Below are 55,705 nucleotides of genomic sequence, written 5' to 3' on the forward strand. Positions count from 1 at the left end.
TGGTAGTAATCCGTACTGAACATATTATACATTATTTTCAGTATAGTTGAGCTTATTATTGACTAGAGTCATGCTCCCACAACAGGCGCAGCCGCTTTGCCGTCTGTAGTGTCCAGTGGGGCAACCCCAATGACTCGGCCATTTGAACCAGATGGGTGGGCCGCAGGTAGGCACCGTCGTTGCGGCAACTGCCCCGGTAAAGGAGGCAAGCGCTGCCCTCGGGGGTCAGGCCCTGAAACTCTAGGTAGTAAAGCAGGGCGCGGGCATTGAAGGGAGAGGACTTGCCAGACTTGGAGGTTTTTTCAATCCAGATTTCCTGCGCATCCAGAATCTGGGTAACCCAGGCAGGCCAAGAGGACTCCATCCCGCTGACGCAAATGGCTTTGGGCAACTCGCAGCTCACCGTAAGCTGATATTCGGCGGCGTAAACGGCTGCGGTGGCAGAGGGATCCCGAAGGCTAATTTCTTGGACGGCTTGGATGGGGATCTCCGGGGGCAGCTGTTCGCTCAGAAGGGCGCGCAGTTTCTCAGGCGTCAGAGGACCTTCAGGCCGATCCAGCAGCTCCAGATCCAGGATTTCGCCATAGCCTTCCTGGCCAATGGGCAGAGCGTTGGCGTTGGCCAGGCGGGGCATGGGGTGGTAGCCGCCGCTGAAGGCCAGAGGTAACCCCGCTCGCCGACAGGCCCGTTCCCACAGGCGCATGAGATCCAGGTGGCCCAGCCAGCGCAGATCCCCGGTTTTGCCGTAGGTGATGCGGAAACGCTGGGCAGGTGGCTCCGGCTCCAGGGGATCCGGGGTGGGGGTGGGTTTGCTCTGCAGGGGTGGGACGGGCGGAGGGGGGATGACGATGTTGTGGCCGAAGCCGGGGCCGCAGATGCCGCAGGCGGAGCAGCCCTCGAAGGAGCAGTCTTCCACGGTGAGGGCTTCCAGGGCGCGGCGGTAGTCTTTCTGCAGCCATTTTTTGTCGATGCCGGTATCGATGTGATCCCAGGGCAAGGGATCCTCCAGGCCCAGTTCGCGGATGGGGAGACGGGCGCAGAGGGCGACCGGATCGGCGGCAGGATCCACCTCTTCGCCGCAGTAGGCCCTCACCCAGGCAGCGTAGGCGGCGTCGATGTTTTCCCACCAGGCGTCCATGCCGGCCCCAGCCCGCCAGGCCCGCTCGATCATCTGTCCCAGGGAGCGATCCCCTTTGCCAATAAAGTCTTCCAGGATGCTGAAGCGGATATCGGTGAAGTGGGCCTTGACTCCCCGCAGCCGGCGCAGCTCTTTCTGCAGCAGGGTTTGCTTGCGCTGCACGTCGGCGTAGTCCACCCGGTGCCACTGGAAGGGGGTGTGGGGCTTGGGGGTGAAGTTGGAGAGGGTGAGGGTAAACTCCACCCGCTTGCGACCCAGGGCTGCACATTCTCGCTGCAGCATCTCGACGGTGCGGGCGATCCCCAGGACATCAGCGTCGGTCTCGCCGGGCAGGCCAATCATGAAATAGAGCTTGATTTTGTCCCAGCCCTCTTGAACGGCGGTGCGAATGCCGCGAATCAAGTCGGCATCGGTGAGGCCCTTGTTGATGATGTCCCGCAGCCTTTGGGTGCCAGCTTCGGGGGCAAAGGTGAGGCCGGAGCGGCGGGATCCCTTCATGATGGCGGCAATTTGCTCATCAAAGCGATCCACCCGCTGGCTGGGCAGGGAGAGGGCGACGTGCTCCCCGAGCAGACGGTTGTGCAGCTCCGCTCCCACCGCCGGCAGGGAAAGGTAGTCGGAGCAACTGAGAGAAGAGAGGGAAAATTCGCTGTAGCCGGTCTTGCGCAAGCCCTGCACCACAGCCTCCACCACTGCTTCCGGATCCACATCCCGCGCTGGTCGGGTGAGCATGCCCGGCTGGCAAAATCGGCAGCCCCGTGTGCAGCCCCGCCGCACTTCCATCACCAGGCGGTCGTGGACGGTTTCCACCAAAGGCACCAGGCCGACGGAGTATTGGGGTTGAGGCAGGGCCACCCGACGGCGGATGCGCTCCGGCACCCCAGGCACGATGGGCCGCGGTGGGATCCCTTCGTAAAACTGGGGCACGTACACCCCCGGCACCTGGGCCAGCTCCAGCAAGACCTCTCGGCGGGGCTTGGACAGGGATCCGGCCAGCACTTGGCCAATTTCCGGCAGCACCTCTTCCCCATCTCCGAAGACGAAGAAATCGAAAAAGTCGGCAAAAGGCTCTGGGTTGGAGGTGGCGGTTGGCCCGCCGGCAAAGATCAGAGGGCACTCTTCCGGGGTGAAGGGTTGCCGTTCCGACCACCTGAGCGGGATCCCGGCTAGGTCCAGCATCTCCAGGATGTTGGTGCCCCCCAGCTCGTAAGCCAGGCTGAAGCCGATGATGTGAAAGGCGCGCAGAGGGCGGCGGGACTCCACGGCAAACAGCGGGATCCCCAACTGCCGCAGGCGGGCCGCCAGATCCGGGCCTGGCAAGTAGGTGCGGTCACACAGTTGATCCGGCTGAGCGTTGAGGATGTTGTAGAGGATGAGGTGGCCTAGGTTGGAAGCTCCCACCTCGTACAGCTCTGGATAGCTCAGCACCCAACGCACCCGCGCCGAATCCCAAGGGCGGTGGACGGCACCGAACTCTTTGCCCAAGTAGCGGGCCGGCCGCTGAATCTCAGGGGTAAGCAGGCGATCCAGATCGATGGGACTCAGATGCGGTTCAGTTGCAGCCAGAGAGAGCATGGGGATCCGCCGAGACGTTAATACAGCCACTGATCTGACTCTAGCCGAACTCTTCGAGCAGACCCAACCCAAGGGAAAGCGCTTTGCCTCTCTAAGTTTGCAGGTTACCGGTAGGCGAAACAACCATACTTGCAATGTCGTGAAGTCTGTTCAACCGGGAAAACTCTGCGGCGGACGCTGCAAGGCCAGCGCCAACTGTTCGTACTCTGCCAAATGGTTGTAGACCTGGGCCGAGATGCGTACCCAAAGCTGCCCGGCGAAGGGGATGATCGGAACCTCAATGCGGTACATGTGCCACAGGTAATCATGCAGGCGACGGGCGCGCTCCCCAAGAGGCAGCTCAGGGATCCACTGCTGCCAAAATGGCGGCAAGGGTAGGGTGGCCATAAAGCCCAACATCTTTTCGGGGGCGGGCGGGATCCCCTCAAGAGCCTCCAAGAGCAACTGCCGCGCCTGCAGCAGCAGAGTGTGGTTGTGCTGACGGATGTTGTCCAGTCCCACCCCTTGGATAAACGCCAGGGCTGCTGAAATGGCCAACCAAGCGCTGGGATCCCGTGTGCCCACCCAGTCGAACTCCGCTGTGAACCCTTGCCCATAGCCGTGGGAGATCACCGTAGGATGAGTTTGGGCCTGTCGATAGGGGGCCACCCACAAAAAGGCACAGCCTTTCGGGGCAAACAGCCACTTGTGGGCATTGCCGGTGTACCAATCGGCCCCCAGCCTTTCCAACTCCAAGGGGAGAACCCCAGGGGCATGGGCGCCATCCACCAAAACTGGGATCCCGCGCTCCCGACAGAGGCCGATCAGCTCAGGCAGGGGGTAGATCAGAGCCGTAGGCGAGGTGAGGTGATCCAACACCGCCAGGCGAGTTTGGGGAGTGAGGATGGCCTCGAAGGCCGCGATAACCTGCTCTGGCCCCGCAATGGGGAAAGGGATCTGCGCCTCAACTGGGATGGCTCCCCACTGGGCACAGATGTACTGCAATGCCTGACGAACGGCCCCGTAACCGTGATTGGTGCAGGCGATCTGATCCTCTGGCCGGAACCGCAGCGAGCGCAAAACGGCATTGACCCCGCTGGTGGCATTTTCCACAAACACCAAATTTTCGGGTTCGGCCCCGACGAAATGGGCCAGTTCTGCTGCCGCCGCCCGCAAGGCTCGAGGAAGTTCCTCTCCCATAAACTGCACCGGCTGAGCCTCAAGGCGTTCCCGCCATACACTCTGGGCCTGCAACACCTTTTTCGGGGTCGCGCCGTAGGAGCCGTGATTCAAAAAAACGGCTTGCGGATCCAGTCCCCACAAGGAGCGTTCGCAAAGCGGTGCATCGGCGCTGAGGGCAGAGCTAAAGCGAGGAGAAGTGGATCCCATATTGGGGAAAGAAGGCATGGTTCACTCACTCAAGCCCTAGAAGATACACGAAAAAGATGTGAGAATTCCTGCGATCTGCATGAAGGGTTTGCTCAGAAATCCAAGAATGTCAACACAGCTACTGTGGAGACCGATGGCATCTCAGTTGAATATCGAAACCTGAGGCCCCCCGGAGAAAGATTCTCTTGGGTTGATCTATTGGCCGTTACCGGATTCCGGGCTGAGACCCGAGAGAGGGGCAATTTTGCTGAGCTTGATTTTGGGGTTGCTGGCAGCAAATTGCTGTAAAGTCCACTCGTTCTTAAACAGAAGAACGGGCCTGTCTTGAATGTCTTTAACAACTAGGGTGTTAAACAAGCTGGGAATATTCTCCAGCGCCTTCCAGCCATTCTCGACCCAGCGAGCCAGTGTGTAGGGCAACATCTCCAGTCGGGTTTCGACGTTGTATTCACTTTCAAGGCGATACTGCAAAACCTCAAACTGCAACTGGCCCACCGCTGCCACAATCGGATCCCGTTTGGAATCGTCGATAGAGTACATGATTTGTACAGCCCCTTCTTCCCGCAGTTCCGCTACCCCTTTCTGGAACTGCTTAAACTTGGAAGGATTGGGATTCTTCAAGTAGGCAAACAGCTCAGGAGAAAAGCTAGGGATCCCGGCGTAGCGCAGCTTCGGGCCGGTGTAGATGGTATCCCCAATGGTGAAGATGCCGGGATTATTCAGGCCGATCACATCCCCAGGGTAAGCTTCATCGATGGAGATGCGCTCTTGAGCAAACAACTTCTGGGGATAAGATAGGCGAATGGGACGATTGAGGCGGGCATGGTTGACCACCATATCCTTCTCAAACTTGCCGGAACAGATGCGCACAAAAGCAACGCGATCCCGATGGCGGGGATCCATGTTGGCCTGCAGTTTAAAGACGAAGCCCGTAAACTCAGGATGTTCGGGCGGGATTAGCCCAGCAGTGCTCTCGTGAGGCATTGGCGGTAAGGAATACTCCAAAAATGCATTGAGGAAAAGCTCCACCCCAAAATTGGTCATGGCACTGCCGAAAAAGACCGGGGTTTGTTTGCCAGAATGCACCTGTTTTAGATCCAAGGTGGGCATGAGACCATCCAGCAGTTCCAGCTCTTCCTTGAATTGGTAATACAAGTCCTTGTCGATCAACTCCTCAATTTGCGGATCCCCAAGTTTAATGACGGTATCTTGAACTCTTAGCCGCCCCCCAGATACCCGCTCAAAGAAATGAAACTCCTGAGTTCGGCGGTCAAATAGGGCAGTAAACCGCTCGCCTGAGCCAATTGGCCAGTTGACAGGATAGGGCTTGAGGCCCAGTTCTGTCTCAATTTCATCCATCAGCTCCAAGGGATCCCGACTTGGGCGATCCATCTTGTTGATAAAGGTAAAAATCGGCAGCCCCCGCATCTGACACACTTCAAACAGCTTGCGGGTCTGGGTTTCCAACCCTTTGCCGGCATCTTCCAGCATCACGGCATTGTCAGCCGCTGCCAGGGTGCGATAGGTGTCTTCGCTGAAGTCCTGGTGGCCGGGAGTATCCAGCAGATTGAGACGAATGTTGCGGTAATCAAATTGCAGGACGGTAGAGGTGATGGAAATACCCCGCTGCTTTTCCAGTTCCATCCAGTCGGAAGTGGCCCGCTTTTGCGCCCGACGGGCCTTCACAGCTCCCGCTTCTTGAATGGCCCCCCCGTACAACAGCAGCTTTTCGGTGAGGGTGGTCTTCCCCGCATCGGGATGGGAAATAATGGCAAAGGTGCGCCGTTGCTCTACAGCTTTGGCCAAATCAAGTTCTTTCATCAACTGTTGTCGCTCCACTACAACCTGGTCGCCTTAAAGAAGATTCCGCCGCGATGTTGTCCCCTAAAGGATGGGAGAAATACGGAGAAGGAAAAAATAGAAAATCAGTGGGAAATACGCTTGAGAATAATGAGGTTGGGTTGCCGCCAGGTAGCGAGGGGGAGAGAGCACAGGCCGAAAAGCGCGAAAAGCCAACAGAACCATTTTGACCCTAGCACAGGAACAGGGATCCCTGTTGTCTGGCATACTGGCGGAGATCTTGAGGGGGAATTTCCCAGGCCAACCGGCCAGAACTCAAAGCAGATGCTGCTCGTTGTTGTTGCGCAAAGCTGACGTGAAGAGCAGTTGCTCAATCGTGGCAATGGTGAAGTTTTGGCTGATCACCAGCCGCTCGACGCGAATGCGGTGGGCTTGCAGGAGGCAATCTTGCTGCAAGGGCTTGGGCAATTGTTCCCAATGATCCAGCAGGACTTCCAGCAAAATCTCGCCCGGTAGCCCGGTGGCGCTTTCCAGGGATCCCAGCTTTTCTACCCTCTCGGCAGACCATTTGAGGGTAAGCTTTTGCAGGCCCAGTTGTGCATCCAGAGCCTCGCGGGGATCCGACTGGGCACCCTGCCCATTGGGGGTGCCATTGCGGCGAACCCCATTGTCGGTGCAAGCAGTAGCAGGGGGCAAAAGCTCGGCTGGCTTTTCAGTTGGCAGCGAAGTATTGGCCCATTTGGCCAGACTGACCTGGGGTGGGGAGACAACCCTTTCCACCTCGACCGGAGCGGGCGACAAGTTGGACAAGGGATCCGCATCCCGAGAAGGAGCTTCAGGTGTGGAGAGCACACTGGCCAGGAGAGGCATCCGTCCTGCCTCTGGTGGGGTTGTGGCAACCTGGCACAGAGGGGACGAGGCGGCGGCAGATGGATCGGGCTCAACATCTAATGCCGCAGGGTGAGGCAGATCCAGGGAATCCGTCCCCCTGTTGTCCTCTGGACGGTGCGGAGCCTCAACGCCATCGGCAGCCGTAGGTGCAGGTTCCATCGGCTCTGGCTGCTTATTCACCCCCATGCGCGAGAGCAAATCTGCCTTGGTGGGGCCGGTGGGCAATTTTTTTTTGGGAGGCTTCTTGGCGGTAGCCATGTTAGCGGGCCTCCAACACAGCCTTGAGGACCTCACGATAAGGTTGGGCCAGGAGATCTTCCCCCGCCTCCGCCAAGGACCAGCCCATGCTGTTGGTTTGCTGCACCACTGTACTTTGCCGCACCGGCGTGAAAATGGGGATCCCTTGCATCATTTCCGCCAAGGCTTCCACTGCGGCCCGCGACATTTTGGTGCGGTTGTTGCCCACCCACTGTTCCCGTGTGGGGAGCACCCCCAAAAACTTGGGCACATGAAAATCCAGCTCTTCCAATTCTTTCAACAGCACCAGGGTACTTAGGGCCCCCATCACCCCCTTTTGGGTACACTCCGTCGGCACCACCAGCAGATCGGCGCTGAGAATGCTGTTGTAGGTGAGCAACCCTTTCGAGGGGGGGCTGTCGATGACCAAAAAGTCATACTCCGGCAAAATCGGTCGCAAAGCCCGCTTCAAAAACAGCTCCCGCCCCGGCTCCATCACGATCGCATCCATAGCCCGCGAGAGGCTGTAATCGCTGGGGGCCAACCACAGCCGCTCCTGGCGATCCTCATTCAACGGCGGACGGATAATCTCCCGAATGTGAACCCGATCCGCCCCCGGCAGAATCGTCTCGGCAATGGTGGCCGACTCGGACAGATCCGTCCAGCCCATCCACTGGCTTAAGTTGCCCTGCGGATCAAAGTCAACGGCCAGCGTCTTGCCATGCTCGGCCAACATGATGGCCAGGTTGAGGGCGGCTGTGGTCTTTCCGGATCCCCCACTCAAACAGGCAACGGTGATGACAAGCGCCGTTCTGCCAGACATGAGTTATCCCCTCGTAGCCCATCCCCTAACACTATAGCTAGGGTTAAGCAATAGTGTTCACACTTCAGATAGGGATCCCGCCGCTGGGAATGGCCTACAGGGATCCAGCCGCTGGGAGCTGAGCTTCCTCAGTTCTTTTCGATCCTCGGATTGAATTCTCAGAGGGAAGACACAAACCGGTGCAGCCGCTGCAGCCCTTTTTCGAGGGTGGTGCGGTCGGCAGCGTAGGAAAGGCGGATGTAGGAATCTGCTCCAAAGGCCACTCCCGGCACGGCAGCGACATGGTGTTCCCTGAGTAGCCGCTGGCAAAACTCCACCGAACTTAACCCGGTTTGGCCGATGTTGACAAACACATAAAATGCGCCCTCCGGCTCTGGGCAAGTCACCCCCGGCAAGGTGCGGATCTCGTCCAGCATCAGATCCCGCCGCTGCCAGAATTCTTGGCGCATTTTTTCCACAGCCGCTGCCGATAGGGGGCTGGTCAGGGCTTCCAGAGCGCCGTACTGGGCGAAGGTACACACATTGGAGGTGCTGTGGCTTTGCAGGTTGATGGCTGCCTCGATGATGGGCTTGGGCCCGGCCAAGTAGCCCACCCGCCAGCCGGTCATGGCGTAAGCTTTGGCGAAGCCACTGCTGAGAATCAGGCGCGGCATCAAGTCAGGGCAAAGGGATCCCAGGCTGATGTGGCGGGCCTGTCCGTAGACCAGCTTTTCGTAGATCTCGTCGCAGATCACGTACAGATGGGGGGCCGAGAGGATCACCTCTGCCAGAGCTGCCAGCTCGTGCCGGTGGTAAACGGCTCCGGTAGGGTTGGCCGGTGAGTTGAGAATCAGCAGCTTGCTGCGGGGGGTGAGGGCCTGGCGCAATTGCTCGGCGGTGAGCTTGAACCCCTGGGCCTCTTCCGTCTGCACCCGCACAACCTTTGCCCCTGCCAAAGCCGCAATTTCGGGGTAGCTGACCCAGTAGGGAACAGGCAGGATCACTTCATCGCCGGGATCCAGCAGCACCATGGCCAGGTTAAACAGGGTTTGCTTGCCGCCGTTGCTGATCAGGATCTGGTCACGGCTGAACTGCAGGCTGTTTTCTTGCCGCAGCTTGTCGGCCACTGCTTGGCGAAGAGCGGGGATCCCGGCGGTGGGGCCGTAACGGGTTTTGCCCTCTTCCAGAGCACGGATGGCCGCGGCCCGAATGTGGTCAGGCGTATCGAAATCCGGCTCGCCCGCGCTCAAGCTACACACATCCAGCCCCTCTGCCTGCATGGCTTTAGCCAGAGCCGAAATGGACAACGTGGGGGAAGGGGATAGATGGGCGACCCGTTGGGACAAGCCAGCAGACACCATCGGTCAGGGAGCTCTTTGGTTTATTTTAAAGTTCTGAAGCGGGGCCAATCTAGACAGCTAGGCTACTGCGGTCAACAGGCGGGTACCATCCACCAGCAACAGCTCGTTGCCCTCTCGCTCTGCCAACAGATCCCAAAACTCGCCCGCCACAGCTCCCGGCAAGAATCCTTCCAAACGCAATTGCAGCGGGGGAAATTGCTTGGTTCCCTGGGGCTTGCGCCGCACGGTCACCTCAACAAAGCCATCGTGGGGCTGGACGATGCCGCGGATGTTAAAGCCTTCCTCTACATCTTCAGGGGCAGGCAAAAACGGCTCTTCTTCCCACTCTGGGTCTTGCTCCTCTTCCGGTAGGGCCAAGATGCGAATGACGCTCAAGCCCAAAGCCCCCCCTGAACGCGGCTGCGGCTGCACATAGTACCAGTAGGTGTGGCCACTCTCGATGCAGTGGTTGAAGGGGCGAAGAAGCTCGGCGCGTCCGGGAGTAGCCGGATATTCTGCCCCGTCAGAAGCAACCAAAATTGCCTGTGCATAAGCCTTGGGGATCGATCTCAGGGATCCCTTAACTAGGCCCAAAGCGCGGAATTGGTAAGGGTGGGCGGGAGGAGGCAATGGGTTCATGGCGGCCAGATCTTGGAAAGCCAGGGAAGTAGAGTCCATCATCTTATCCTATGGCGATCCTCAGATTGGAATATCCAGGGCTTTCCTCAGCATCGCCTCCAGCTCATCGCCCTGCCGACTTGCGCACCGCGATCAAGCTGCTGGTGGTGCCCAGAAAAACCCCCATCCCCAACAACATCGACGGCAAGAGCCAAAACTCCAGTTGGCTGCGATCTGCCTGCATCACCTTGAGGAAGGGCAAGGCAATCAACTGCTCCAGCAGCTCCTGCAGCAACTGCTGGGATCCCAAGATCAATCCCCAAGCTCCCACTGCGCTGATCACCCCAAACAGGCACCCTTGCAAAATAAAGGGCAAGTAAATCCAGGCTGCTGTCGCCCCCACCAATTGCATCACCTCGATCTCCCGCCGCCGCGCCATGACGATGAGGCGAATGGTGGTGGTGATGACCGCCACCGCTGTCAGGGCCAACACGCCGGTAATGGTCAGGGATCCCAGCCGTAGCATGTCCTGGAGCTGGGCCAGTTGCTCCACAATGCGGTCGCCGTAGTAGACCTCATCCACCCCTTCCAGTTGGCGAATCTGCTCCGCCACTTCCCCCAAGGCTTCGGTGGAATCCGCCTTAACCCGCAGAGCATCCACCAAGGGGTTCTCCCCCAACTGGGTTTCCATGGCCGCCTCGTCTTGGATCCCCATTTCCAGCAAAAGGTTGCGCCAAGCCTGGTCTTTGGTGATGACCTTCACCTCGGCCACATGAGGCAGTTGGGCGACCTGAGGTTGCAGCTCCACCCCCTGCCGTTCCGGCTCCAGGTAGACGGAGATCTCCAGTTGTCCTCCCAGCGACTGCACCGTGGCATCCACGCCCCAGGACAGCTCAACGCCGATCCCCACCAAGAACAGCAACACCAGCAGGGTGCTCACAGCGGCCCAGTTCAGCCAGCCCCCCCGCCGCAACCCCAAAAAAGTCTCCTGTAGGAGATAGCGGATTTTATTGAGAAATCGGGAGAGAGATTGCATGCTGTTCTCCATCCAACAATCAATGGGCTCAGACCCTTGCCCCCTGGAGCTCAACAGAGCCTGTGAAGAGCAAAATAGGGATCCCGGTAGCCCCTCAGCGCAGATCATACAGGCGCCCTCCCTCCATGCGCACCACCCGGTGGCCGGCCCGCTCCACCAGATAGGGGTCATGGCTGGTCATGATGACGGTCACCCCAAAGGAATTGAGCCGCTCCAAAATCTGGAGAACCAAGAGGGAGTTTTCCGGATCTAGGTTTCCTGTTGGCTCGTCCGCCAGCAGCAACACCGGCATGTTGACAATGGCCCGGGCCAGGCTGAGGCGCTGCTGTTCTCCCCCCGAAAGCTCATGGGGAAAGTGATCTCGCTTTTCGGTCAGCCCCACCATCTTCAAGGTCGGCCCGATGCGACGGCGGATTTCTGCGGGGGATAGCCCTTGGGCGCGCAGCACAAAGGCCACATTTTCCGCCAGGGTGCGGTTGGCCAGAAGGCGATAATCTTGGAAAACCACCCCCAAGCGCCGCCGCAACATGGCCAGCGGACGCGGTGGGATGCGGTAGGGTCGCCGCCGCCCTTCAGAAGAAAATAGACAGACTTGATCGACGATGACCGTGCCCTCGGTGGCCTGTTCCGCCCCGTAGAGCAGTCGCAAAAGAGTGGACTTGCCTGCTCCGGAGACCCCCGTTACGAACACGAACTCGCCGCGGCGCACCTCCAAGTTCACATCCTGAAAAATCAAGTTGCCGTTGGGAAAGACTTTGCTCACGCCCCGCAAGGACACCATGCTGGCCGGGGTTTCCAGGGATCCGGATTGAGTGCTGCCGTAAAAGCCCAGGGTGGCCTCTGGATGGGCTGGGGCAGGGGGATGAGGGGTCGGAGCCGTACCGGCCCAACGGTACAAGCGAGGAGGATAGCCGATGTGCTGACCGATCACCATAGTAAGCGCCTAGACAGAGGAGGGAGAGAGCGCCGGCAGACTAGGGGCGCAAACGAGAAGAGGGATCCCACAGCACCCGCCAGACAAACTTGGGCAAAGCCAACATGCGTCGCCAGCGCCAGGGTTCCTGATAGAGACGATACAACCATTCCAGGTGATGGTCACGCCACCAACGGGGCGCTCGCCGTTTTTGGCCGGCCCAAATGTCCAAGCTGCCCCCCACCCCCATCCAGATGGCTTGGGGCAAAAAGGGACGCCACTTTTGGATCCACAGCTCCTGCCGCGGGGATCCCAGCCCCACCCACACCAGTTGCGGTCGAAATTCCTGGAGAGCTTGCAGAAGCTCTTTTTCTTCCTCGCTAGAGAAGTAGCCGTGGTAGCCCCAGAGGGCCAAAGCAGGACACTGGGCTTGCCAATATCGAATTGCTGCCCGGTTGACTTCCGGCCTTCCCCCCACCAGGGCCAAGCGCCACCCCCGTTCTGCCGCCAACGGGATCAGGGTTTCTGCCAGCTCGATCCCCGGCACCCGCTGGACGCGGATCCCTTGCCGTCGCAAAGCCCACACCACCCCGATGCCATCGGGGATCACCAGCTCCGCCGCTTGCAGCACCTGGGCAAAGGCCAGATCCCGCTGCGCCTGCATGATCATTTCCGGGTTGCAGGTAACCACCTGAGCGCCCTGACCCTCCCGAATACGCGCCTCAATCCACGTGGTGTAGCTCTGTAGGCTGGCCTCCGGCAGAGCAAGGTGCAGGTTCACGCCCAGAATCGAATGGATGGCTAACGACACTACCGACCGAACGCTTGTCCCCAGTGAAACCCAACTTTCAAAATAGCCCAGCCCAAAAGCTGAGCACACAATCCAAATCTTTTCCCCCAGGCATCCGCCGTGGCATCAGCGGCGTATTCCCATCAGACCAGGCCGAGAGGGAATTGCCCGACCAAGAGCAAGTCCCTGAAGGTTGGTTGCCATCTTTCGAGACAGGAGACTTGAGATGAAAACTTCGAAGACTCCCTTCGCTCTGCCTCACTTGGCTGCCGAATGGGATCCCAGCCCTGCAACTTCCCGCCGCAGCTTGTTGTTGGCTGGTTTGCTGGCGGGCGTAGGTGGAGCAATTGGGTTGCGCAGCCTGCCCGGTGCCGCTCAGTCCAACACTGCTGATATTGCCATTCTCAATGCCGCCATCGACTTGGAACAGCAGGCGATCTGGGCCTACAAAACCGCTGCCGGCAAGTTGAGCAACACCGAGGTGGGCAAGATCGTGTTGGAAGTGGCCACCAAGAACCTGAAGGATCACGAGCAGCATCGGGATCTGCTGGCGGGTGCCGTGCGGCAACTGGGAGGGATCCCCTCTCGGGCGCGGGATAGCTACGACCTTTCCACCTACATCGACAACAAAGAAGGCAATCTCGATTCCGATGCCAACATCGCCAAGCTGGCCCTGGCTCTGGAGTTCGATGCGGCCCTAGCCTACAACGATGCCTTTGTCCAGCTTTCCAACAAAGACCTGGTGGCTGCTGCCAGCACCATTGGCCCCAACGAAGTTGCCCATGCCACCGCAATCCGGGCCGTGTTCCACAGCCTTGACCCCAGCATTCTGGTGGTGCCTGCCCCCTTTGTCAGCGCCGAGACTCGGGAGCGCTGGATCCTGAAGGTGTAGAGCTGTTGGTAACCCCTGCCGGCGATGAGGCGATGATCTGCAAAGCCTTCCAACGTCCTCTGTAGGACTTGGGGCTTGGAGATCCAAGTGCTCTGCACTGCTGTCGCAATCGCCTTCTTCTGAGCGCCTCAGCCTTTGTTCTCTTCCTAAACCTGTGTGGAGAAAGTCCTATGCCGATGACGCGGCGGCTGCTGTTGCTGAGTGGACTGGGATCCCTGCTCAATGTGGGGGCTATCTTGGCTGTGGATCGGTGGCGACAAGCCAGCTCTGTTGCGGGGCGAGATCCTGTCGAGGCAACGGCGGAAGCAGAGGTGATCATTCGCGGGTTTCAATACCTGCCCTCGGAGGTTACCCTCAAGCGGGGGGGCAAGGTGACCTTCACCAACCTGGATTCCACCCCCCACACGGCTACTCCCATAGAGGGAGCGCAATTCCAAGGAACGGGACGGCTGAGGCGCAACGAGAGCAAAGCAGTGGCTTTCGAAGTGGCCGGCATCCAGGACTATTTCTGCGAGATCCACCCCAGCATGGTGGGCCGTATTGTCGTCGTCGATTAGGTGAAGGCCATGCAAATGGAACCCCTGGGATCCCCTCTTCCCTTCTGGAACATTTGTCGGCGGGTGTACCTGGTTTGGGCCATTCTTCTGGGGATGGGGTTCGCCGCCACCCAGTTTCACCAAGAGGCCAACATCAACTGGCTGTGGTTGGTGATTTCCCTGGTTGGCTTGGGCTACATGGTGCGGCAGACTAGCTTGCCGGAGTTTCGAACAGCCGGACTGGCCCACCTCTACTTTGTGGGTTTGGTGTGGACGTTGGTGATCGCCCAGGGCATGATCCTCTCGGTGCTGCCCTTTGTCGGGCGTACCCCTTTGGCAGCTTTGAGCCCATACCTGGGGGTGTTTTGGCTGTGGCAAATGGGGCTGGGCCACTGGCTCAACGGCCTGGTGGATCCGCCGCGTCTCCCCTACTGGATCACCGGTGGGATCCAGATCCTGGCCGGAGTTGCCTGCCTGCTGTGGGGGCTGGAGTGGCAGTTTGCGGTGGCAGGGGGAATCGGGGCTTTGGCCATGCTTTTCTTGATCCCATTGCATTGATTTCACTTCGGGGCCTCACCCAGGTGCACCCGCCAAACTCCACCTCCCACGGCCACCTCATCTCCTGAGCGCAGCTTGCGTCCCCGCCGGGTTTCCACCTCGCCATTCACCCGCACTTGCCCCGCTTGGATGAGCTGCTTGGCCTGCCCACCGGTGGGAGCAACCCCCGCCAGCTTGAGGAACTGATCCAGCTTGATCACGGGATCCGCCGCCGGCTGGGGATCCCTTTGAGCAGTCTCCGCCATCACTTCACCCAAATGGTTTTGACATTCACAAATTCCAGGATCCCTTCCCGGCTCAGTTCCCGTCCATACCCTGAGCGTTTGATGCCGCCGAAGGGAAGGCGCGGGTCGGACTTGACCATGCCATTGATGAACACGGATCCCGCCTCCAGCTCCTCCAGCAGGCGCTCTTGTTCCTCTGGATCGGTTGTCCAGGCGCTGGCGCCCAGGCCAAAGGGCGTGCCGTTGGCCAGCTCGATGGCTGCCGACACATCCGGGACGGTGAACAGCAGCGCCACCGGCCCGAACACCTCCTGGTGGGCCACCGGATGATCGGGGGGGATGTCGCTCAGGATCGTGGGCGGGTAAAAATTCCCTCCCCAGGGGGAGCCACCGATGTGAACTTTGGCCCCCGCCTGCACCAAAGCCTGCACCTGTCCGTCCACCTCTTGCAGGATGCTGGGGGTAGCCAGAGGCCCCACGTCCGTTTGCGGATCCAAGGGATCCCCTACCTTGAGCCGGCGAAATCGCTCCGTCATGGCAGCCGTGAAAGGTTCAGCGATAGCCCTGTGCAAGATAAATCGTTTGGCGGCAATGCAGGACTGGCCGTTGTTGATCAGACGGGCCGTGACCGCTGTGGCAACTGCTGCCTCCAGATCGGCGCTGGGCAGCACGATGAAGGGATCGCTCCCTCCCAGTTCCAACACCGTTTTTTTCAGATATTGACCGGCCAAACGGGCCAGGCTGGAGCCGGCGGCTTCGCTCCCGGTGAGGGCGGCCCCCCGCACCCGTTCATCCGCCACCACCTCTGCCACCTGGGCTGCTGTGATCAGCAGGGTTTGAAAGACCCCTGGCGGAAATCCCGCCTCCTGAAAGATCCGCTCCAGGGTCAAAGCCGATTGGGGCACGTTGGAAGCATGTTTGAGCAGAAGGGTATTGCCCGCCATCAGGGCCGGGGCTGCACAGCGAAACACCTGCCAAAAGGGAAAGTTCCAGGGCATCACTGCCAAAATCACCCCCAGCGGCTGGTAGCGGATCCCGCTGCGGCTGGCAAAGTGCTCCGCACCGGTGGCATTCGCGTAAGCGTTGCGTAGCAATATGGAGCGCTCGGCCAAGAACCCTTCTGCCTCCTCGGCATAGTAGCGACAAACCCAAGCGGATTTTTCCACTTCCGCAACGGCAGAGGCCAAGGTTTTGCCCATCTCCAGGCTGATTAGGCGGCCAAACTCCGCTTTGCGCTCCTCCAGGATCCCTGCCACCCGCTTCAGCCAGGCGGATCGCTGAGCAAACGGGATCCGACGATAGCTCTGAAACCGCTCGTGGGCTTGGGCGATACAGCTTTGGATCTGCCCAGCGTCGAAAACGGGGTAGCGAGCCAATTCCTCTCCGGTGGCGGGGTTGATGCTGACCAGGTGCCCCATCTTTTTCCCTCAACGCCTGTTTCTCCACTCTGGCATTTGCGCTCTGCCTGGAATAGTGCTCCGCACTGCTACTGCGTTCGCGTAAGCGTTGCGTAGCAATATGGAAAGATTTGCGGAGTGGGGGACTCAGGGTTGCGGGCTGCCGGTGGTGTCTGTTCGGGATGGCGGGGCGGATCCAGGAGCAGACCAGAACTCGTAGGCTGCTTGCGACAGGCTGGCGATCAGCTCTTCAGCTCTGGGGTCGTTGGGGGTTTCTCGCTTCACCCACACCGCCGCCACATAGCGCCGCCCGTTGGGCAAATCCAGGATCCCGGCATCTCCCACCACGGAGCCCAGGGTTCCCGTTTTGTGGGCAATGCGCACCTCTTGGCCCAGATTGGGCCGGAAGTAGGAGAGCCGTTGGGTGCGCCAGAGAATGTCCAGAAAACGGTCGCGGCTGCGGCGGCTGAGCATGCGCCCCTGTTCCACCTGGCTGAGCAGCCAAACCATGTCGCGCGGGCTGCTGGTGTTGGTGCCTTCCAGATCCGGTAGCCACCATGAAATTTGCGTGTGTTGTAGCCCCCACTGCCGAAATTTTTGGTTGAGAGCCTCCTGCCCACCCAGGCGATCGATGATCAGATTGGTGGCGAAGTTGTCGCTGAGGGTGCTCATCAGGGTGGCCGCTTCCAAAGCAGAAACCTGGGATCCGAGGGGTCGGGTTTGCAACACACCAGCTCCCCCTCCCTTGAGATCTTCCCGCAGAGTGAGCTGTTCATCCAGCCGCACCTGTCCGGTTTCCACAGCCTGGAAAAAAGCCAAGAGAATGGGGATCTTGATCACGCTGGCGGCAGGAAAAGCCTGATCCGGCCTAACCCCAGCAAAGGCGCCAGTTTCCACCTCCCAAAACAGAGCCCCTGCCGTCAAGCCCGGTTGGTCGGCCAAACCGGCCAAGCGCTCCTGCAAAGCCGGGATCGCTTCTCCCGGCAGAATGTTACTCGGGAATGCCGACGGGGGAGGATCCCCAAGCTGCGTCGTGGACTGTTCTGTCCGGCCAGCGGTGGTCGATTGCAGCAGTTGCGAGAGGCCCGCCATCGTCAGGCCCAGGATGAGACTTAAGCTTAGTCCCCTGAGCAATACTTGGCCAAGAGATGGAGAACGTCTCAAGCGGCGAGGCCGGGCAGCCCGTTGGCGCAGACGAGCAATGGCTTTCTGGCGAGCAAGACGCAGCGGTTGAGGACGGGAAACCAATAGGGATCCCCTAGGGGCAGGAAGCAGGCGACCAGAACCTGTTTGCGGCTTTGACCCCTCTGGAGGCGGGACGGCGTTCTTGGCAGGTTGTGGAGGGCGGCGGGGATCCCGCGACTTCTCTGGCAAAGGCCTACGGCCCGCTAGCGCGGATGGATCGGTGCCTTTCCTCTCCCTTGCTTTGGTCATGAGAACGGTTGCCTTTTCCCGACAGCGGTGCGGAGTACTAACGCCATGCTCCTAACAGACAATGCTGACCGTTTCACCGACTCAACTTCGGTGAGCTTGGCTTAATTAAACCCACAAATTGACCAACCTGACCTACGATTGCAAAACGCCCATCAAACTGTCATCACTACACTATGCCTCCACGTCCGCGTTAGCAGTGTGGGGCAGTGACGAGATGTACCATCCCCCGGCCCGGCGGCTCAGAACCCCATCCTTGACCACAGGGATCGGTGGCAGCTCCGCACGGTGAACTGAACAAGGCCAGAACAAGCAGCGTGCTGGAGGAAGAGCCAGGTATGCAATGATTCAAGCGGATCTGCATCTAGCGTGGATCAGTTGTATGCGACTCCGTATATAGTATTGGGTGATGCGGGATCCCCACCCAAAATAGGGGCTTTGCCCCTCGACAGAGGTCGAGCAGATGTTCTAACCTTGGCTGCTAGGGTGGCCCAAGAGCGCTCTTCAAGATAGGTGTGCCGGGGTGTTGTCAGCGATGGCCAACCGGGATCCTAAGGCTGAGAGTGTGCCGCATCGCTAGCCTAGGCCCTGTCGAGCAGGTTTAATCTGGGCAGCTTCTGCTCTGCCCCAGGCTGTTGGTTAGTACTTAAGGGATCTGACCCCATAGCAACCAGAACAAGGCGCGATGCCGGGAGTTGAGATGAGAATGACGCGTTGTAATGTAGTATCGCCTGTGCGCTCCCTCTGCCGCTGTGCAGCTCAGGTGGGCGGCGTAGCCGGGATCCTGATCGGAACAGCTTGGGGGGGTTTGGCTGTGACTCCTGTTTGGGCTCAGGAGAATGCCCTACTGGCTCAGGCAGCCGCAGGCCCCATGAGCCGGCAAGAGGTGGCGGAACGGCTGAATCTGGTGCCTGTTTTTGCCATTGTGTCTCAGAACGGCACCCCCGTTGTCGCCAATGTGGAGCGAGATGGCCGCACCATCCAAGTGGTTTCCTTCTGGCTGGATCAAGCCCAAGCCCAGCAAGTGTTGGAGCAGGTGAAAGCCAGCAACCCCGAGATAGCCAGTCAAGCCCGGGTGGTGCCTCTCTCGCTGGGGTATGCCTACGAAAAATCGGAAGAGGAGCGCGCCAAGAATAGTGACCTGTATTTTGAGGTGGTGCCTCGGGCTTCTGATGTGGAAGCAGCCAAGCAGGTGCTGAAGGAAACCGGTCAAGATGTGCCTGCAGAAGCGATTGGTGTGCCTCTGTTCTATGGCCGCTCCGGAGAGGGGCTGCTGACCATCGAGCAGGATGGCCATGAGGTGGTGCCCTTCTTCTTCGACCGCAACGATTTGCGGAGGGCTTTGGATCGGGCAGCGGCGCAGAACCCGGATGTGGTTGGGAAAACCCAGATTGAAGTGACCTCGCTGGCCATTGTGGTAGAGCGTATGCTGGCCCCCGACGCGCAGGCCGATGTGCAGAAAATTGCCTTTATCCCCTCTCGCTCGGCGCTGGAGTATATCCAATCCCTGGCCCGGCCTGCCAATCCTTCTGCAAGTCCCCAGCCTCAGCGTTAACCTAAGCCCCTGATGGGATCCCCGTCTGCTCTGGTGAAGCGGTTAACAGAGTGGCGTGCCCAAGCCCTGAGGGCGGCAAAAGCGGCTGGGATCCCTGCCGAGGAAGTGGAGATTTTGCTCAGGGAACGGCTGGGGTGGGGGCCGTTGGAGCGGTTGATGGGTCGCGCTCCGGCTGGGGAGGGGGATCCCCTGGAGGAGGTGCAGGCCCTTTGGCGGCAAAGGGTGGAAGAGCGCATCCCCCTACAGTACCTGTTGGGCAAAGTTGAGTGGGCGGGCTTGAGCTTGCGGGTGACGCCGGCGGTGCTGATCCCACGCCCGGAGACCGAGCTGCTGGTGGAGCAGGCTTCCCTTTGGCTACAGGCCAATCCTCTGCCGCCGGGATCCTGTTTTGCCGACCTGGGTACAGGCAGCGGGGCGATTGCCATTGCGTTGGCCCATCAGCACCCCCAGTTGCGGCTTCTGGCCGTGGATTCTAGCCCAGAGGCCTTGGCTATTGCAGCAGACAATGTGGCAGCCCACCATCTGCAGGAGCGGGTGAAGTTGCTGCTGGGATCCTGGTTTGTGCCCTTGGATCCCTGGCGGGGGCAGCTGCGCGGCCTGGTTTCCAACCCTCCCTACATTCCCTCTGCTGAGCTGACCTCGCTCATGCCAGAGGTGCGACTGCACGAGCCACGACAGGCTCTGGATGGCGGAGAAGATGGCCTAGCCCACTTGCGGCTGTTGATTCAAGCAGCACCGGATTACCTGGCCCCGAACTCCTTTTGGGCGGTGGAAGTGATGCGAGGCCAAGCCCCTTGGGTGGCGGAGCAGTTGCGAGATAGGGGCTGTTATCGGCAGATCCAAGTTCACCGAGATCTGGCCGGGATTGAACGGGTGGTCAGCGCCCACTTCGTCGGATAGAAAAGGGTAGGATCCCATAAGATGGGGTATCGCCGGAGCCGGAACTGTCCAAAACTTAAAGCTCCGAGCCCAGAGATCTGAGCACGGATGGGATCCCCTGTCCTTCGCCAGGAGCACTTCTTGAGGGAGCCTTCGCCTACAGCCAAACCCGACCCACCCTTACAGCAGGCCGCCCCTGCCGACGGGCAAGGGACCGTGGATTGGCAGTTTGCTTTTGAACGCTCTGAGGTGATGCGGGCCTTTCAACAAGAGTTGCTCGTCAGCATCGGCCATGAGCTGCGCAATCCCCTCAGCAGCCAGATGGGATCCCTGCAGTTGGTGTTGTCGGATCTATGTGACTCTCCCGAAGAGGAGCGGGAATACCTGCAAAGTGCCAAAGAAGCGGTGGAGCGCCTGATCAAGCTGCTTGAGGAATACACCCGCCTGGCTCGCCATGACCTGCCCATCCAACCTCTGCGACCGGAACCGACCCGACTACGCCCCCTCCTGCAGGATGTGTACAGCCTAACTCGCCTACAGGCCCAGGATCAGGGCATTCGCTACGAATGGCCGGCCCTACAACCCACCTCGGCCTTTGAGGTGCCCCTTCTCCCGGACAGCCTCACCGTTTGGGCGGATCCCCACGGCTTGGTGCAGGCGCTTCTGGGAGTGTGTCGCTGGGGCATCCGCACCCTACGCTATGGTTCGATGGCTCTGCACCCCTATCCCACCGCAGAAGAAGAGGGGCGACTGTGCCTGGGGTGGAACCTTGAGGGGCGATGCCATGTGCCCATTCAAACAGAGGGCTGTGCCGTCTGGCGGGTAAGCGAGCGGCTCCTGAGAGAAATGGGAGGCCAGCTGGAACTCTGCGAAAGCGGCCCCTACCGAGTTGGCATCAAGGTGACCCTGCGCCTCGCCCATTGAACCCCAGGCCAGAGGGACTTGGGCCTATCGGCTTCTCAAAGCTGGCCAGTTGGCATCTGCCCTCTTGATCAAGCCGGGGATGTCGCGCTCCCAGTTACGCTGTACCCGCTGGTTGGCGTTCAGGTACAGCTTGTCATCGACGATTTTCCAGGCAAAGGGATCCACCGGGTAAAGGTAGTTGTGGGCCACGGCCCAGGCACAAAACCCGCCGTACTGGGGGGCAAAGCGCTCTGGGTCGTTGCGAAACCGCTCCCGATTCTCGGCGCTGGCAAACCTCCAGGTCACCCCTCCCCACTCCCATTCATACTCTGGGGATCCCTTGACGGGCTTGCCATCGATGAAATAGGCCACCGGGTCATAGCCCCGCAGGGCCAGGCCATCCGTTGCAAAAAAGGGGCCCGGGGATCCCTCCTCGGCAGCCCCAACAACCTGTCCTTGGGCTGGGCGAGACAGGAGCCAAGCTGGGTGAGAAGCAACAGCCCCAACCATCAGCAGCAGCGAGAGCAAAACCCAACGATTTTTGACCATCACGACCTCCCCAATCCTCAATCGAGATAAAAATCTCCTCCACTTCCAGAAAAGCACTGCGCCCTTCCTCTCAGATTCAAAAAGAGACCTGAGAAGACCCTGGCTTCTGCGGACTGGGAACAGTCTGGCCGCAGCGGGGAAATTTGCCTGTGATTTGGATCGGGGAGATCCAATCTAAAAAAAGCTCAACCTTCTCGGCGCAAGGCCAATTCCGCCCGATCCAGTTGCATCAGCACCCGCTCCACCTTTTCGGGGTTGAGAGGCCGGTTGGAAGTGCGGTACTGGGAGGCCAGCGTGTTAAACACCGTGCGCAAAGTGGTAAAAGACTGCAGCTTGTCGTAGCGATGGCCGTGGTAGCGCCCAGAAAACTCCTGGATGGCCTGCATGGCTTCCGCTCGCGCCTCTTCCGGGTTCATCAGGGGATCCCCTTCGGAAAGGACGGTGCGCAGGGTTTGGATCAAGGTCATGCTGTCTTCGTAATACTTGCCGGTGAGACGGGCAGCCTGAGCAACTGAACTCCCTGATCCCAGCAAAAGGGCTACAGACAGGAGCAGGCTGACAAGACGCCGAAAAAAAGTTTTGAGCATGGGGAACCTAATGTAACTTATTTTTAAGCATAAGCCACAGCAACACCGGAAGAGGAGTCATCCAAAAGATGCTGTTCACCCCCTTCAGCGACTTTCTGCAGAAGCTGGGCCAGTACGGATCCCATTGGACAATGTTAGCCCTGATCTTGGGGTTTGCCTGTGCTCACAGCGGACTGGCCTACTTGCGACCCTGGGGGGAAAGCCGGCTGGGATCCCGTCTGTACCGCATCTTCTTTGCTCTGGTGAGCCTCAGTTTGGCACCGCTGTTGCTCATCTATTTTTTCAACCACCGCTACGACGGGGTGATTCTCTGGGATCTCCAAGCCGTCCCAGGCATTCGCACCACCGTTGCTCTTTTGTCTGCCCTCTCTTTTTTCTTTTTGTATCCGGCCACCTTCAACTTGCTGGAGATCGCCGCCATTCGCAAGCCGGAGATCCACCTGTTTGAAACCGGGATCATCCGCATCACCCGTCATCCCCAAATGGTGGGCCAGGTGATCTGGTGTGTAGCCCATACCCTTTGGATTGGCTCCAGCTTTATGATGGTGACCTCGCTTGGGCTCATTGCCTACCACCTGTTTGCGGTTTGGCACGGGGATCACCGCCTGGAGCGGAAATACGGGCAGGCCTTCCGCGATCTCAAGGCGCGCACCTCCGTGATCCCCGGCTTGGCCATTCTGCAGAAGCGACAGCAACTGCGCCCCCAAGAGTTTTTTCGCTGGGCCTATCTGGGGGTATTCAGCTTTGTATTGATTCTTTATGCTTTCCATCCCCAAATGGTTTCTGCAGCCAGCCAAGTTGCCTGGTAGCATGATCCCAAAGAACTTCTTTAGTTTGGGAGTGATGGCCTTGCAAGTTGCTTTAGATGCTTTTAATCAAGAACTTTTGACAAGTGATGGGTTGGTTTTGGTGGATTTCGGCGCCCCTTGGTGTGGCCTGTGTCGCTTCATTCAGCCGATTACCGACCGTCTCGTAGCCGAGTGGGGAGGGGCGGTCAAAGTACTGCGGGTGAATGTAGACGACAATTTTTGGCTGCCGCGCCGCTATCGGGTGCGCTCTTTGCCAACCCTAATTTTGTTTGAGAAGGGTCAAGAAGTGCAAAGGCTGGAGCACTTCGCCAATCGCGATGAGGTGCTTCGCCGCTGCGAGCAGTTGTTTCTTGACCACCTGCGCTACCTGGGTTCGGGAGCCTGCTCATCCTCGTTTGAGCCCCAAGCCCCGCCGCCCGGCGTGTAGAGGGTGATCACGTCGCCGGCTTTTAGGGAGCGGCTGATTTTGCCGGGTAGGGGATCCCCATTAATGAGGTTGATCCCCACTTGGCCTGGCCCGCCTCCCTGTTCTCCCTGGGGGGCATAGTGGCGCCGCTCGGTGAGCAGGGAGAGGGTGCAATCTTGTAAAGTCTGGATGGATCGGATCAGTCCCCACCCGCCCCGCTGTTGACCATGGCCGCCGGAATCCTGGCGGAGCTCGTAGCGCAGCACCCGCAGGGGATACTCCAACTCCAGAGCCTCGATGGGGGTGTTGAGGGTATTGCTCATGCCCACATGCACTCCGTCCAAACCCGGTCGTTGCCGGCTGGCCCCCTGACCACCTCCCAGGGTTTCGTAGTAGGTGAAGTGGCGGTTGCCCAGCACACAGTTGTTCATGGTGCCCTGCCCCTGAGCGATGCTCCGCAATCCGGCCACGGGAGCCAGAGCTTTGAACACCACATCGGCAATGCGCTGCGAGGTTTCCACATTGCCCGCCACCACTGCTGCCGGAAACTGGGCATTCACCAAGCAGCCGGGCGGCGCCACGATCTCGATGGGATCCTCCAAGCCGACATTGCTGGGGGCCGTGGGATCCAACAGACAGCGCAGGGCAAACAACACCGCCGAGCGGGTGACGGCCAGGGGCGCGTTCAGGTTTCCCGCCATGGCCGGAGCAGTGCCGGTGAAGTCCACCCGCAGCTTCTCGCCCTCTACTTCCACCTGCACCCGAATCTCAAGGGGCGCGGGCGGATCCCCGTAGCCCTCCAACCAATCCTCAGCCGTGTAGATCCCATCGGGCAGAGCCTGAATTTGCGCCCGCATCCGCCGGCGGCTGTACTCGATGACCCCTGCGATCAACTGCCAAGCCTCTTCTTCTCCAAAGCGGGCCAGCAACTCCCGAAACCGGCTCATCCCCACTGCGCTGGCCCCCACCTGGGCCTGCAGATCCCCCCGCCGCTGCTCGGCATTGCGCACATTGGCCAGGATTAGGCGCAGCAGATCCTCCTGCCAGTACAACTCTCCTTCTAGAGAGAGCCCAGCCAGCCGTACCGGCGGGATCACCAGCCCCTCCTGCCAGATTTCGCTGGAGTCGGCGGGCATGGAGCCAGGGCGCATCCCTCCAATGTCGGCATGATGGGCACGGTTCACGGCATAGGCGCAAATCCGGTCGGGATCCCGCCAGCCGGGAATGGCTGCGACCACCGTGACGTCCGGCAGATGGGATCCCCCCTGGTAGGGATCGTTAAGGACAAACACATCTCCGGGGCAGGGGTCGGCTGCCACCACCGCCCGCACCGCCTCCGAGAGGGCTCCCAGATGTACCGGGATGTGGGCCGCCTGGGCAATACAGGCCCCTTGCGCGTCAAACAGAGCTGTGGAGCAATCCCGCCGTTCCTTGATGTTGGCCGAGTATGAACCGCGGATGAGGCGCGCCCCCATCTCTTCGGCAATCCCCGCCAGAGCGTTGGCCATGACCTGCAACCGGATGGGGTTGGAGACAGGACGGTTGCTATCCATACCTCTCCAATCAAAGCCTGCGCCGCAGCCAAACGGCCACCCTGCGGATCCCTTGCCAGAACTGCAAACGACGTTGCCAGCGGGCAAGGGTATGGCGATTCTCGCGCAGACGATCCCGCAGACGCAGCAACTCAGCGGGAGTGGGAGCCAAGGCCTGTTGAGCTGCTTCTCGCCAATCGGCCATGGCCTGCTCTGTGACCCCAAGAGCCGAGCGCAGCTTCAAAATGACAGGAATGAGAGCAACCAGGGCCAAAAACAGCAAGCCGTTGAGGCCGCAAACTGCCCAGACAGCCCATCCCGAACTCCAATTGGCATTCACAGAGAGCTCCGGGTAGGGATCCCGACAAGGCTCACTGCTGCTGCAGCATCAAGGGGCGCAACACCCGGCCATCCCCCACCACAACCACCGTTGACAGCACCTGCTCACCACGGCGGAAGGTAATCGGCACCGATTGGCCTACCGGGGTATTTTGGATGATCTGCTGCACATGTTGCACGGAGGTGACCCGCTGCCCATCCACTCCAATCAAAATATCGCCCTGGGCCAGACCGGCTCGTTGAGCAGGACCATCCTGGAGCAAGCCGACCACCTGCACCCCCTGAACTCGAAGTGCGGGGCCGAACAGACGACGGCTGATGGCGCTCTGGGCTTGCTCGCCGTTCACCGTTTCAATGGCAACTCCAATGAAGCCGTTGCCGACAGCATAGGAGGCAGGCGACCACTGAACCCCGAAGCTGTTGGCGTCGCTGCTGACCTGAACCGTGGAGCCGTGGTGGTTGTAAGCTTCACCCCCAACCGAGTCGCAGGGGTAGGCCACAACTGCATCTGCCAGCAAGAAGGAGATGGGCAGGGCTAGGGCAAGCTTGAACAGATGGGTTGGTTTCTGCATGGTTCGACCCTGGAAACGGTGAAGTAGAAATGAGCTTGAATCCGCGAAGCACTTGGGTGGATGCACCAGCCAGGTGTGGGCAGCTTGCACCGCCCCTCCCTCAGTGATAAACCCAAAATCGCCAACTGTCGATAGGCTTGGCCGTGCTTCTGGGCTGGATCCCAAGGTTTTGCCGGCCTTCCTGTAGCAATTCTTCAAGGTCTTGGGATCCCTGGCAGCACTGGGTTGGCTCGGCGGGGCTCACAAACCGGCAAAGCGATCGGTGGCTTCCAGGAGGGCGGTGCGGATTCCGGGCTCGGTGATGGAATGGCCAGCATCGGGGATCATCCGAAACTCTGCTTCTGGCCAAGCCTGATGCAGCTCCCAAGCAGAGATGGGCGGGCACACCACGTCGTAGCGCCCCTGGACGATCACCGCCGGCAGATGCCGCAGCCGTCCCACCCCCCTGAGGAGCTGATCCTCCGGATCCAAAAAACCGCCGTGGACAAAGTAATGGCACTCAATGCGGGCAAAGGCCTCGGCAAACTCTCCCCGACCAAAGCGCTCGATGAGCTCTGGGCTGGGGATCAACTTGCTGGTGCTGGCCTCCCAGACGGACCAGGCGCGAGCTGCCCTCAGCCGTACCTGGGGATCTGGGTCGTTGAGGCGGCGGTGGTAGGCTGCCAGCAGGTCATCCCGCTCTTCGGGAGGGATCGGCTCCAGGTAATGTTCCCAAGCATCGGGGAAAAAGTAGCCGGCTCCCGACTGGTAAAACCAGCGGAGCTCAAAAGGGCGCAAGAGAAAAATGCCCCGCAAGATAAACCCCAGGCAGGCTTGGGGGTGGGTTTGCCCATAGGCCAGGGCAAGGGCACTGCCCCAGCTGCCCCCGAACACAAACCAGCGATCAATGCCCAGATGCTGGCGCAACTTCTCGATATCCGCCACCAGATCCCAGGTGGTGTTCTCCCGCAGCTCGGCATAGGGGCGACTTTTCCCGCAGCCCCGCTGATCGAACAGCACCACCCGCCAGCGGCTGGGATCGAAATACTGCCGGTAGATGGGATCGATCCCGCCTCCAGGCCCCCCGTGCAAAAACACCACCGGCTTGCCTGCCGGGTTGCCGCACTGCTCGTAGTACAGGGTGTGGAGGGAGGAAACCGCCAGAAAGCCTTGATCGTAGGGCTCGATGGGGGGATAGAGATCGCGCGACATAACTTGAAGCTCTGCTGGTCATCACTCTCAGGGTCTGCGCAGGGCAATGGTGGCCTTGGGCGGGATCCCTTCCTGAAAGGTCTCGCCATCCGCGGCCAGGATGACAAATTGCAGCTCCTGACCCGGCTGGGCGCCCAAATTGCTCCAGGGGATGGCCACCTCCAAACAGGCATCCACCACCGCCTTCACTTGATGGCCGATGGCGTGCCAGGTGTGGTACTCCCCTGCCTGCAAGAGCTGGGCTTGCACCTCTGCCGGATGCTGGCCGGTGCCGGGAGGCGGCAGTGACAACCGCAACAGGTGGCGGTAGTGGTAGTTGAGAGGGGCTTCTGCCGGCAATCCCTGCAGGGGAATGGGGCTGTTGACGGTGACGCGGTTGGGATAGAACCACAGCACCAGCAATTGCCTGGGCCGCTGCACCACCGAGTTAAAATCCAGCCGCAGATAGAGGTTGAAGTGATCGAACCCGTACCAGAGGCGACGAACAATGCTGTTGCGGTGCATGGTGCCTCGGGCCGCTCCAATCTCCACCCGCCCGGCTTGGCTCCACTCCCGTTCTGCCGGACGACCGTTGATGGCCGGGTGGATAAACCCCTGCGGCAGGCGATCCCCTAGGCCGTCATGATCCTCCAGGGGAAATTGCAGCACGGTCGGCACCGCCTCTCCCAAAGCAGTGTAGAGCGCCTGCAGGTGCTCCCGAAACAACTGGTCGAAAACGGCATCATGGGCGGAGGAGTGGCCTGCCCCAAACCACCAGAACCAATCGGATCCCTCGGCGGCCCAGAGGGCTTCCCAGGCTTGGGGATTGGCGCGGGGATGATCCTGAATCACCTGGCGGGCCTGAGCCAAGAGCTCCCAAGCGCGGTTTTTGACGGGATCCCCAATCCAGGTGGTGAAGTCCGCCTCGATCCAGGAGCCACTGTGCAGCTGCTCTGCCGGCAAAAACTCAGTGGGAGGAAACTGATCCAGAAACTCGGAGACCGTCACCAAGCGCAGCGCCGGGTGCTGGCTGAGGCGGGTATAGAGGTTTTCCAAGAAGGGCCGGCCATCTTGGGGGTAGTACTCCCAGCAGTTTTCCCCATCCAGAGCGATGGTCACCAGCCAGGGCTGCTCCTGGGGCAGGCGGTTGCGGATGCTCTCCAGATGGCCGATGAGATCTTTGGCGGCAGCATCGGCGGGCATGGCGCTGTAGCTGAAGCCAATCAAATCCGAAAGGCGGTGATCCCGAAAGACGATGGCCAGATCCCCCCGCTCGGTTTCCAGGCGGTAGGGGCGGTAGAGCTTCTCCGGCTCCAGAATGTGGCCCTGCCCATCGCGGTGAAACGGTTGACCCAGGCTCCACCCCAAAACCCCTTCGTCGGAGATGATCCACTCAAAGCCCTGTTTTTGCACAATCGGCACAATGGCAGGGCTCACCGATTGCTCCGAAGGCCACAGGCCCCGCGGCTCGCGGCCAAAGCGCTCCCGATAGATCTGCTTAGCCCGCTCCAGTTGGCTGTGGACATCCTGCTCCCAGTGAAAGGGGTAGCGAGGCAAAGGCAACCCTGGCCGAGCCACCCGCGCCGAGCGCTCGCTCACCAACAGGGGCAAGATGGGGTGGGTATAGGGGCTGGTGGTCAGCTCCAGTTGGCCGTTGCTCTGCAGTTTGGCGTGTTGGGGCAGGATAGCGCCGAGGATCTGTTGTTGCTTGGCGTAGATCCGCTGCCGATCCGCCAGGGTAAAACCGGATCCCATCTTAATCCAGCCCTCAATCTCAGGATCCTCCTGAAAGAGGGGATCAAACCAAGACAGGTTGTGCCAGGCCAGCAGATCGCTGAAGTCCTGCGGAGTCCAGTACTGCAGACACCAGTTCACCCCCTGAGATTCCCGTTGGTTGTAGAGCTGCCGGTAACGGGGGTAGGGCTCGATCATGGTGGGGTAGTGGCTGTCGAAAAAACGCTCGACCACAAAGCGCAGTTGATCGGGGCCGAGCTTTTCGACAGGGGATAGGGTCAGTTCCAGGTAAGGATCAAAAGCCGAGCCGGCCACATACTCTTCGATTTGTAGAATCAGGGAGGGCACCAGGTTAATCGTTTGGTGCAAGCGGGGATAGCGCTCCAGCAGCAAGACCAAGTCCAGGTAATCTTTGATCCCGTGTAGGCGCACCCAAGGCATGCGATATTTACCCGCCACCGGACTTTTGTAGAGGGGTTGGTGTTGGTGCCAAACCAGGGCGACGTGCAGCGGGTAGGTCATGGGCGGTACCGGATCCAACCATCACCCGGATACTAGCCCATCTGTCTGGCTGGCGATCGTAAGAAACTCTTGAATGTCCGAGCTCTGCCGGTGTCGATGGCGGTGGGGAAAAGCTTGCCATTCGCAAGATTCCTCAGGAGAATGGCGGCAAAAGGAAGAGCTGAGCCATGACTGCCGCTACCCACCTTCTGGAACAGTCGATCGTTGTCTTTTCCCAAAACTATTTGCCCATCAGCCGGGTCAATATCAAGCGGGCAATCGTGCTGCTGCTAACAGGCAAAGCCGAACCGCTCTCGATGATGAATGTGCCGGTGTGGAAGGTGCGCTCCCCCAGCCAGGTCATTGAAGTGCCCGAACATATTCGCCTGACCATCAAGGGCAAAGAGCGCGCTTGGCGCGTGCCCCCTGTGAATCGGCGGGAGGTTTTGCGGCGGGATCACCACACCTGCCAGTATTGTGGCACCACCCACAATTTGACCTTGGATCATGTCGTGCCCCTCTCCAAAGGGGGATCCCACAGTTGGGACAATGTGGTGACGGCTTGCGAACGCTGCAATCAACGCAAGGGCAACCGCACCCCTGAAGAAGCCAACATGCCCCTGCGCAGCAAACCCCGTGCCCCTCTCCACCCAACGGTGGCTTTTGCAGAACAGTTTTGGCGCGAGCACCAAAGTCGGCAAGATCGGCAAGATTGAGGGTTGCCGTGCAAGCTAAGATCGGCGAACCCTGTTCCATCGATGAGGATCCGCGTCGGCCATGATGACCGTAATGGAGTTTTTTGCCCTCAGTGCCGGGGAGTGGATGTGCCAGCGCACCAGCCATCATTTGGCTTTTCGCCGCTCTGAGGGGGGGAGGTCGAGAGTCCAAATTGCAACGCTTTCGGCAACCGATCCGGCAGTCATACGGGTTTGCGAGTTGTTCAAGGTGGATCCCCGACGAGCTGTGGGAGCAGCGCGGGTGCAGTGGGATGGCGAGCAGGAGTGGGATAACGAAGAGTACAAGGGAGATGTGGTGCTGGTACCTATCCCCGATGAGACCGATCCCATGCGCGGGCAGTTGCTGCGGGATCAGGGCTACGCCGAGAAAGTGCCGGTGGCCGGTACCTATGTCATGGGATCCGATGGCGCCCTTACCCTTTACACCCAGTATGAGATGACTGAGTCGGAAGAGCGCATTTGGTTTGCCAGCCCCAACTTGCGCCTGCGGGCCAGCACTGTCAAGCGGTTCGGTGGCTTCAGCATGGCTTCTTTCTGCTCCGAGGTGCGTAAACTCTCCGTCGGCCCTTCTCCCACCCCTACGGTGGCCGAATCCAGCCCTTTCCGCAGCTAGAGCTGTTTCTCCTCAACTGCAACGCGGGTTGTGCTATGCACCAAGTCTTGGATCTGGGGATTAACCTGCTCCACGCCAATCAACACCAGGCCGACCACAACCGGGAGCACTTTGATGCCTGGGGGGTGACCTGTCTGAACCTCATGAGCGCGCCGGGGGCGGGTAAGACCTCTTTGCTGGAGAAAACCGTGGCCGCTCTGGCTGACTCGCTGCGCCTGGCGGTGATCGAGGGGGACATGACGACCCAACTGGACGCGGAGCGGCTGCGTCGCTACGGGATCCCGGTGATCGCCATCAACACAGGGCGGGCCTGTCATTTGGATGCGGCCATGGTGGCCGGGGGCTTGCGGCAATTGGAAGCGCTACTGGATCCGCAGCAACTGGATTTGCTGCTGGTGGAAAATGTCGGCAACTTGGTCTGCCCGGCGGAGTTTGAGGTGGGGGAACACGCCAAGGTAGCCCTGCTCAGCGTCACAGAAGGGGAAGACAAGCCTCTCAAGTACCCGATTATGTTTCGAGAGGCGGATTGTCTACTGATCACCAAGGTGGATCTGGTTCCTGTCTTAGAGGTGGATTTGGAGCGGATCCAGGCCAACATCCGCGAGATCAACCCTTCTGTGCCGATTTTTTGTCTTTCTGCCAAGACGGGCGTCGGGCTGGAGCCCTGGCTGGGCTGGATCCGAGAGCAGATTCTCCTGGCCCAACGCCGACAGCAGCCGCAGTGAAGGGTATCATACTGGGCATCTGGCCGTGGAACTCTCCTCACCTGAGCTGGCCAGGCAGGGGATGAGTTAGCACCTCTGGCGGGTCAATTTCAGATAACGTGTGTGGATGGAAAATCCCGGCTATGGCCAATTTAAGCGACTTTGTACAGGGCATTGAGCAGTTGATCGAGCTGGCTCAAAAGCTGGATGAGAAAAAACAAAGTGGAGAACTGCGAACCGAAGTCCGCATCCAAACCCGTCCCCTGAGCAGTTCTATCCCCCCTTCCGGCTCCATCCCTCGCCGCCGCAGCCATGCCCAAACGGGGGATCCCCCCTGGAGCAGCGAGCCCCGAGTGGTGTCTGCAACCCGCTTTCAGGAACCATCCCAGGCTGCTGTGCCCGACTCGCCATCAACTTCTGCCGACCGCGCAGAGTCTTGGGCTGGGCCACGTCTCAAGGATGTGGGTGGGCTGAAAGAACAGTTGCAAATCCTGCGGGAGATGGTAGAGCTTCCCCTCAAGCGGCCCGATCTGCTGGCCAAGCTGGGGTTGGATCCGCCCCGCGGCGTGTTGTTGGTAGGCCCCCCCGGCACCGGCAAAACCCTGACGGCCCGCGCCCTGGCCGAGAGCCTGGGGGTGAACTACATCGCCATTGTCGGCCCGGAGCTGATCGGCAAGTATTACGGCGAGGCGGAGGCGCGCCTGCGACAGCTTTTTGAAAAGGCGGCCAAATCGGCTCCCTGTCTGGTTTTTATTGACGAAATCGATGCCTTGGTGCCCAACCGCGCCACCGTCGAGGGGGAAGTGGAAAAACGCCTGGTGGCCCAAATGCTGGGGCTGATGGATGGATTTGTGGCCCAAAAAGGGATCGTGGTGCTGGCAGCCACCAATCGGCCCGAGGCTTTGGATCCGGCTCTGCGGCGACCGGGGCGCTTTGACCGGGAGGTGATCTTCAAGGTGCCGGATCGGGAGGGGCGGCGGGAGATCTTGGCCATCCACACCCGCGACATGCCCTTGGCGGAGGATGTGGATCTGGACAGCTTGGCGGATCAGACCTTGGGCTTTGTGGGGGCAGATCTGCGGGGGTTGTGTCAGGCGGCAGCCTATGCGGCTTTGCGGCGGCAGGTGCCCGATTTGGGATCCCCCATCCCCGACTCGTTGACGGTCTCGGCGGCAGATTTTCAACAGGCTCTGCAACAGGTGAAGCCGGCGGTGCTGCGCTCGGTGGAGATCGAATCCCCACAGGTGAGCTGGGATCAAATTGGCGGTTTGGATCACGCCAAGCAGATTTTGCAAGAGGCCATCGAGGGATCCCTGCTTCACCCTGAGTTGTACGAGCAGGCTCAGGCCCAAGCACCCAAGGGGATCCTCCTGAGCGGGCCGCCCGGCACCGGCAAAACCCTGTTGGCCAAAGCCATCGCTTCCCAGGCTAAGGCCAACTTCATTGCCGTCTCCGGCCCGGAGCTGCTCAGCAAATGGGTGGGATCCTCCGAGCAGGCGGTGCGGGAGCTGTTTGCCCGTGCTCGGCAGTGTGCCCCCTGCGTGATTTTCATCGACGAGATCGATACCCTGGCCCCGGCGCGAGGCAGCTACTCCGGGGATAGTGGGGTCAGCGACCGCGTTCTGGGGCAACTGCTGGCAGAGCTGGACGGGATCCGCCCCAGCCAAGGGGTATTGGTGGTGGCCGCCACCAACCGCAAGGCCAGTTTGGATCCCGCCCTCACCCGGGCCGGCAGGTTGGAGCTGCACTTGAGCGTGGAGCTGCCAGATCGCAACGGGAGACGGGAAATTTTGGCGGTTCACAACCGCAAGCGTCCCCTGGGGCCCGATGTGGATTTGCAAGGGTGGGCTGAGCAAACCGAAGGTTGGAGTGGTGCCGACCTCGCCCTGCTCAGCAACCGCGCCGCCATCGCTGCCATTCGTCGCCACCGGGCCACCTCAGAGTCGGTGGATGCCAAAACCCTGGTCATCCAACAGGAAGACTTCTGTCGGGCCTTTGCCGAGCTGCAGCAGCAACGCCAAGCCGGCTGACCAGGAAAACCGGGTTCGGCGCTCCGCGCTGCTAAAACGAACAAGCCCCGACTTACCGCTACGCGGTTCGCCTTGGCGGGCCGTAGGCCTTAGCAAGCCAGTAGGGCGGCTTTTGCTTTATCGCTACGCGATGCTTTCGCGAACGCCTCTGGTGGCACAGAGCGCTATGATCTTTCTCGAGGCACTGGTGAAAGTCAGTGTATTGCGTCCGGAGCTGAAGTCAGCGACTTTCCCACAGTTGCACCAGTTGGCTTTGGCCTCTGGAGAATTGTATTTCAGAGCCCTCGTCGCCTTTTGGCGCGTGGTGCGCAAGAAAGGTCTGTGGCTCAAACCCACCGGCCTCCTGCGCTGGTTCCCCAACACCTCAGAGAATGAGCTCCATGCCCATAGCGCTGTTCGCCTCTGGCGGCGCGGAGCGCTTGAAAGAATCCCCTGCTTTTAGGGGGGAATGTCAACTCCTCTTCGGCAAATCTCCATGGCCAGGATCAACGACCATTTCCTTAAGCTCAAAGCCGGCTATCTTTTCCCTGAAATTGCCCGACGGGTACAATCCTTTGCCGCCGCCCATCCCGAAGCTCAGATCATCAAAATGGGGATTGGCGATGTCACCGAGCCGCTGCCGGAAGCCTGTCGGACAGCCATGATCCGGGCGGTGGAAGAGATGGGGGAACGGGCCACCTTCCGCGGCTATGGGCCAGAACAAGGCTATGAGTGGCTGCGCCAGGCCATTGCCCAGCACGACTTCCAAGCTCGCAACTGCGATATCGATGCTTCCGAGATCTTCGTCTCCGATGGCTCCAAGTGCGACTGCGGCAACATCCTGGATATCCTCGGCCACGACAACACCATTGCCATCACGGATCCCGTCTATCCGGTTTATGTGGACACCAACGTGATGGCGGGCCATACAGGGCCAGCCAACGAACGCGGCGAATATGAGGGCCTAGTCTATCTGCCCATCACCGCCGAAAATCACTTCACCGCCAGCCTGCCCAGCCAAAAGGTGGATGTGATCTACCTCTGCTTCCCCAATAACCCCACAGGTGCAGTGGCCACGCGGGAGCATCTGCAGAACTGGGTGGACTATGCCCGTGCCCACAACTCCTTGATCCTGTTCGACGCCGCCTACGAAGCTTACATCACCGAGCCTGGGATCCCCCACTCCATCTACGAGATTCCGGGGGCGCGGGAATGCGCTATTGAGTTCCGCTCCTTTTCCAAAACCGCTGGGTTTACCGGCACCCGCTGCGCCTTTACGGTAGTGCCCAAGTCTGTGCGGGGGCAAGCTGCCGATGGATCCTGGGTGGATCTGTGGAGCTTGTGGTATCGCCGCCAATCCACCAAGTTCAACGGGGTGTCCTACATTGTGCAACGAGGGGCAGAGGCAGTTTATTCCGAAGCGGGGCAGGCGCAGGTGCGAGGTCTGGTGCAGTTTTACCTGGAAAATGCCCGCATCATTCGCGAGCAATTGGCCGAGGTGGGGATCCAAGTCTATGGCGGTGTGAATGCCCCCTACGTCTGGGTGAAAACACCCGCTGGGCTGAGCAGTTGGGAGTTTTTCGACAAGCTGTTGCACACCTGCCATGTGGTGGGTACCCCCGGCTCTGGCTTCGGCAGCGCCGGAGAGGGCTATCTGCGCCTGTCAGCTTTCAACAGCCGCGCCAACGTGGAAGAGGCGATGCGCCGCATCGGCAGCGTGTTTGCGGGGGCTGGAGCCGTTGGTTAATTGGGTCTTGACTCTGGGATCAATCCTGAACGGGAACCACCTGCTGGGTTTGGGCAGATCGCTCGGCTGCCTCGGCCACTGCCAGGGCGTGGAGCATGTTTTCGGTATTGATGTAGAGGGGTCTGCCGTGGCGCAGGTGATCCAGCACCATGCGGGTGTCTTGCTCGAAGAGGCCGTGGCGGGATCCCGTCTCTAGAGGGTGGGCGCTGCCGGGCCGCAGCAACGTTGCCTCTTCGCCGTTGATCAATAGGCCCCCCCGTTGACCGTGGAACTCCAGTAGCCGCTGCGAGCACCACAGGGAATCCCCCTTGCCATAGGTCAACACCGCCAGCAACCCACTGGCAAAACTCAGCTGGGCTGTGCAGTAGCAACTGCTGTAGCGGTGGGGCAGATCCGGCCCGTCGTAGCGCAGTTGGCAGCTCACCCGTTCTACCCTGCCCAACAAGTCCACCAAGCGGTGGATGCGAGAAACGGCCCCCATGAGGGGGAAGCCAAACAACTCAGGCCGATAGGTCCAGCGATCGGGGGCGGGGTGGGTGGCGGTGAGAGTGATGTAGCGAACGGCAAACAGCTTGCCCAACCCTTCCAGCTCTTGTTTCAGCAACCGGTGAACGCCGCTAATTAGCTCGATGTGTTCGACGTGCAGCAGCACTTGCCGCTCGGCTGCCAATTGCACCAAGGAACGCGCTTCGGCAGCGCTGAGGGCGAGGGGATATTCCACGACGGTGTGGATCCCTGCCTCCAGAGCAGCACGGGCAATGGCGGCATGATCCCGATTGATGGTGCTGACAAAAACCAGATCCAGCCGCTGCTCGCCCAACAGAGAAGACCAGTCCGAATAGGCGACGGCCCCCAACTCGGCGGCAAAAGCATCGCTCCGGTCGGGAGCTCGACCGGCAACAGCGACAATCTGCACTTGCCCATCTTTGCGCAAGGCCTCGGCCCGTGAGCGAGCTGCGTAGCCGGTGCCGATGATCCCCACCCGCAAGGTTTGTTCCCTCCCCTAGCCTGCCTCTGTCTGTAGCATCACACAGGAGGGATCCTTTGTACCACCCGGCAATCCGGATCTCGCTCCGCCTAGGTTTGCCGGAAAACTCCTGCTGCACCCTTTGATTTTGTGCCTACCTCACAGAGCTGTTCGCCGGTGGGGATCCCATGGGCGTTAGGAAGAAGCTGCTGCTTCAACCTCTTGGGGTTGCGGCGAGGAAAGCGGAAAATGCCGCTCCAACAAAGCCGGGATCCCCTGGGGGGAAACGCCGCTATAACGAGCCTTGTCGGGCATAAACACCACATGGGGGCCCCGTTTGCAATCTTTCATGCAGCCCACCCCCTGCACGCAAATCGAACCAGAGTAGGCGGCCAAGTGGGCGTTCAGGGCTTGCATCACCGCTCCGGCCCCACGCCGATAACAGTCGGATTTCTGGCAGACCAGCACCTTACCTTTGATGTCTGTACCTTTGATATCTCCTTTGATATCTGTGATGTTTGGAGCAACCGGTTCGGAAGCTGCCTCAGCCCCAGAAGCCGAAGACAAACCCCCCGCCCTCTCTCCGAGGGGAACCACCCGGTAAAGCACCCACTTCTCTCGCCCTTTGTGCGGATCCACCTCCCGCTCCCCACAGATCTGCACGGTGTCTCCAGGTTTGAGGGTGCGGTAGAGGGCAGAGCGCAGAGACTTGGGGATCTTGCCGGAAAAAATGTCAGCCCCAGCCTGCCAACGCAGGTACTTGAGCTTGCCATCCTTATCGGGAAGAAATCCCAAAAACTGGCCCTCCGACTCAAACGGGATTCCTTGCTTAGGGAACTTGCTCATCTTGACCCCCAGCCTCTGTGTTGAGCTGCCAACAAACCTCTAGGCCATCCAATAACTCCTGTCGCCGCGCTGTGTGCTGACGGATCACACTGCGCACCTGTAGAACAGCCAATGGAGTACTCGCCTCCACCCGCAGACGACCATCTCCTGTACAAATCGCCGGGATCCCCAATTCCATCAGCCGCCGACCAACGCGCCAGCGCTCGCCCAGAGGAATGTTCAAGAGATAGCCGCGCTCAGAGTCCAGAAAGACGGGGTTCATGGCCGGGATCAGCACCTCAGAGTAAAGAATAGTGAAGAGATGAAACAAATTCTCAATAGCCTTTCAAAAAAAAGCCAGAGGCCGGAAGCTAGGCAGGCTCAAGCCCACCTGTAGACCCTCTGGCTAGACTCTGCCGTTCATCAAGCCAAACACCAGGCTATCGTTGGCCAGGAAGTGATGGAGATGGAAAGCGCGATCCTCTGTTTTCAACAGGATTTGCTCGTAGAGGTAGCGAGTGGCCCGATCCCCAAGGCTCTCCGCCTGGGCTGCCTGTCGCCGCAGCAGATCGATGATGGCCTGCTCTGCCGCCAGGTCGTTCATTAACATTTGCCGCGCCCCAAAAGCTCCATCCGGCTCAGGGGTAAAGCAGCAAAGCTGGGCCAAGGTGGCAAAGCTGGCTACCGGCACACCTCCCAGCCCTTCTAGGCGTTCTCCCAGGTCGTGGACATGCTCCCTCGCCTGCTCGTAGTGATCTTTGAAGAGTTGGTGCAGCGGATAGAACTCAGTGCCTTCTACCACGAAGTGATGCTTCTGGTACTGCAAGTACAGCCCCTGGAAGCTGGCCAGCAGGGCGTTCATCCCCTCGCAAACCGGCTGGGTTATCTCAGTGCCAAGCAAGACAGGATTGTCGCGCACGCTGTTGAAAGACTGGCGCAGGGTTGAAGTTTCGGACATAAAACTCTCCAGCACAAGTTAAAAGGAGCTGTGAATCCTAGAGCGCCCGCCACAACGGGCCTGGGATCCCTGGGTGTTTGCCTCCAAATCTAGCATAGTGCAGAAAATGACTCTTGTGAATAACTCTCAATAAACCCGTTGTTGCGGATCCCGCTGAGCGGGATCAGGGCGCGGACAGATTGGCTCTTGGCTAGGTCAGTCTCCGGTATCGGAAGAAACTTGGCAGTAGGATCCGCCCTGAACTACCTTTGTGGGGCTATCGGCCTTAGGGGAAGAAGCAAGAAGCATGTCTCAGAAAAGCCCATCCTTCTTAGAGAAACTGACTGACCTAACCCGCCAAATTGTTGACCGTGCCCGAGGCATCCCAGAAGCTTCTGAATCTCTCGAGAAGCCAGAAGCCTTTAAGTCTTTCTGGAATTCGGTGTCTCAGATACTACAGAAGGACCTCCTAGAGGCGCAGACAGAGTTGGGCCACTGCAACATCCTGGTCATTGGCAAAAGCGGGGTGGGCAAGAGCACCTTGGTCAATGCAGTGTTTAGAGATGAGCTGGCCCGTACCGGTGTTGGCAGCCCCGTCACCCGCCACATTCGTCAGTATTCCAAGCCAGGTTGCCCAATCACCATCTACGATACACCTGGCATGGAACTAGACGGTGAACAGAATCAGCAAGTTCGCCTGGAGGTTTCCCAGCTTATCGAGGAGCTGCGCTTTAAGGATCCTGAACATCACATCCATGTTGTTTGGTACTGCCTCCACCACGAACTGAAGCGGTTGGAGGAAGTTGAACGCAAATGGCTAAAGGAGTTGGAACTCAAAGACGTTCCCGTCATCTTGGTCTTAACCCAATGCTTGGAATATCCCAATCCTGAAGAGAGCGAGTTTTTCCGGTATTTGCAGCATCAAAATTTGCCTGTCCGCTACATTGTTCCCGTTTTGGCCCGCAACAAGGCGATTAACCGGCAAATTACCATTCCTGCCCACGGGCTGGAGCACCTGATTGGCTGCACGCTAGAGCTTTTGCCGGAAGTGGCTCGCCTTGCCTTTATCCGCCAGCAATTGCTGCGGGTGGATCTCAAAGCCGAGGCTGCCTTTAAGTACGTATCAGGCTATGTGGCCAGTGCAGCGTTTATCGGGGCAGTACCCCTTCCCTTTGCAGATGCCCCTCTGTTGGTTACAGCCCAAGCAGGCATGATTGCCAATATCAGCTTTATTTTTGGCTTCGAGGCTTCCCCTTCTTTTTACTACTCTTTGATAGCCGCTTTGGCAGGCACTACAATTACAACAGCAATCGGGCGAACGATTGTGTCCAACTTGCTGAAGATGATTCCCGGCCCGGGGATTGTAGGCAGCGCTATCCAATCCACTACGGCAGCCACCCTCACTCTCTCTCTGGGCCTGGCCTATATCGAGCTGATGAAGGCCATCGCCCGCGCCAAAATCCAAGGGATCCAGCTATCTCCAGAAGAGATGAAAGATATCTTTATACGCGAGTACCAAAGTTATGTTGCCTCGGGATCCAAAACTCTGAAAGATGACTTTTCATCCTAGCTTTTGCGTAGGTACTGAATCTAGGGCAGGGGAAGGTCGTGGGGTCTCAAACCCAAAGGTGCCATCGACCAGGTAGAGGGGGCGGCCTTTCACTTCTTCAAAAACGCGGCCTAAATACTCGCCAATCACGCCCAAGCTGATCAGCTGGATCCCGCCCAAAAACAAGATCATCACCGCTAAAGAGGCATAGCCAGGTACATCGGAGCCAAAGAGCAAGGTGCGGATGATGAGAAAAAGGCCATACAAAAAGGCTGGAACCGAGATCGCCAACCCTATGTAGCTCCACACCCGCAACGGCCAAGAGCTAAAAGAGGTGATGCCTTCTATGGCTAGGTTCCACAGCCGCCAGTAGTTCCACTGGGTTTTGCCGCGAAAGCGGGGGGCGCGATCGTAAAAAATGGCCGTTTGCCGGTAGCCCACCCAGGCAAAGATCCCTTTCATAAAGCGGGTGCGCTCTCGCAGCTGTTTAACTGCCTCCACCACCTGCCGATCCAGCAGTCGAAAATCCCCCGTATTGCGCGGGATCCGCACCTGGCTGAGTTGATCAATCAACCAATAGAAGCCGTTGGCTGTAAAGCGTTTTAGCCAGCTCTCCCCGCGGCGGCTGCGGCGCACCGCATAAACCACCTGATAGCCCTGCCGCCACTGCTGCAGCATCTCCGGGATCAGCTCCGGCGGATCTTGCAAGTCGGCATCGATGGGAACAACAGCTCGACCAGAGGCGTGATCGAGGCCGGCAGTAAGGGCGATCTCCTTGCCATAGCAACGGGAAAGGTTCACCACTTTGATACGGGGATCCCGACGATGGAAGGCAATGAGCTTTTCCAGCGTGTTGTCTTGGCTGCCATCGTTGACGCAGATAATCTCGTAGGGGATCCCCAGCGGCTCCAAGGTAAGTTGCAGGCGTTCGAACAGGTGTTCCAGGTTGTCCGCCTCATTTTTGCAGGGGACAACAACCGATAATTCAACCAACTCAACCGGGGGCTCAGACAACATCGAGAGGTGTCAGAATCGGGATCCCGTAGTTGGCCATCATTGTGCCATCAGGGGGTGGCCGACATCTCCGCCACAATCGAGCGCAGCTCGTCTTCCGAGATGCGGTAGACCTCGTTGCAGAATTGGCAAACCGCTTCTGCCCCCTTGTCGGTGTGGATCATATCGAGCAACTCGTCCCGCCCCAGCATGCGCAGAGCCCCCTTCACCCGGTCGGAATTGCACTTGCAGTAGAAGCGGATGGTGCGCATTTCCGGCGCAATTTTCAGATCCAAGTCGCCCAGGCAGATTTGCAACAGCTCCCGCAAGCCGCCGCCACCAGCCAACATCGGGCTAAATTCTTCCACTTTGGCCAAACGGGCTTCCATCTCTGGGATCAGACTGGCCGGCGCCCCTGGCATCAGCTGCAACAACACTCCGCCGGCGGCGCGTACCCGCTGTGAGTCGAGATTTACTCCCAGAAGGACTGCCGAGGGAATCTGCTCTGAGGAGGAGAGGTAGTAGGTGATGTCGTCTCCCACCTCTCCCGAAACCAGCTCCACCGCGCTGGTGTAAGGCTGGCCATACCCCAGATCCCGCAGCACATGGAGGTAGCCATAGCGCCCAACGGCTTGGCCCACATCCAACTTGCTCTCGGCAGTGAGAGGAAGCTCAATGGCGGGGTTGCTCACATACCCGCGTACCGTGCCATCCAAGCCGGCATCCACCCAGATGTTGCCCAAGGGGCCATTCCCTTTCAGTTGCAGGTTAATCCGCGCCTGGCGTCGCTTCAAGTTGGCCGCCAGCAACAGGGCTGCGCTCATGGCCCGCCCCAAGGCCACTGTCGCCACATAGGAGAGCTTGTGCCGCTCCCTTGCCTCTTGTACCGCCTGGGTGGCCACCAAGCCCACCACTCGGATTTTGCCTTCTGCCGCCGTGGCCCGGATGAGGTGATCCGGCAGAGATGAGGGCGTACCCTCAGAAATACCTTTCGCTCGCTTCAATCGTTCTGACCCAGAGGCATCCGTCATCGCAACCTCAACGCATGTCTTAAACCAAGCCTGCAGGGATCCCCTGGCGACTCAGCCTTCATTCTAAGTGAGTCTAAGTGAGATTGTAGCCCCTCTCTTGCCGGACTTTGGGGAGGGAACTGCCCTGTCGGGGCGGGAATGGGACTGTCCCTTTTCTGGGAGAGATTTTAAGAAGTGTGAAGATCTGAGATGGCAGACGGCAAGCATATCGGAAAATAGCTTGCGGGTATGCTCGTCATACTCTTTAAAAAATCGACTTGAGGATGGATATCCATGAGTGTTGTTACGAAATCGATTGTGAACGCGGACGCGGAGGCCCGCTACCTCAGCCCGGGGGAACTGGATCGGATCAAGTCCTTTGTTGCCTCGGGTGAGAAGCGGTTGCGCATTGCTCAAGTCTTAACCGAGTCTCGTGAGCGCATCGTCAAACAAGCTGCCGACCAGCTCTTCCAGAAGCGCCCTGACATTGTCTCTCCGGGGGGCAATGCCTACGGGGAAGAGATGACGGCGACTTGCCTGCGGGATATGGACTACTACCTGCGCCTGATCACCTATGGTGTCATTGCCGGCGATGTCACCCCAATCGAAGAGATCGGCCTGGTGGGTGTTCGCGAGATGTACAACTCTTTGGGCACACCCATTCCGGCGGTGGCCGAGAGCATTCGTCAAATGAAGCAGGTGGCCATGGGTCTGCTCTCTCCTGACGATGCGGCTGAAGCCGGCTACTACTTCGACTTTGTGGTGGGGGCAATGAGCTAATCCCTCATTGTTTTTGCCGCACAACCCTTTGCTGTTCGTCGATTTGGATTTAGGAAGCTCATCATGCAAGACGCAATTACTGCTGTAATCAACAGCTACGATGTTCAAGGCAAGTATCTGGACAGCTCGGCCATGGAGAAGTTGAAAGCCTTCTTCGCCACAGGCGAGCTGCGGGTGCGGGCGGCTGCCACCATCGCGGCCAATGCCTCCACCATCGTCAAGGATGCTGCTGCCAAGGCGTTGCTGTACTCCGATCTCACCCGTCCCGGTGGCAACATGTACACCACCCGTCGCTATGCTGCCTGCATCCGCGACATGGACTACTACCTGCGCTACGCCACCTACGCCATGCTGGCCGGGGATCCCTCCATTCTGGACGAGCGGGTGCTGAACGGGCTCAAGGAGACCTACAATTCCCTGGGAGTGCCCATTGGGGCAACCATCCAGGCCATCCAAGCCATGAAAGAGGTAACTGCCGCTCTGGTGGGTGCTGAGGCCGGCAAGGAAATGGGGGTGTACTTCGATTACATCTGCTCTGGCCTGAGCTAACTCCCGGCGTCATTGCCTCAGGGGAGGTGCATTCTTCAACGAGCACGGCGGGCGATTTGCCACAGGGATCTGGTGTGCTAGCTGAAGTACGCGAGCTTTCTGGGGTGAGTCGCCTGTTTTGCTGGTCAAGATAGCCCATTTTGTTGTTGAGCGGGGATCCCATATCATGCGCATGTTCAAGATCACGGCCTGTGTGCCCAGCCAAACCCGAATTCGCACCCAGCGGGAGCTGCAAAATACCTACTTCACCAAGCTGGTGCCCTATGAGAACTGGTTTCGGGAACAGCAGCGCATCCAGAAATCGGGTGGCCGCATCCTGAAGGTGGAGCTGGCCACGGGTAAGCCTGGGATGGACGTAGGACTGCTGTAGTTCCCCTATTCGTTCGTTGCTTTCCCTCGGATACTGAGAAATAGCCCTCTGCAGATCCGGTATGCCCAGCTCTGGAAGCTCTGTTCTTGGGGTTGGGGTAGCGGATCTGGCCGTTTTGTAGGGGTGGGGGTAGATGTTGCCTGATGTGCCGACCCGGTTGGAGCCAATCATCGCTGCCCACAACCTGAGCAAGGTTTACCCGGTGGCCGTCAAGGATCCCGGAGTGGTTGGCACCCTGCGCCACTTTTTTCGCCGCACCTATCGCCACATCCCGGCAGTGCAGTCCGTGAGCTTTCAAGTTCAGCCGGGGGAGATGGTGGGATTTTTGGGGCCCAACGGGGCGGGCAAGACCACTACCCTCAAGATGTTGACTGGTTTGATCTATCCGTCCGGCGGCACGGTGCAAGTGGTGGGTCATGTGCCTTACCGCCGGGAGCCGGCGTTTTTGCGGCAGATCACCCTGGTGATGGGGCAGAAGCAGCAGCTCATTTGGGATCTGCCGGCAATGGACTCTTTGCGCATCAACGCTGCCGTTTACGAGATCCCTGAGAAGGAGTTTCGGGAGCGGGTGGGGGAGCTGGCGGAGCTGCTCGACCTAGAAAGCAAGCTGAAGCAACCAGTGCGCAAGCTTTCCTTGGGGGAGCGGATGAAGGCGGAGCTGTTGGCGGCTCTGTTGCACCGCCCGCAGATCTTGTTTTTGGACGAGCCCACCTTGGGGTTGGATGTCAACGCCCAGGCCGGCGTGCGGCAATTTCTGCGGGATTACAACCGCCGCTATGGAGCAACGGTGCTGTTGACCAGCCATTACATGGCCGATATTACTGCGCTGTGCCAACGGGTGCTGGTCATCAACGCGGGGCAGCTCATGTACGATGGCGACCTCGAGGCATTGCTGGAGCGCTTTGCCCCCTACCGAGAGGTGAGGTTGAAATTGGCTCGCCCTTGCCCTGTTGCCCAACTGCAGCTCTATGGAGAGGTGCGCACGGACGGGGATCCGGGCAGCTGTGAGGCGCGGCTGTGGGTGCAGCGGGAGCAGCTCACCCAAACGGTGGCCAAGCTCTTGGCAGAGCTGGATGTGCTGGATCTAACGGTAACCGACCCGCCCATCGAGGAAGTGATCGGGCGGGTGTTTGCGGATGGGATCCCTTCGGCCAGCCCATAGGGTCATTTGCAACAGGGTTAGGTTGAGCGTGGGCTCCCTTCTTCCCCAAGAGGAGAGGGGCTGGGGGTGAGGGTCAGCAGCGAAGGATCCCAGCTTTGTTGGAAACGACTGGGATTCCCTAACCCTTCCCTCAGATCTTCTGGGCAGCAGCCTCGCGCTGGTCAGCCGTCGAGCGTGCCGCGTGCAGCGCAGAGTAGAGCTTGTTGAGGGCATTCATGTAGGCTTGGGCCGAAGCGACGATGATGTCGGTGTTGGCGGCATGGCCGGAAAAGATGCGGTCTTCGTGGCGCAGGCGGATGGTGACTTCCCCAATGGCGTCGATGCCGGCAGTAACCGATTGGACAGAAAACTCGATTAACTTGTTGGGGATATTGACAATGCGGTTGATGGCCTTGTACACCGCATCCACCGGGCCTGTGCCCACGGCAGCGTCCACCCGCTCTTCCCCTTCCGGGGTTACCAGGCGCACCGTGGCGGTGGGAGCCTCTCGATTGCCACACACCACTTGCACATGCTCCAGGCGGTAGAGTTCGGGCACCGGGCGAGTTTCGTCGTTAACAATCGCTTCCAGATCCAGGTCGGAGATTTCTTTTTTCTTGTCAGCCAGCTCTTTGAAGCGCAAGAAGGCCTTGTTCAGATCCTGCTCTGACAGCTCGAACCCCAGTTCTTTGAGGCGGGTGCGAAAGGCGTTGCGGCCCGAGTGCTTGCCCAACACCAAGGTGCTCGATTGCAGGCCGATGGTCTGGGCATCCATGATCTCATAGGTCTGGCGGTTCTTCAACATGCCGTCCTGGTGGATGCCAGATTCGTGGGCAAAGGCGTTGGAGCCGACGATAGCCTTGTTGGGCTGCACCAACATGCCAGTGAGGTTGGAGACGAGGCGCGAGGTGCGATAGATCTCCTGAGTTTTGATGTGGGTGAGGGGCTTCTCGGAGTCCACCGGCAGGCCGAAGTAGGGGTTGAAGTAGCTGCGCCGCACATGCAGGGCCATCACCAACTCTTCCAGGGCTGTGTTGCCGGCCCGCTCACCAATGCCGTTGACCGTCACTTCCACCTGACGGGCGCCCTGCTTAATCGCTTCCAAGAAGTTGGCCACCGAAACCCCCAGATCGTCGTGGCCATGCACGGAAAGGATCGCTTGCTTAATGTTGGGCACATTTTCGCGGATGCCCTTGATCAGTTGGCCAAACTCCTCCGGCATGACATAGCCGACGGTATCGGGGATGTTGATGGTTGTAGCCCCCGCCCGAATGGCCGCCTCGATGACCTGGTATAGGAACTCGGGATCGGAGCGGGTGGCGTCCATCATGGAGAACTCCACATCGTCCACGAAGGACTTGGCGTAGGCCACCATCTCCTCGGCAATTTGCAGCACCTCAGCGCGGGTTTTGCGCAACTGATACTTCAGGTGAATGTCGGAGGTGGAGATGAAGGTGTGGATGCGGGGCTTGGCAGCGGGCTTTAGGGCTGCAGCGGCTGCCTCAATGTCCGGCTTGAGGGCGCGGGCCAGGCTGCAAATCACGGGGCCATCGGGGGTTCCCACCTGCTCGGCCACTTTCTGCACAGCCTCGAAGTCACCGGGGCTGGCATAGGCAAACCCCGCTTCGATGATATCGACGCCCAGCCGGGTCAACTGCCGGGCAATGGCCAGCTTTTCTTCGGTGTTGAGGGTGGCGCCGGGGCACTGCTCCCCGTCTCGCAGGGTGGTGTCGAAAATGAGTACATGATCCAAAGCTTGGCCATCAAACCCGGCGACCGCGGCAGCATCCATAACGGTTACTGGGATAACGAAACACTACCTCATTATTCTGACATTAACTGGCAGGGGTTCTAGCCTTGTTTGGGGAAGATTTGGGTGGGCTCTGTTGAGACGTCATTGGGCTTGGGTCTTGCAACCTTTCCCCTGGGATCCCCAGCGGCGGCAGGAGATGGGGGAAGGCAGATCCCGAAGGCGCAGGCGAGCAGTTGTTCATACTCTTTCTCATCCCTGAGAGGGCGTTCCCGGCGGCCTTCTGGGGTGGTCTCGATCCACTTGAAAGAGCCATTGGCGCGGGCGGTGAGGGTGACCCGTCCGGTCGGAGTGGCCAGGGTGCAAAGGCGCAGCCGGGTAAACATCGATTCTGGCGAAGTTTGGTGAAAGTGGCACATGGGCTCGAACTCCTGCAGGGAGCGTGGGATCCGATCCAGAAGAAATAGAGTTTTCCAGGTGCGATCCGGCTGTTCCTGCTGAACGAGCCAATAACGGCAAGCAGTGGGATCCCCTGGCCAAGGGGTGAGGCGGTAGCGTCCTTCAGCCTGGGCTTGAATCCCGGGATCCCCCAGCCGCAACGGCTCGCGAAAGGCCTCCCCATACCCCACATCTGCCAGCCAGGCTTCATCGCCGATGTTCACCTGCACAGCCAAGTGGTCGCACTCAGGTCCAAAGCGGACATCGGACTCCGTCGGAGTAGCGCAAACGGCGCGGCTCACCTGTCCTGAGAGCAGGTGTACCGAAAACCCCATTCCCTGCAAGGCAGCGGCCAGCAGGCTGTTCAGCTCAAAGCAAAAGCCGCCCCGCCGCTCTCGGACGATTTTTTGGAACAAGAAATCCCGCTCCAGGCGAATGGCACGACCCCGATGAATGTCCAGATTTTCAAACGGCACCCGCAGCAGGTGGGCTCGGTGGATCTGGCGGAGGGTTTGCAGGGTGGGCTGGGTGGGGCCAACGTAGCCGATCCGATCCAAGTAGGCCCTGATTTGGGAGGGGGTCAGTGGCTCTAGCATCAGCACAGAAGCCGGTTGGCTGCCAAGCAAGCTTTTGGCCTACCCTAGCCTTGCCCCGGATCCCCGGCCAGAGCTAAAAGAACAGTTTTGTTTGGGCGACGCCCCAACCCCTCACCGGGATCTAGGAGGCGGGTATTTTTTCGCTTCTCCAGAGCCGATTTTTCTGGGGTTGTAGGGATCCCTGATGAGTAGGAGATGGGCAGAGGATTCTGGTGGACGGCCAGGCCCAAGCTTGCCCAAGATGGTTTACAAGACCGTCCAAAGCAGGTGGGAGCGCTACCGATGGCTGCTGCCCAAAATTTGCCCTCCGATGAGCTTTTTCCCATCACGCTGAAGCTCTTTGCCGTCTATCAAGAAGTAATCGGACAAACCGAGATGCGCCTGCAGGTGAGCCCTGGTACCACCGTCGGGCAGCTGTGCGATCAACTGATCCAGCGCTACCCCAGCTTGGCTCCTTGGCGCTCCCAAACCCGTTTCGGTCTCAACCTCAATTTTGTAGCTGCCGACACCCACCTATCGGCGGAAGACGAAGTCGTCCTGATCCCTCCGGTCAGCGGGGGCTGAAAAGGCACAGAAGGAGAATGCTACGATAGCGGCAAGAAAAAAAGAAGGCGAAGCGTTACATGGCAGAATACACTCGGTCGATTTCCTTTTATGGGCGGGAAATTGACATCAATATTGGGCTGATGGCCCCCCAGGCAGGGTGTGGGGTTTGGCTGACTTCGGGCGAAACCTCGATTCTGGTTACCGCCACACGGCAGCCAGGCCGGCCTGGCGTTGATTTTATGCCCTTGTTGGTCGATTACGAAGAGCGCCTCTACGCAGCGGGGCGGATCCCAGGGGGATATCTGCGGCGAGAAGGCCGGCCACCGGAACGGGCCACTTTGATCTCTCGCTTAATAGACCGACCCATTCGTCCGTTGTTCCCGGAATGGCTGCGGGATGATGTGCAGGTGGTGGCCACCACCCTCTCGGTGGACGATACGGTGCCGCCCGATGTGTTGTGTATTTTGGGAGCCTCGTTAGCCATTCACGGCGCTCGCATCCCCTTCAATGGCCCCGTGGCGGCGGTGCGGGTGGGCTTGGTCAAGGATGAATTTATCCTCAACCCCACCTATGCCGAAATTGAGGCGGGCGATCTGGATCTGGTGGTGGCCGGCTGTGCCGATGGCGTGATCATGGTGGAAGCCGGGGCCAACCAACTGCCGGAAAAGGATGTGGTGGAGGCCATCGAGTTTGGTTTCGAGGCCATCCAGGAGCTGCTCAAAGCCCAACAGCAAGTCCTGGCGGATCTCAACATCACCCCGGTAGAGCTGCCCCCTCCCCCCAAAAACGAGGAGCTGATTGCCTTTGTAGAAGAGCAGGCTCAGGAGGGCATTCGCTCCATTCTCAGGCAGTTTTTGGACAAGACCAGCCGGGAACAGCAACTGGAGGAGCTCAAGGCCAAGCTGGAGGCCCAAATCCAGGAACGGCCAGAGGGGGATCCCTTGCGGCTCTATCTTCTGGAAAATCCCAAGGAGTTGGACAACCAGTTCAAGGCTCTGCTCAAGAAGCTGATGCGCCAGCAAATCCTGCAAGAGGGGGTGCGGGTGGATGGGCGCAAGCTGGACGAGGTGCGACCGGTCTCTTGCCGGGTGGGTTTGATCCCAAGGGTGCACGGCAGTGCCCTGTTCAATCGCGGCCTCACCCAAGTCCTTTCCATTACCACCCTCGGCACCCCCGGCGATGCCCAGGAGCTGGACGACTTGCACCCGGTGGATGAGAAGCGCTACATGCACCACTACAATTTTCCGGGCTTTTCAGTGGGAGAAACGCGGCCTTCACGCTCCCCGGGGCGGCGGGAGATTGGTCATGGGGCGCTGGCGGAGCGGGCCTTGGTGCCGGTGCTGCCCAAGGAAGAGGAGTTTCCCTATGTGGTGAGGGTGGTCTCGGAAGTGCTCTCCTCCAACGGCTCCACCTCGATGGGATCCGTCTGTGGCTCCACTCTTTCCCTAATGGATGCTGGGGTGCCGATCAAAGCGCCGGTCAGCGGGGTGGCCATGGGTCTTATCAAGGAGGGGGACGAGGTGCGCATCCTCACCGACATCCAGGGGATCGAGGACTTTCTGGGCGACATGGACTTCAAGGTGGCCGGTACGCGGGCGGGGATCACTGCTTTGCAAATGGACATGAAAATCACCGGCATCACCGTTGACGTGGTGGAGCAGGCCATTCGGCAAGCCAAGGCCGGGCGCGAGTTCATCCTCGACAAGATGCTGGAGACCATTGCCGCCCCTCGACCCCAGTTGGCCAAAACAGCTCCCCGTCTGCTCACGTTCAAGGTGGATCCCGAGGATATCGGCAAGATCATCGGCCCCGGTGGCAAGACCGTGCGCGGCATCACCGAAGCGACGGGGGCCAAGGTGGACATCAGCGACGATGGCACGATCACCGTGTCTTCCTCGGTGGGCGGCCAGGCGGAGGCGGCGCGGGCGATGATCGAAAATCTGGTGCGGCGGGTGGAAGAGGGGCAGGTGTATTTGGGCAAGGTGACCCGCATCATCCCCATCGGCGCTTTTGTGGAGTTTTTGCCCGGCAAAGAAGGCATGATCCACATTTCGCAACTGGCGGAGTACCGCGTCGGCAGGGTGGAAGATGAGGTGGCTGTGGAGGATGAGGTGGTGGTCAAGGTGCGCAGCATCGATCACAAAGGCCGCATCAACCTCACTCGCCTCGGCATTAGCCCTGAGGAAGCAGCGCGGGTGCGCAACCATCACCACTGAGGCTGCGGTTTTCCCCCAGCAACGGGGGGGCCAGGGATCCCCTCGACAGCCGCCGGCAGCGGCCAAAATGGCAGAGAAAACTCCATCGCGACAGCGGTGCGGAGCGCTTTTTAGCTGGCTCGCGTCTGCACTGCCGTTCGTGTGGTCGCGTCAGCGGTGCAAAGCCCTTTGCAATATGCCGGATCCCGTCCCTCCCTTTCTCGTTGGCCAAGGCTATACTTCTCCAGCTCGACTGTCCCCCTCCCGGCGGCGGCTGGGCTGGGCGTTGGCTTGGGGCTTGGGTTGGGCTGCTCTGCTTAACCTTTCTGCTCAGCATCCTTTGTTGGTGCGGATGGAGAGCGACGCCCAGGAGTGGCTGTACGCTTGGCGTGGCCCTCAGCAGCCTTCTCCCGAGGTGGTGATCGTCGGCATTGATGGTCGTATAGGACTCGATCGCGACAGCGGTGCGGAGCACGTTCCCGCTAACGGGAACAGCGGACAGGGGGAAAGCAATGGCCGCACCAGTGGTGCAGAGCACCTTGGCCAACATCAAGTTGACTTCCTTCTGGAACGGGCCAACTACGCCGGCCTGACGTTGCGTCTACTGGAAGAAGCTGAGGCCAGGGTGGTGGTGCTAAACCTGCCCAGCAGCTTTGTGGTACCTCAAAACCTGGGCAACGAGAACTTAGATGCCCCTCTGCGTCAGGTGGTACAGCGCTACCCAGATCGCTTGGTCCTGGCCACCCGCAGCAGCGAGAGCTTTGGCCGCTCCGAGATTAACATCTACAACCATTTTCTGCCCTTCTCTTCTCTGCGGCTGGAGTACCTGGTGCCGCCAGAGCATGTGCAGGGGGTGGTGCAACATCGGGTAGACAGTGCTGGGATCCTGCGCCAGGCCCAGTTGCGGGGGCTCTACCTGCGCCGCGACAGCCAAGAGGAGCAGATGTTCGCCTCGGTCGAGGCTCTGGCTTTTGCCAAATACGACCCGGAGCGGGCCAGCCGCTGGTTTCGCGAGCGGGGGTTGCAGCCGATCCAATTCAACCCCCTCGGATCCCAGCACGGGATCCCCATTATCCCCATCGAACAGGTTTGCCCTCCGGCTGTTCCACAAGCAGGATCCGGGTCTGTTGCCCCGATGATCAACCCCAGCCAAGCCTGCCGCGGCCAAGAAGGGATCCCTCCCCTTGACCCCGAAGTTGCCGACCAATTGCGGGACAAAATTGTCCTGGTGGGTTTTGTGGGCGGCTACCCCGAAACCTTCCCAGTGCGGACTGCGGATGGATCCCAGATTGCGGCGGTGGAGCTGCAGGCGCAAGTCCTCTCCAGCCTGCTCACCGGGGAGGTCTACCAATCCGTGCCGGGGGGGGTGGCGGTTGCGGTGGTCTTGCTGCTGGGAGTGGGAACGGGACTGCTTTTGGTGCTTTATCGTCCCCCCCTACGTTCGCGTCAGCGGTGCGGAGCACTTTTGAGCCATTGGGGCTGGAAGCAACAGCAGTTTCTCCTGCGACCCATGGTAGGGCTTGCCGTTTACGAAGGGTGGGCTGTGGCCCAGTTTCTGCTGTGGCGTTGGGTTTGGCCTCTCGTCTTGCCAGCCTTGGCCAGTGGGCTAACGGGGGTAAGCCTGCTGCTCACTTTGATCATTGTGGAGAATCAGGAGCGGCTCTTGGCCCAACAGCAGGAATTGGAGCGTCTGCGTCGGGCCGAACAGGAGGCAGCTATCGACCAAGCCCGCAAGTTGCTTTACCGGGTAGCCACCGACATTCACGATCGGGAGCTGCAGGAGTTGAAGGTGGTGATGGACGACTTGGAGAGCTTGCAATGGCAGCAGCAGCAAGGCAGGTCGCCCGACCCCGCCGTCTACGATCACCTGCTCGAACAACTGGAGAGGATCGGACGCGGGATCCGGAATCAGCTCAACGATGTGCGCACCCTAGCCGCCAAGCTGCGCATCTCCCCCAGCTTGCGAGAGGGGTTGCATCGCGGCATCGAGATCTATCTGGACGAGCTGATCCAAGCGGGCAGCCTGACGCTGTCTGTGGAGCGCCAACTGCAACCTCTGCAGGAGCCCAACACCGGCGAGTGGTTTGATCAGCGAGAAGACATCTTGCGCTTCTTGCGAGAGGCCATCGGCAATGTCATCGCCCACGTGCAACCCCCCAAAGGCAATGCTTCCTTTGTCAGAGTGTCGCTGGCCCAAACGAATCGCCACTGCTGCCTTTCTGTGGTCAATGACGGCATCGAGTACGCTCCCGGCCTCAGCGGCGGCTACGGCAGCAAGGCCATGAACACCATCGCCCGCTATCTACCCAAGGGATCCTGGCATCGCACCCGCACCCCAGAAGGCCATACCCATGTCGAGCTGCACTGGGAGATGCCGCTCTGAAAGACCTACACAGCACTGAACAGAACAGATTTTTGCTCAGCGCTGTTGCTTTCTTCCTGCTTCAGCAACCCTTGACTAGCGGTAGGTTTTAGACCTACCACCCCGCCAGAGGAGTCTCCACAGGCGTTAGTTCCCCCAGAGCTTGGGGTACATTTCAAACGGTAGCTGGGGTCTAGAAACATAAACCTAACCACCCGCTCTCTGCACACTCGCACAACTGCCTAGCGTTTGCACATCAGGTTGTAGAGAACTGTGCAGCAAAGTGAGGACTCCGTCCCACTATCGCGAACAGTCAATCGGCGATTAGAGACAGCCCTCTTCCTAGGAAGCGTTCTTTGGCTTATCGGCCCAGGGATTGCAGCCAGCCGAGCAGGGTGGTACCGGACAGAGCTTCAAACAGGATCAGGGCAACAAAGCCGATCATTGCCAAACGCCCGTTCAAGCGCTCTGCATATTCGGTGAAGCCCACGCGGGGGGTGCTGTCCACATACATTTCCGGCTCGATGGCGTAGTTGTTCAGCCGACCACCTTCTTCGACGACAACGGAGCGATATCGGGTCATAGGGTTCTCCTTGTGCTTTCTTCACCAGCGTAGCTCGCTTTGCATAGGATTGTAAAGTTTTATTTACAACGTTGTTGACGCCCAATGTTCCGAGCTGCCGGGCAGAGTTCAACCAGGCCAGGAACAGCCTGTAAGCAGGGTTGTGGCTCTTGTCCCAGTACAGGGGAGCTGATAATAGCAAGGGGACTGGAGGACAACCATGTCGGTGCTGGAACAGTTAAATATGCTGCTGGATGGCCAGCCGGTGGCCAGCTTGGCGGTGCTGGAGCAGGGATCCCCGGCGGTGTCGTTGGTGCCTTTTGTGGTGCAGCGGGATCCCTTGCGCTTTGCCATTGTCATCAGCGATCTTTCTGGCCACACCCAGGCTTTGCGGGCAGATCCCCGTGCCAGCCTGCTCATCCACGAGCCGCCCACCCCAGGGGATCCCCGCAGTAACCATGCCCTGTCGCGGGTGATGGTGAGCGGAGAAGCCCAGTTTCTCAGCCGCGAGGAGGCGCAGGCGCAGGGGTTTGAAGCCCTCTACCGCGCCAAGTACGAGATTGCCGAGATGATCCTGGGCTTGGCGGATTTTCACTTCTGTCAGATCATCCCCAAAGCTGGCAGCTTCATCCAGGGGTTTGGCCAGGCATTCCGGCTGAGCGGCCCCAACCTGGATCGACTGGAGCACCTCGGTCGGGCGTAGGTACGAGGATTCCAAGGGCAGCCCATGCCATTCCCCAGCACGGGGAAGCTCCTGCTGCGCCACTTCCTAGCTCTCCTCTTGCAGGGGGGGTGAGGGGATCCCGGCGGAACGAACTCCTTTTTCAGGTTTTTTGGTGGGATCCCGGATCCAATCCAAAAGCAGCGGGTTGACCAGCTCGGGGGCTTCATCCTGGGGGCAATGGCCAACCCCCGGCAACGGGATGAACCCCACCACGCAAGGAAACTGTGCCAGGGCCCGCCCCAGAGCAATGGGTTCCCAGGGATCCGCTTCCCCCCACAAGATCAAGACGGGACAGGTGAGCTGAGGCAAGAGATCTTCAGCCAAAGGCCCCTGAGAGTAGCGCACAAAGGCCAAAAAGACCTCTGCCGCCCCCGGCTCCAAAGCGGGTTTGAGCAAAAGCTGGATCAGCTCCTCGGTAACCGCTTCTTTGCGCCCGTAGGCTTGGAGGAGGATATTGCGAATGGCCCTAGCCTGGGCCACCTGAGCAAAGAAGAAACGACCAAAGGGGGGCCACCCCAGCAGGGATTGCAGCAAAGGGGTAAACTGGCGGCGCAGCCAGGAGACCTGGCCCCGTTTCCGCTCGTGCAATAGCCGCAGCGAGGGATCCAACATCGCTACCCCTAAAACCTGGGCTGGATCCAGAACCGCCGCCTGCAAAGCCACAATGCAGCCAATCGAGTTGCCCACCAGATAGACTGGCTGGCCCACCACCTCTCGGACAAAGTCTGCCACCAGGGATCCCCAGGTCTCGAAGGTGTAGGGCAAAGGGGATCCCGGCAGAGGCTTGGCGGATCCCCCAAACCCCAACAAATCAATCGCATACACCTGACAGTGCTGCCCCAGCTCCGGCAAATTTTTCCGCCAATGGTCGCTGCTGGCCCCAAAGCCATGGATGAGCAACACGGCTGGGCCTGTGGATCCCGACTGTTGGTAGCGAATGGGCTGGTCACGCCAGAGCCAGCGATGCTCTGTGTTCGCGTTGGCGCTGCATGGCAACATGGGGGTGCAGTGTAGGTTTGAGTCAGCGTTGCGATCCTAACCGTTCGCGACAGCGGGACAAAGTCCTTGTGATCGGGGCAACTGAGAGTACTGGCGGAGGGTGGCCCCCTTCCACCCGTTGGCGCACTTGAATCGAGGAACAAGGATCGGCCTTCCTCTGAGTTGGGTGATCCCAAGGGGCACCACCAAGCGGCTACAACATCCCATCTCAAGCTTCCGGGAGAAAGTGGGGAATACTGGCAGTTGAGGGTTTTGCGGTGGGTCGGCTTTGGTTTGGCTAGTTGGCCTCAGCTTGTTTGGTAGCGCTTTTTGCCTCTTCTGGGGACAGTTGTTGGTGGGCAAGTTGCTGCTGCCGCTGTGGGGGGGATCCCCCCTGGTGTGGAATACCTGCCTGGCCTTTTTTCAGGCCACCCTGCTTTTGGGCTACCTGTGGGCAGACCGGCTGGGGCGCGGCCTCAATCCCAGGATGGGGGTGCTGATCCACGGGATCTTGCTGCTGGTCGGGCTGAGGCTTCTGCCCTTTCAGCTGGGGATCCCCGGCCAACCGGAAGGATGGTGGCCCCCTCTCGCTCTGTTGGCAAACTTGACTTTGGGAGCTGGGGTGCCGCTGTTTCTCCTGTCGGCGACGACGCCGTTGCTGCAACGGGGGTTGGCGGCAAGAGGGGTCGCGGGGCAACGGGAGGCTTTGGATCCCTATTTTCTCTATGTGGCCAGCAATGCCGGCAGCTTGGGCGGGCTGCTGGGGTACCCGCTGGTGTTGGAGCCTCGTCTGTCTTTGGCTTGGCAAACTCTCCTGTGGACGGGATCCTACGCGCTGGTGGCAGCCCTGGTGCTGCTAAGCGGGGTGGGTCTGCTGCTCAGTCGCAACAGCGTTGCGGAGCAACAAGAACGCGGGGCAGATTCCCAGGGATCCGGCGCTGCTCCGGGGGATTTGACTGTTTCCTGGCGAGAGCGTTGGCGCTGGGCGGGTCTGGCTTTTTTGCCGGCGGGCCTGTTGGTGGCGGTCACCACCTTGTTGACCACCGACGTGGCGGCAGTGCCCCTGTTGTGGGCCATTCCTCTGGGGATCTATCTGCTGACACTCATGCTGGCTTTCGGGGGGATCCACCCCAATAAGGGGGTTTTGGGAACGACAGCTCTTCTGGCCTGCGGGGCGGTGGGGACACAGGTCTTGGGCTGGGTGAGGCCGGGTTTTTTGCTTTTGCCGCTGCATCTGACCACCTTTGGGCTGGTGAGCTGGGGCTGCCACAGCCGGTTGGCTTGCCGTCGCCCGCCGGTGGAGCAGTTGACGCAGTTTTACCTGTGGCTGGCTTTGGGGGGGAGTTTGGGGGGAATGTTCTCTGCCCTCTTGGCACCGCAGGTGTTTGAGACGGTGCTGGAATATCCCCTGTTGCTGGGGATGTCGCTGGCCGTGCTAGGGGCGCAGGGGGGGCGGGTGGGCCTGTGGCTGGGGCTGGGGCTGCTCCTGCCTTTGCTGCTGTTGCACTTTCAACCGCAGGCGTTGCTGCAGGTGGGCGCTG

At 59.6% G+C, this 55,705-nt stretch carries 54 protein-coding genes (1 of these 54 cut by a window edge); 24 read left to right on the forward strand and 30 right to left on the reverse strand.

Going from position 1 to position 55,705, the window contains the following annotated elements; translation table 11 throughout:
* Positions 1–55: 55 nt before the first annotated feature.
* The 10 genes from NW842_RS02380 to NW842_RS02425 form a co-directional block, all read right to left on the reverse strand.
* Positions 56–2,713 (reverse strand): TIGR03960 family B12-binding radical SAM protein, encoded by a 2,658-nt coding sequence (locus NW842_RS02380; protein ID WP_414417420.1) that lies wholly within the window; start codon positions 2,711–2,713, stop codon positions 56–58.
* 150 nt (positions 2,714–2,863) lie between these two features.
* The gene (locus NW842_RS02385) at positions 2,864–4,099 is read right to left on the reverse strand and encodes an aminotransferase class V-fold PLP-dependent enzyme (RefSeq protein WP_414417400.1); all 1,236 of its coding nucleotides are present in this window, start codon (positions 4,097–4,099) and stop codon (positions 2,864–2,866) included.
* A 177-nt stretch (positions 4,100–4,276) separates the two neighbouring features.
* Complete coding sequence (locus tag NW842_RS02390) at positions 4,277–5,902, reverse strand: peptide chain release factor 3 (RefSeq protein WP_414417401.1); 1,626 nt, start codon at positions 5,900–5,902, stop codon at positions 4,277–4,279.
* Between the two features lie 294 nt (positions 5,903–6,196).
* Positions 6,197–7,030 (reverse strand): hypothetical protein, encoded by an 834-nt coding sequence (locus NW842_RS02395; protein ID WP_414380809.1) that lies wholly within the window; start codon positions 7,028–7,030, stop codon positions 6,197–6,199.
* 1 nt (position 7,031) lies between these two features.
* The gene (locus NW842_RS02400) at positions 7,032–7,832 is read right to left on the reverse strand and encodes a ParA family protein (RefSeq protein ID WP_011433472.1); all 801 of its coding nucleotides are present in this window, start codon (positions 7,830–7,832) and stop codon (positions 7,032–7,034) included.
* Between the two features lie 158 nt (positions 7,833–7,990).
* On the reverse strand, positions 7,991–9,172 hold the full coding sequence (locus tag NW842_RS02405) for a pyridoxal phosphate-dependent aminotransferase (protein ID WP_414356129.1): 1,182 nt from the start codon (positions 9,170–9,172) through the stop codon (positions 7,991–7,993).
* 57 nt (positions 9,173–9,229) lie between these two features.
* Positions 9,230–9,832, reverse strand: coding sequence for a hypothetical protein (locus NW842_RS02410; RefSeq protein WP_414356128.1), 603 nt, complete (start codon positions 9,830–9,832; stop codon positions 9,230–9,232).
* 61 nt (positions 9,833–9,893) lie between these two features.
* Positions 9,894–10,805, reverse strand: a complete 912-nt coding sequence (locus tag NW842_RS02415) for a cell division protein FtsX (RefSeq protein ID WP_414356127.1) — start codon at positions 10,803–10,805, stop codon at positions 9,894–9,896.
* Positions 10,806–10,899: 94 nt separating this feature from the next.
* The gene (locus NW842_RS02420; RefSeq protein ID WP_414417402.1) at positions 10,900–11,739 is read right to left on the reverse strand and encodes a cell division ATP-binding protein FtsE; all 840 of its coding nucleotides are present in this window, start codon (positions 11,737–11,739) and stop codon (positions 10,900–10,902) included.
* A gap of 40 nt (positions 11,740–11,779) precedes the next feature.
* Positions 11,780–12,529, reverse strand: coding sequence for a WecB/TagA/CpsF family glycosyltransferase (locus tag NW842_RS02425; RefSeq protein ID WP_414417403.1), 750 nt, complete (start codon positions 12,527–12,529; stop codon positions 11,780–11,782).
* A gap of 205 nt (positions 12,530–12,734) precedes the next feature.
* Between NW842_RS02425 and NW842_RS02430 the strand changes: the two genes are divergently transcribed.
* From NW842_RS02430 to NW842_RS02440, 3 genes are all read left to right on the forward strand, one after another.
* Positions 12,735–13,400 carry a DUF4439 domain-containing protein gene (locus NW842_RS02430; protein ID WP_414373409.1) on the forward strand — a complete coding sequence of 222 codons (666 nt, stop codon included), beginning with the start codon at positions 12,735–12,737 and terminating at the stop codon, positions 13,398–13,400.
* A 170-nt stretch (positions 13,401–13,570) separates the two neighbouring features.
* The gene (locus tag NW842_RS02435; protein ID WP_414373408.1) at positions 13,571–13,957 is read left to right on the forward strand and encodes a plastocyanin/azurin family copper-binding protein; all 387 of its coding nucleotides are present in this window, start codon (positions 13,571–13,573) and stop codon (positions 13,955–13,957) included.
* A 9-nt stretch (positions 13,958–13,966) separates the two neighbouring features.
* Positions 13,967–14,494 (forward strand): hypothetical protein, encoded by a 528-nt coding sequence (locus NW842_RS02440; protein WP_414373407.1) that lies wholly within the window; start codon positions 13,967–13,969, stop codon positions 14,492–14,494.
* 2 nt (positions 14,495–14,496) lie between these two features.
* Here NW842_RS02440 and NW842_RS02445 read toward each other — a convergent pair whose 3' ends face one another.
* The 3 genes from NW842_RS02445 to NW842_RS02455 all read right to left on the reverse strand — a co-directional run bounded on the left by NW842_RS02445 (position 14,497) and on the right by NW842_RS02455 (position 17,363).
* Positions 14,497–14,739, reverse strand: a complete 243-nt coding sequence (locus NW842_RS02445) for an RNA-binding S4 domain-containing protein (RefSeq protein ID WP_414373405.1) — start codon at positions 14,737–14,739, stop codon at positions 14,497–14,499.
* On the reverse strand, positions 14,739–16,136 hold the full coding sequence (locus NW842_RS02450) for an NAD-dependent succinate-semialdehyde dehydrogenase (protein ID WP_414373402.1): 1,398 nt from the start codon (positions 16,134–16,136) through the stop codon (positions 14,739–14,741). Before NW842_RS02450 ends, NW842_RS02445 begins: the two co-directional genes overlap by 1 nt.
* A gap of 126 nt (positions 16,137–16,262) precedes the next feature.
* The gene (locus NW842_RS02455; protein WP_414417404.1) at positions 16,263–17,363 is read right to left on the reverse strand and encodes a serine hydrolase; all 1,101 of its coding nucleotides are present in this window, start codon (positions 17,361–17,363) and stop codon (positions 16,263–16,265) included.
* 883 nt (positions 17,364–18,246) lie between these two features.
* Between NW842_RS02455 and NW842_RS02460 the strand changes: the two genes are divergently transcribed.
* The 3 genes from NW842_RS02460 to NW842_RS02470 all read left to right on the forward strand — a co-directional run bounded on the left by NW842_RS02460 (position 18,247) and on the right by NW842_RS02470 (position 20,904).
* A complete protein-coding gene (locus NW842_RS02460; RefSeq protein ID WP_011432600.1) occupies positions 18,247–19,101 on the forward strand; it encodes a Tic22 family protein in 855 nt (284 codons plus the stop codon).
* 12 nt (positions 19,102–19,113) lie between these two features.
* Positions 19,114–20,001, forward strand: coding sequence for a peptide chain release factor N(5)-glutamine methyltransferase (gene prmC / locus NW842_RS02465; protein ID WP_414417405.1), 888 nt, complete (start codon positions 19,114–19,116; stop codon positions 19,999–20,001).
* An 87-nt stretch (positions 20,002–20,088) separates the two neighbouring features.
* A complete protein-coding gene (locus NW842_RS02470) occupies positions 20,089–20,904 on the forward strand; it encodes a sensor histidine kinase (RefSeq protein ID WP_414417406.1) in 816 nt (271 codons plus the stop codon).
* A 24-nt stretch (positions 20,905–20,928) separates the two neighbouring features.
* Here NW842_RS02470 and NW842_RS02475 read toward each other — a convergent pair whose 3' ends face one another.
* Positions 20,929–21,393: a YHS domain-containing (seleno)protein gene (locus NW842_RS02475; protein WP_414417421.1), complete on the reverse strand. Its 465-nt coding sequence runs from the start codon at positions 21,391–21,393 to the stop codon at positions 20,929–20,931.
* A 224-nt stretch (positions 21,394–21,617) separates the two neighbouring features.
* Entirely contained in the window at positions 21,618–22,019 is a 402-nt protein-coding gene (gene psb27 / locus NW842_RS02480; protein ID WP_414329352.1) for a photosystem II protein Psb27, read from the reverse strand.
* A gap of 68 nt (positions 22,020–22,087) precedes the next feature.
* On the opposite strand from psb27, the gene NW842_RS02485 reads away from it, so the two are divergent.
* Both NW842_RS02485 and NW842_RS02490 read left to right on the forward strand, forming a co-directional pair.
* On the forward strand, positions 22,088–22,828 hold the full coding sequence (locus tag NW842_RS02485; RefSeq protein ID WP_414417407.1) for an NnrU family protein: 741 nt from the start codon (positions 22,088–22,090) through the stop codon (positions 22,826–22,828).
* A gap of 34 nt (positions 22,829–22,862) precedes the next feature.
* Positions 22,863–23,255: a thioredoxin family protein gene (locus NW842_RS02490; protein ID WP_414417408.1), complete on the forward strand. Its 393-nt coding sequence runs from the start codon at positions 22,863–22,865 to the stop codon at positions 23,253–23,255.
* On the opposite strand, the gene NW842_RS02495 is transcribed toward NW842_RS02490, so the two are convergent.
* From NW842_RS02495 to NW842_RS02515, 5 genes are all read right to left on the reverse strand, one after another.
* Positions 23,192–24,787, reverse strand: a complete 1,596-nt coding sequence (locus NW842_RS02495; protein ID WP_414417409.1) for a hydantoinase B/oxoprolinase family protein — start codon at positions 24,785–24,787, stop codon at positions 23,192–23,194. The genes NW842_RS02490 and NW842_RS02495 overlap by 64 nt on opposite strands.
* Positions 24,788–24,797: 10 nt before the next feature.
* Positions 24,798–25,106 carry a hypothetical protein gene (locus NW842_RS02500; protein ID WP_011432592.1) on the reverse strand — a complete coding sequence of 103 codons (309 nt, stop codon included), beginning with the start codon at positions 25,104–25,106 and terminating at the stop codon, positions 24,798–24,800.
* Positions 25,107–25,137: 31 nt separating this feature from the next.
* Positions 25,138–25,677, reverse strand: a complete 540-nt coding sequence (locus NW842_RS02505) for a PDZ domain-containing protein (protein ID WP_238376905.1) — start codon at positions 25,675–25,677, stop codon at positions 25,138–25,140.
* Positions 25,678–25,917: 240 nt separating this feature from the next.
* Positions 25,918–26,868 (reverse strand): prolyl aminopeptidase, encoded by a 951-nt coding sequence (gene pip / locus NW842_RS02510; RefSeq protein WP_414417410.1) that lies wholly within the window; start codon positions 26,866–26,868, stop codon positions 25,918–25,920.
* A gap of 27 nt (positions 26,869–26,895) precedes the next feature.
* Positions 26,896–29,103 (reverse strand): glycoside hydrolase, encoded by a 2,208-nt coding sequence (locus tag NW842_RS02515; RefSeq protein ID WP_414373383.1) that lies wholly within the window; start codon positions 29,101–29,103, stop codon positions 26,896–26,898.
* A gap of 167 nt (positions 29,104–29,270) precedes the next feature.
* Here NW842_RS02515 and NW842_RS02520 point away from each other — a divergent pair, with 167 nt between their 5' ends.
* From NW842_RS02520 to NW842_RS02545, 6 genes are all read left to right on the forward strand, one after another.
* A complete protein-coding gene (locus NW842_RS02520; protein WP_414373381.1) occupies positions 29,271–29,798 on the forward strand; it encodes an HNH endonuclease in 528 nt (175 codons plus the stop codon).
* A 61-nt stretch (positions 29,799–29,859) separates the two neighbouring features.
* The gene (locus NW842_RS02525; protein ID WP_414373378.1) at positions 29,860–30,432 is read left to right on the forward strand and encodes a phycobiliprotein lyase; all 573 of its coding nucleotides are present in this window, start codon (positions 29,860–29,862) and stop codon (positions 30,430–30,432) included.
* A 35-nt stretch (positions 30,433–30,467) separates the two neighbouring features.
* Positions 30,468–31,157, forward strand: a complete 690-nt coding sequence (gene hypB / locus NW842_RS02530) for a hydrogenase nickel incorporation protein HypB (RefSeq protein ID WP_414373376.1) — start codon at positions 30,468–30,470, stop codon at positions 31,155–31,157.
* Between the two features lie 122 nt (positions 31,158–31,279).
* Entirely contained in the window at positions 31,280–33,166 is a 1,887-nt protein-coding gene (locus tag NW842_RS02535) for an AAA family ATPase (RefSeq protein WP_414358428.1), read from the forward strand.
* Between the two features lie 130 nt (positions 33,167–33,296).
* Entirely contained in the window at positions 33,297–33,608 is a 312-nt protein-coding gene (locus NW842_RS02540; RefSeq protein WP_414417411.1) for a hypothetical protein, read from the forward strand.
* Between the two features lie 33 nt (positions 33,609–33,641).
* Entirely contained in the window at positions 33,642–34,892 is a 1,251-nt protein-coding gene (locus NW842_RS02545; protein ID WP_414373488.1) for an LL-diaminopimelate aminotransferase, read from the forward strand.
* Positions 34,893–34,911: 19 nt separating this feature from the next.
* Here NW842_RS02545 and NW842_RS02550 read toward each other — a convergent pair whose 3' ends face one another.
* From NW842_RS02550 to NW842_RS02565, 4 genes are all read right to left on the reverse strand, one after another.
* Positions 34,912–35,874, reverse strand: coding sequence for a Gfo/Idh/MocA family protein (locus NW842_RS02550; protein ID WP_414373487.1), 963 nt, complete (start codon positions 35,872–35,874; stop codon positions 34,912–34,914).
* A 180-nt stretch (positions 35,875–36,054) separates the two neighbouring features.
* Positions 36,055–36,705 (reverse strand): (2Fe-2S) ferredoxin domain-containing protein, encoded by a 651-nt coding sequence (locus NW842_RS02555; RefSeq protein ID WP_414357287.1) that lies wholly within the window; start codon positions 36,703–36,705, stop codon positions 36,055–36,057.
* Positions 36,689–36,967, reverse strand: coding sequence for an Asr1405/Asl0597 family protein (locus tag NW842_RS02560; RefSeq protein WP_414357285.1), 279 nt, complete (start codon positions 36,965–36,967; stop codon positions 36,689–36,691). Before NW842_RS02560 ends, NW842_RS02555 begins: the two co-directional genes overlap by 17 nt.
* A 123-nt stretch (positions 36,968–37,090) precedes the next feature.
* On the reverse strand, positions 37,091–37,642 hold the full coding sequence (locus NW842_RS02565; protein WP_414357283.1) for a Dps family protein: 552 nt from the start codon (positions 37,640–37,642) through the stop codon (positions 37,091–37,093).
* A gap of 286 nt (positions 37,643–37,928) precedes the next feature.
* Here NW842_RS02565 and NW842_RS02570 point away from each other — a divergent pair, with 286 nt between their 5' ends.
* Entirely contained in the window at positions 37,929–39,191 is a 1,263-nt protein-coding gene (locus tag NW842_RS02570; protein WP_414417412.1) for a YcjF family protein, read from the forward strand.
* Here the strand turns inward: NW842_RS02570 and NW842_RS02575 are convergent.
* Together NW842_RS02575 and hslO are read right to left on the reverse strand one after the other, a co-directional pair.
* Complete coding sequence (locus tag NW842_RS02575; protein ID WP_414349686.1) at positions 39,183–40,187, reverse strand: glycosyltransferase family 2 protein; 1,005 nt, start codon at positions 40,185–40,187, stop codon at positions 39,183–39,185. The genes NW842_RS02570 and NW842_RS02575 overlap by 9 nt on opposite strands.
* Before the next feature lie 47 nt (positions 40,188–40,234).
* Complete coding sequence (hslO, locus tag NW842_RS02580; RefSeq protein WP_414328989.1) at positions 40,235–41,125, reverse strand: Hsp33 family molecular chaperone HslO; 891 nt, start codon at positions 41,123–41,125, stop codon at positions 40,235–40,237.
* 342 nt (positions 41,126–41,467) lie between these two features.
* On the opposite strand from hslO, the gene NW842_RS02585 reads away from it, so the two are divergent.
* The 4 genes from NW842_RS02585 (at position 41,468) to NW842_RS02600 (ending at position 44,034) form a co-directional block, all read left to right on the forward strand.
* Complete coding sequence (locus NW842_RS02585) at positions 41,468–41,953, forward strand: allophycocyanin (RefSeq protein ID WP_414331342.1); 486 nt, start codon at positions 41,468–41,470, stop codon at positions 41,951–41,953.
* 63 nt (positions 41,954–42,016) lie between these two features.
* Positions 42,017–42,502: an allophycocyanin subunit beta gene (apcB, locus tag NW842_RS02590; RefSeq protein WP_011433054.1), complete on the forward strand. Its 486-nt coding sequence runs from the start codon at positions 42,017–42,019 to the stop codon at positions 42,500–42,502.
* A gap of 166 nt (positions 42,503–42,668) precedes the next feature.
* Positions 42,669–42,872 carry a phycobilisome linker polypeptide gene (locus tag NW842_RS02595; protein ID WP_011433055.1) on the forward strand — a complete coding sequence of 68 codons (204 nt, stop codon included), beginning with the start codon at positions 42,669–42,671 and terminating at the stop codon, positions 42,870–42,872.
* 133 nt (positions 42,873–43,005) lie between these two features.
* Entirely contained in the window at positions 43,006–44,034 is a 1,029-nt protein-coding gene (locus NW842_RS02600; protein WP_011433056.1) for an ATP-binding cassette domain-containing protein, read from the forward strand.
* 130 nt (positions 44,035–44,164) lie between these two features.
* Here NW842_RS02600 and NW842_RS02605 read toward each other — a convergent pair whose 3' ends face one another.
* Both NW842_RS02605 and NW842_RS02610 read right to left on the reverse strand, forming a co-directional pair.
* Entirely contained in the window at positions 44,165–45,805 is a 1,641-nt protein-coding gene (locus NW842_RS02605) for a 2-isopropylmalate synthase (RefSeq protein ID WP_414417413.1), read from the reverse strand.
* A 59-nt stretch (positions 45,806–45,864) separates the two neighbouring features.
* Positions 45,865–46,797, reverse strand: a complete 933-nt coding sequence (locus NW842_RS02610; protein WP_414417414.1) for an arylamine N-acetyltransferase family protein — start codon at positions 46,795–46,797, stop codon at positions 45,865–45,867.
* 282 nt (positions 46,798–47,079) lie between these two features.
* On the opposite strand from NW842_RS02610, the gene NW842_RS02615 reads away from it, so the two are divergent.
* From NW842_RS02615 to NW842_RS02625, 3 genes are all read left to right on the forward strand, one after another.
* Complete coding sequence (locus tag NW842_RS02615; protein WP_414349689.1) at positions 47,080–47,361, forward strand: MoaD/ThiS family protein; 282 nt, start codon at positions 47,080–47,082, stop codon at positions 47,359–47,361.
* Between the two features lie 59 nt (positions 47,362–47,420).
* On the forward strand, positions 47,421–49,559 hold the full coding sequence (locus tag NW842_RS02620; RefSeq protein ID WP_011433060.1) for a polyribonucleotide nucleotidyltransferase: 2,139 nt from the start codon (positions 47,421–47,423) through the stop codon (positions 49,557–49,559).
* A 175-nt stretch (positions 49,560–49,734) separates the two neighbouring features.
* On the forward strand, positions 49,735–51,921 hold the full coding sequence (locus tag NW842_RS02625) for a CHASE2 domain-containing protein (protein WP_414417415.1): 2,187 nt from the start codon (positions 49,735–49,737) through the stop codon (positions 51,919–51,921).
* Positions 51,922–52,261: 340 nt separating this feature from the next.
* Here NW842_RS02625 and NW842_RS02630 read toward each other — a convergent pair whose 3' ends face one another.
* Positions 52,262–52,483 (reverse strand): high light inducible protein, encoded by a 222-nt coding sequence (locus NW842_RS02630; RefSeq protein WP_414349692.1) that lies wholly within the window; start codon positions 52,481–52,483, stop codon positions 52,262–52,264.
* 199 nt (positions 52,484–52,682) lie between these two features.
* On the opposite strand from NW842_RS02630, the gene NW842_RS02635 reads away from it, so the two are divergent.
* Positions 52,683–53,165 carry a pyridoxamine 5'-phosphate oxidase family protein gene (locus NW842_RS02635; protein ID WP_414357271.1) on the forward strand — a complete coding sequence of 161 codons (483 nt, stop codon included), beginning with the start codon at positions 52,683–52,685 and terminating at the stop codon, positions 53,163–53,165.
* Positions 53,166–53,231: 66 nt separating this feature from the next.
* On the opposite strand, the gene NW842_RS02640 is transcribed toward NW842_RS02635, so the two are convergent.
* On the reverse strand, positions 53,232–54,185 hold the full coding sequence (locus NW842_RS02640) for an alpha/beta fold hydrolase (RefSeq protein ID WP_414357269.1): 954 nt from the start codon (positions 54,183–54,185) through the stop codon (positions 53,232–53,234).
* A 334-nt stretch (positions 54,186–54,519) separates the two neighbouring features.
* On the opposite strand from NW842_RS02640, the gene NW842_RS02645 reads away from it, so the two are divergent.
* A protein-coding gene (locus NW842_RS02645; protein ID WP_414417416.1) for a fused MFS/spermidine synthase crosses the window boundary here: on the forward strand, positions 54,520–55,705 show its 5' portion. Its footprint extends 1,091 nt past the window's final position; only the first 1,186 of its 2,277 coding nucleotides appear in the window; the start codon lies at positions 54,520–54,522; its stop codon lies off the right edge, out of view.

This window comes from Synechococcus sp. R55.4 (assembly GCF_047461935.1).
Taxonomy (GTDB): Bacteria; Cyanobacteriota; Cyanobacteriia; order Thermostichales; family Thermostichaceae; genus Thermostichus.

What these genes read in the sequence shown, in the direction of transcription:
- NW842_RS02545 (WP_414373488.1), top strand. Translation starts at nt 33,642, where the DNA reads ATGGCCAGGATCAACGACCATTTCCTTAAGCTCAAAGCCGGCTATCTT.
- NW842_RS02435 (WP_414373408.1), top strand. Translation starts at nt 13,571, where the DNA reads ATGCCGATGACGCGGCGGCTGCTGTTGCTGAGTGGACTGGGATCCCTG.
- NW842_RS02635 (WP_414357271.1), top strand. Translation starts at nt 52,683, where the DNA reads ATGTCGGTGCTGGAACAGTTAAATATGCTGCTGGATGGCCAGCCGGTG.
- NW842_RS02560 (WP_414357285.1), bottom strand. Translation starts at nt 36,967, where the DNA reads ATGAACCCCGTCTTTCTGGACTCTGAGCGCGGCTATCTCTTGAACATT.
- NW842_RS02535 (WP_414358428.1), top strand. Translation starts at nt 31,280, where the DNA reads ATGGCCAATTTAAGCGACTTTGTACAGGGCATTGAGCAGTTGATCGAG.
- NW842_RS02515 (WP_414373383.1), bottom strand. Translation starts at nt 29,103, where the DNA reads ATGACCTACCCGCTGCACGTCGCCCTGGTTTGGCACCAACACCAACCC.
- NW842_RS02485 (WP_414417407.1), top strand. Translation starts at nt 22,088, where the DNA reads ATGCTGTTCACCCCCTTCAGCGACTTTCTGCAGAAGCTGGGCCAGTAC.
- psb27 (WP_414329352.1), bottom strand. Translation starts at nt 22,019, where the DNA reads ATGCTCAAAACTTTTTTTCGGCGTCTTGTCAGCCTGCTCCTGTCTGTA.
- NW842_RS02440 (WP_414373407.1), top strand. Translation starts at nt 13,967, where the DNA reads ATGCAAATGGAACCCCTGGGATCCCCTCTTCCCTTCTGGAACATTTGT.
- NW842_RS02585 (WP_414331342.1), top strand. Translation starts at nt 41,468, where the DNA reads ATGAGTGTTGTTACGAAATCGATTGTGAACGCGGACGCGGAGGCCCGC.
- apcB (WP_011433054.1), top strand. Translation starts at nt 42,017, where the DNA reads ATGCAAGACGCAATTACTGCTGTAATCAACAGCTACGATGTTCAAGGC.
- prmC (WP_414417405.1), top strand. Translation starts at nt 19,114, where the DNA reads ATGGGATCCCCGTCTGCTCTGGTGAAGCGGTTAACAGAGTGGCGTGCC.
- NW842_RS02400 (WP_011433472.1), bottom strand. Translation starts at nt 7,832, where the DNA reads ATGTCTGGCAGAACGGCGCTTGTCATCACCGTTGCCTGTTTGAGTGGG.
- NW842_RS02520 (WP_414373381.1), top strand. Translation starts at nt 29,271, where the DNA reads ATGACTGCCGCTACCCACCTTCTGGAACAGTCGATCGTTGTCTTTTCC.
- NW842_RS02470 (WP_414417406.1), top strand. Translation starts at nt 20,089, where the DNA reads ATGGGATCCCCTGTCCTTCGCCAGGAGCACTTCTTGAGGGAGCCTTCG.
- NW842_RS02395 (WP_414380809.1), bottom strand. Translation starts at nt 7,030, where the DNA reads ATGGCTACCGCCAAGAAGCCTCCCAAAAAAAAATTGCCCACCGGCCCC.
- NW842_RS02555 (WP_414357287.1), bottom strand. Translation starts at nt 36,705, where the DNA reads ATGAGCAAGTTCCCTAAGCAAGGAATCCCGTTTGAGTCGGAGGGCCAG.
- NW842_RS02525 (WP_414373378.1), top strand. Translation starts at nt 29,860, where the DNA reads ATGATGACCGTAATGGAGTTTTTTGCCCTCAGTGCCGGGGAGTGGATG.
- NW842_RS02570 (WP_414417412.1), top strand. Translation starts at nt 37,929, where the DNA reads ATGTCTCAGAAAAGCCCATCCTTCTTAGAGAAACTGACTGACCTAACC.
- NW842_RS02565 (WP_414357283.1), bottom strand. Translation starts at nt 37,642, where the DNA reads ATGTCCGAAACTTCAACCCTGCGCCAGTCTTTCAACAGCGTGCGCGAC.
- NW842_RS02460 (WP_011432600.1), top strand. Translation starts at nt 18,247, where the DNA reads ATGAGAATGACGCGTTGTAATGTAGTATCGCCTGTGCGCTCCCTCTGC.
- NW842_RS02390 (WP_414417401.1), bottom strand. Translation starts at nt 5,902, where the DNA reads ATGAAAGAACTTGATTTGGCCAAAGCTGTAGAGCAACGGCGCACCTTT.
- pip (WP_414417410.1), bottom strand. Translation starts at nt 26,868, where the DNA reads ATGTCGCGCGATCTCTATCCCCCCATCGAGCCCTACGATCAAGGCTTT.
- NW842_RS02380 (WP_414417420.1), bottom strand. Translation starts at nt 2,713, where the DNA reads ATGCTCTCTCTGGCTGCAACTGAACCGCATCTGAGTCCCATCGATCTG.
- NW842_RS02415 (WP_414356127.1), bottom strand. Translation starts at nt 10,805, where the DNA reads ATGCAATCTCTCTCCCGATTTCTCAATAAAATCCGCTATCTCCTACAG.
- NW842_RS02610 (WP_414417414.1), bottom strand. Translation starts at nt 46,797, where the DNA reads ATGCTAGAGCCACTGACCCCCTCCCAAATCAGGGCCTACTTGGATCGG.
- NW842_RS02450 (WP_414373402.1), bottom strand. Translation starts at nt 16,136, where the DNA reads ATGGGGCACCTGGTCAGCATCAACCCCGCCACCGGAGAGGAATTGGCT.
- NW842_RS02540 (WP_414417411.1), top strand. Translation starts at nt 33,297, where the DNA reads ATGCTTTCGCGAACGCCTCTGGTGGCACAGAGCGCTATGATCTTTCTC.
- NW842_RS02625 (WP_414417415.1), top strand. Translation starts at nt 49,735, where the DNA reads ATGCCGGATCCCGTCCCTCCCTTTCTCGTTGGCCAAGGCTATACTTCT.
- NW842_RS02595 (WP_011433055.1), top strand. Translation starts at nt 42,669, where the DNA reads ATGCGCATGTTCAAGATCACGGCCTGTGTGCCCAGCCAAACCCGAATT.
- NW842_RS02410 (WP_414356128.1), bottom strand. Translation starts at nt 9,832, where the DNA reads ATGATGGACTCTACTTCCCTGGCTTTCCAAGATCTGGCCGCCATGAAC.
- NW842_RS02495 (WP_414417409.1), bottom strand. Translation starts at nt 24,787, where the DNA reads ATGGATAGCAACCGTCCTGTCTCCAACCCCATCCGGTTGCAGGTCATG.
- NW842_RS02490 (WP_414417408.1), top strand. Translation starts at nt 22,863, where the DNA reads ATGGCCTTGCAAGTTGCTTTAGATGCTTTTAATCAAGAACTTTTGACA.
- NW842_RS02385 (WP_414417400.1), bottom strand. Translation starts at nt 4,099, where the DNA reads ATGCCTTCTTTCCCCAATATGGGATCCACTTCTCCTCGCTTTAGCTCT.
- NW842_RS02430 (WP_414373409.1), top strand. Translation starts at nt 12,735, where the DNA reads ATGAAAACTTCGAAGACTCCCTTCGCTCTGCCTCACTTGGCTGCCGAA.
- NW842_RS02600 (WP_011433056.1), top strand. Translation starts at nt 43,006, where the DNA reads ATGTTGCCTGATGTGCCGACCCGGTTGGAGCCAATCATCGCTGCCCAC.
- NW842_RS02630 (WP_414349692.1), bottom strand. Translation starts at nt 52,483, where the DNA reads ATGACCCGATATCGCTCCGTTGTCGTCGAAGAAGGTGGTCGGCTGAAC.
- NW842_RS02445 (WP_414373405.1), bottom strand. Translation starts at nt 14,739, where the DNA reads ATGGCGGAGACTGCTCAAAGGGATCCCCAGCCGGCGGCGGATCCCGTG.
- NW842_RS02475 (WP_414417421.1), bottom strand. Translation starts at nt 21,393, where the DNA reads ATGGTTGGGGCTGTTGCTTCTCACCCAGCTTGGCTCCTGTCTCGCCCA.
- NW842_RS02405 (WP_414356129.1), bottom strand. Translation starts at nt 9,172, where the DNA reads ATGGTGTCTGCTGGCTTGTCCCAACGGGTCGCCCATCTATCCCCTTCC.
- NW842_RS02615 (WP_414349689.1), top strand. Translation starts at nt 47,080, where the DNA reads ATGGCTGCTGCCCAAAATTTGCCCTCCGATGAGCTTTTTCCCATCACG.
- NW842_RS02605 (WP_414417413.1), bottom strand. Translation starts at nt 45,805, where the DNA reads ATGGATGCTGCCGCGGTCGCCGGGTTTGATGGCCAAGCTTTGGATCAT.
- NW842_RS02505 (WP_238376905.1), bottom strand. Translation starts at nt 25,677, where the DNA reads ATGCAGAAACCAACCCATCTGTTCAAGCTTGCCCTAGCCCTGCCCATC.
- NW842_RS02640 (WP_414357269.1), bottom strand. Translation starts at nt 54,185, where the DNA reads ATGTTGCCATGCAGCGCCAACGCGAACACAGAGCATCGCTGGCTCTGG.
- NW842_RS02575 (WP_414349686.1), bottom strand. Translation starts at nt 40,187, where the DNA reads ATGTTGTCTGAGCCCCCGGTTGAGTTGGTTGAATTATCGGTTGTTGTC.
- NW842_RS02420 (WP_414417402.1), bottom strand. Translation starts at nt 11,739, where the DNA reads ATGGTGATCGGTCAGCACATCGGCTATCCTCCTCGCTTGTACCGTTGG.
- hypB (WP_414373376.1), top strand. Translation starts at nt 30,468, where the DNA reads ATGCACCAAGTCTTGGATCTGGGGATTAACCTGCTCCACGCCAATCAA.
- NW842_RS02620 (WP_011433060.1), top strand. Translation starts at nt 47,421, where the DNA reads ATGGCAGAATACACTCGGTCGATTTCCTTTTATGGGCGGGAAATTGAC.